39 protein-coding genes and 4 pseudogenes are annotated in these 46,486 nt (G+C 70.9%); 22 read left to right on the top strand and 21 right to left on the bottom strand.

Annotated features, from left to right (window positions below; genetic code table 11):
- A partial coding sequence (locus tag KN815_RS13070) for a Tn3 family transposase (RefSeq protein ID WP_216341958.1) occupies positions 1-224 on the top strand: 224 nt, incomplete at its 5' end.
- Positions 225-348: 124 nt separating this feature from the next.
- Here the strand turns inward: KN815_RS13070 and KN815_RS13065 are convergent.
- Positions 349-693 (bottom strand): helix-turn-helix domain-containing protein, encoded by a 345-nt coding sequence (locus KN815_RS13065; RefSeq protein ID WP_216341956.1) that lies wholly within the window; start codon positions 691-693, stop codon positions 349-351.
- A gap of 698 nt (positions 694-1,391) precedes the next feature.
- Entirely contained in the window at positions 1,392-2,021 is a 630-nt protein-coding gene (locus KN815_RS13060) for a type III effector protein (RefSeq protein WP_216341954.1), read from the bottom strand.
- 127 nt (positions 2,022-2,148) lie between these two features.
- On the opposite strand from KN815_RS13060, the gene KN815_RS13055 reads away from it, so the two are divergent.
- The 7 genes from KN815_RS13055 to KN815_RS13025 all read left to right on the top strand — a co-directional run bounded on the left by KN815_RS13055 (position 2,149) and on the right by KN815_RS13025 (position 8,194).
- On the top strand, positions 2,149-2,580 hold the full coding sequence (locus KN815_RS13055; protein ID WP_216341952.1) for an Hsp20/alpha crystallin family protein: 432 nt from the start codon (positions 2,149-2,151) through the stop codon (positions 2,578-2,580).
- A 103-nt stretch (positions 2,581-2,683) separates the two neighbouring features.
- A complete protein-coding gene (locus tag KN815_RS13050) occupies positions 2,684-3,079 on the top strand; it encodes a DUF2267 domain-containing protein (RefSeq protein WP_216341951.1) in 396 nt (131 codons plus the stop codon).
- Between the two features lie 60 nt (positions 3,080-3,139).
- Positions 3,140-3,583, top strand: coding sequence for a DUF2267 domain-containing protein (locus tag KN815_RS13045; protein ID WP_216341949.1), 444 nt, complete (start codon positions 3,140-3,142; stop codon positions 3,581-3,583).
- Between the two features lie 381 nt (positions 3,584-3,964).
- Positions 3,965-4,966, top strand: coding sequence for a recombinase family protein (locus KN815_RS13040; RefSeq protein ID WP_216341948.1), 1,002 nt, complete (start codon positions 3,965-3,967; stop codon positions 4,964-4,966).
- Between the two features lie 320 nt (positions 4,967-5,286).
- Positions 5,287-6,408 (top strand): tyrosine-type recombinase/integrase, encoded by a 1,122-nt coding sequence (locus KN815_RS13035; protein WP_253208940.1) that lies wholly within the window; start codon positions 5,287-5,289, stop codon positions 6,406-6,408.
- Positions 6,408-6,734 carry a helix-turn-helix domain-containing protein gene (locus tag KN815_RS13030; protein WP_216341946.1) on the top strand — a complete coding sequence of 109 codons (327 nt, stop codon included), beginning with the start codon at positions 6,408-6,410 and terminating at the stop codon, positions 6,732-6,734. The genes KN815_RS13035 and KN815_RS13030 overlap by 1 nt, the downstream gene beginning before the upstream one ends.
- 53 nt (positions 6,735-6,787) lie before the next feature.
- Positions 6,788-8,194, top strand: a complete 1,407-nt coding sequence (locus KN815_RS13025) for a site-specific integrase (protein ID WP_253208938.1) — start codon at positions 6,788-6,790, stop codon at positions 8,192-8,194.
- Positions 8,195-8,204: 10 nt separating this feature from the next.
- On the opposite strand, the gene KN815_RS13020 is transcribed toward KN815_RS13025, so the two are convergent.
- From KN815_RS13020 to KN815_RS13005, 5 genes and pseudogenes are all read right to left on the bottom strand, one after another.
- Positions 8,205-8,663 (bottom strand): hypothetical protein, encoded by a 459-nt coding sequence (locus KN815_RS13020; RefSeq protein WP_216341944.1) that lies wholly within the window; start codon positions 8,661-8,663, stop codon positions 8,205-8,207.
- Between the two features lie 153 nt (positions 8,664-8,816).
- On the bottom strand, positions 8,817-9,332 hold the full coding sequence (locus KN815_RS50235; RefSeq protein WP_372458335.1) for a TIGR03618 family F420-dependent PPOX class oxidoreductase: 516 nt from the start codon (positions 9,330-9,332) through the stop codon (positions 8,817-8,819).
- A 57-nt stretch (positions 9,333-9,389) separates the two neighbouring features.
- A pseudogene (locus KN815_RS13015) lies at positions 9,390-10,853 on the bottom strand (MFS transporter); the annotation flags it as partial.
- A gap of 109 nt (positions 10,854-10,962) precedes the next feature.
- Positions 10,963-11,451: a MarR family winged helix-turn-helix transcriptional regulator gene (locus KN815_RS13010; RefSeq protein ID WP_216341942.1), complete on the bottom strand. Its 489-nt coding sequence runs from the start codon at positions 11,449-11,451 to the stop codon at positions 10,963-10,965.
- Positions 11,452-11,514: 63 nt separating this feature from the next.
- A complete protein-coding gene (locus KN815_RS13005) occupies positions 11,515-12,369 on the bottom strand; it encodes a LysR family transcriptional regulator (RefSeq protein WP_216341941.1) in 855 nt (284 codons plus the stop codon).
- Positions 12,370-12,437: 68 nt separating this feature from the next.
- On the opposite strand from KN815_RS13005, the gene KN815_RS13000 reads away from it, so the two are divergent.
- The 4 genes from KN815_RS13000 to KN815_RS12985 all read left to right on the top strand — a co-directional run bounded on the left by KN815_RS13000 (position 12,438) and on the right by KN815_RS12985 (position 16,262).
- On the top strand, positions 12,438-13,439 hold the full coding sequence (locus KN815_RS13000) for an EamA family transporter (RefSeq protein WP_253208937.1): 1,002 nt from the start codon (positions 12,438-12,440) through the stop codon (positions 13,437-13,439).
- Between the two features lie 326 nt (positions 13,440-13,765).
- Positions 13,766-14,284: a hypothetical protein gene (locus tag KN815_RS12995; protein WP_216341940.1), complete on the top strand. Its 519-nt coding sequence runs from the start codon at positions 13,766-13,768 to the stop codon at positions 14,282-14,284.
- A 68-nt stretch (positions 14,285-14,352) separates the two neighbouring features.
- On the top strand, positions 14,353-15,630 hold the full coding sequence (locus KN815_RS12990) for a sensor histidine kinase (RefSeq protein WP_216341939.1): 1,278 nt from the start codon (positions 14,353-14,355) through the stop codon (positions 15,628-15,630).
- Positions 15,627-16,262: a response regulator gene (locus tag KN815_RS12985; protein WP_216341938.1), complete on the top strand. Its 636-nt coding sequence runs from the start codon at positions 15,627-15,629 to the stop codon at positions 16,260-16,262. Before KN815_RS12990 ends, KN815_RS12985 begins: the two co-directional genes overlap by 4 nt.
- 33 nt (positions 16,263-16,295) lie before the next feature.
- On the opposite strand, the gene KN815_RS12980 is transcribed toward KN815_RS12985, so the two are convergent.
- The 5 genes from KN815_RS12980 to KN815_RS12960 form a co-directional block, all read right to left on the bottom strand.
- Complete coding sequence (locus KN815_RS12980; RefSeq protein WP_216341966.1) at positions 16,296-17,054, bottom strand: nucleotidyltransferase domain-containing protein; 759 nt, start codon at positions 17,052-17,054, stop codon at positions 16,296-16,298.
- A gap of 228 nt (positions 17,055-17,282) precedes the next feature.
- Complete coding sequence (locus tag KN815_RS12975) at positions 17,283-18,362, bottom strand: SDR family oxidoreductase (RefSeq protein ID WP_253208935.1); 1,080 nt, start codon at positions 18,360-18,362, stop codon at positions 17,283-17,285.
- Between the two features lie 53 nt (positions 18,363-18,415).
- Positions 18,416-18,868: a MerR family transcriptional regulator gene (locus KN815_RS12970; protein ID WP_216341936.1), complete on the bottom strand. Its 453-nt coding sequence runs from the start codon at positions 18,866-18,868 to the stop codon at positions 18,416-18,418.
- Between the two features lie 77 nt (positions 18,869-18,945).
- Entirely contained in the window at positions 18,946-20,436 is a 1,491-nt protein-coding gene (locus KN815_RS12965; RefSeq protein ID WP_253208934.1) for an MFS transporter, read from the bottom strand.
- The gene (locus KN815_RS12960) at positions 20,433-21,065 is read right to left on the bottom strand and encodes a TetR/AcrR family transcriptional regulator (protein ID WP_253208933.1); all 633 of its coding nucleotides are present in this window, start codon (positions 21,063-21,065) and stop codon (positions 20,433-20,435) included. The genes KN815_RS12965 and KN815_RS12960 overlap by 4 nt, the downstream gene beginning before the upstream one ends.
- Positions 21,066-21,255: 190 nt before the next feature.
- Here KN815_RS12960 and KN815_RS12955 point away from each other — a divergent pair, with 190 nt between their 5' ends.
- On the top strand, positions 21,256-21,777 hold the full coding sequence (locus KN815_RS12955) for an aromatic-ring hydroxylase C-terminal domain-containing protein (protein WP_216341935.1): 522 nt from the start codon (positions 21,256-21,258) through the stop codon (positions 21,775-21,777).
- Positions 21,778-21,904: 127 nt separating this feature from the next.
- On the opposite strand, the gene KN815_RS12950 is transcribed toward KN815_RS12955, so the two are convergent.
- On the bottom strand, positions 21,905-24,304 hold the full coding sequence (locus KN815_RS12950; protein WP_216341934.1) for a beta-L-arabinofuranosidase domain-containing protein: 2,400 nt from the start codon (positions 24,302-24,304) through the stop codon (positions 21,905-21,907).
- Between the two features lie 167 nt (positions 24,305-24,471).
- On the opposite strand from KN815_RS12950, the gene KN815_RS12945 reads away from it, so the two are divergent.
- From KN815_RS12945 to KN815_RS12935, 3 genes and pseudogenes are all read left to right on the top strand, one after another.
- Positions 24,472-25,203, top strand: coding sequence for a class I SAM-dependent methyltransferase (locus KN815_RS12945; RefSeq protein ID WP_216341933.1), 732 nt, complete (start codon positions 24,472-24,474; stop codon positions 25,201-25,203).
- A 134-nt stretch (positions 25,204-25,337) separates the two neighbouring features.
- Positions 25,338-25,667, top strand: a complete 330-nt coding sequence (locus KN815_RS12940; protein ID WP_216341932.1) for a hypothetical protein — start codon at positions 25,338-25,340, stop codon at positions 25,665-25,667.
- A gap of 202 nt (positions 25,668-25,869) precedes the next feature.
- Positions 25,870-26,076, top strand: a pseudogene (locus KN815_RS12935) (pectate lyase family protein); the annotation flags it as partial.
- Positions 26,077-26,108: 32 nt separating this feature from the next.
- Here the strand turns inward: KN815_RS12935 and KN815_RS12930 are convergent.
- On the bottom strand, positions 26,109-26,279 hold the full coding sequence (locus KN815_RS12930) for a hypothetical protein (protein ID WP_216341931.1): 171 nt from the start codon (positions 26,277-26,279) through the stop codon (positions 26,109-26,111).
- A gap of 50 nt (positions 26,280-26,329) precedes the next feature.
- Here KN815_RS12930 and KN815_RS12925 point away from each other — a divergent pair, with 50 nt between their 5' ends.
- Positions 26,330-26,863 (top strand): MarR family winged helix-turn-helix transcriptional regulator, encoded by a 534-nt coding sequence (locus KN815_RS12925; RefSeq protein WP_253208932.1) that lies wholly within the window; start codon positions 26,330-26,332, stop codon positions 26,861-26,863.
- A gap of 74 nt (positions 26,864-26,937) precedes the next feature.
- Here KN815_RS12925 and KN815_RS12920 read toward each other — a convergent pair whose 3' ends face one another.
- The 5 genes from KN815_RS12920 to KN815_RS12900 form a co-directional block, all read right to left on the bottom strand.
- Complete coding sequence (locus KN815_RS12920) at positions 26,938-27,411, bottom strand: SRPBCC domain-containing protein (protein WP_216341930.1); 474 nt, start codon at positions 27,409-27,411, stop codon at positions 26,938-26,940.
- Positions 27,412-27,575: 164 nt separating this feature from the next.
- A complete protein-coding gene (locus KN815_RS12915; protein WP_059142553.1) occupies positions 27,576-28,322 on the bottom strand; it encodes a succinate dehydrogenase/fumarate reductase iron-sulfur subunit in 747 nt (248 codons plus the stop codon).
- Positions 28,319-30,277 carry a fumarate reductase/succinate dehydrogenase flavoprotein subunit gene (locus KN815_RS12910; RefSeq protein WP_216341929.1) on the bottom strand — a complete coding sequence of 653 codons (1,959 nt, stop codon included), beginning with the start codon at positions 30,275-30,277 and terminating at the stop codon, positions 28,319-28,321. Before KN815_RS12910 ends, KN815_RS12915 begins: the two co-directional genes overlap by 4 nt.
- Before the next feature lie 2 nt (positions 30,278-30,279).
- The gene (locus KN815_RS12905; protein ID WP_216341928.1) at positions 30,280-31,008 is read right to left on the bottom strand and encodes a succinate dehydrogenase; all 729 of its coding nucleotides are present in this window, start codon (positions 31,006-31,008) and stop codon (positions 30,280-30,282) included.
- Positions 31,009-31,164: 156 nt separating this feature from the next.
- Positions 31,165-31,746 carry a TetR/AcrR family transcriptional regulator gene (locus tag KN815_RS12900; RefSeq protein ID WP_216341927.1) on the bottom strand — a complete coding sequence of 194 codons (582 nt, stop codon included), beginning with the start codon at positions 31,744-31,746 and terminating at the stop codon, positions 31,165-31,167.
- A 160-nt stretch (positions 31,747-31,906) separates the two neighbouring features.
- Between KN815_RS12900 and KN815_RS12895 the strand changes: the two are divergent.
- Positions 31,907-33,434 (top strand): annotated as a pseudogene (locus tag KN815_RS12895) (flavin-containing monooxygenase).
- A gap of 49 nt (positions 33,435-33,483) precedes the next feature.
- Positions 33,484-35,157, top strand: a pseudogene (locus tag KN815_RS12890) (hypothetical protein).
- Positions 35,158-35,207: 50 nt separating this feature from the next.
- Here KN815_RS12890 and KN815_RS12885 read toward each other — a convergent pair.
- Positions 35,208-36,170 (bottom strand): zinc-dependent alcohol dehydrogenase, encoded by a 963-nt coding sequence (locus tag KN815_RS12885; protein WP_216341926.1) that lies wholly within the window; start codon positions 36,168-36,170, stop codon positions 35,208-35,210.
- Positions 36,171-36,362: 192 nt separating this feature from the next.
- On the opposite strand from KN815_RS12885, the gene KN815_RS12880 reads away from it, so the two are divergent.
- Complete coding sequence (locus KN815_RS12880) at positions 36,363-36,992, top strand: malonic semialdehyde reductase (protein ID WP_216341925.1); 630 nt, start codon at positions 36,363-36,365, stop codon at positions 36,990-36,992.
- 572 nt (positions 36,993-37,564) lie between these two features.
- A complete protein-coding gene (locus KN815_RS12875; protein WP_216341924.1) occupies positions 37,565-40,453 on the top strand; it encodes a helix-turn-helix transcriptional regulator in 2,889 nt (962 codons plus the stop codon).
- Positions 40,454-40,458: 5 nt separating this feature from the next.
- Here KN815_RS12875 and mhpA read toward each other — a convergent pair whose 3' ends face one another.
- Positions 40,459-42,111, bottom strand: coding sequence for a bifunctional 3-(3-hydroxy-phenyl)propionate/3-hydroxycinnamic acid hydroxylase MhpA (gene mhpA, locus KN815_RS12870; protein WP_216341923.1), 1,653 nt, complete (start codon positions 42,109-42,111; stop codon positions 40,459-40,461).
- A gap of 224 nt (positions 42,112-42,335) precedes the next feature.
- Between mhpA and KN815_RS12865 the strand changes: the two genes are divergently transcribed.
- A partial coding sequence (locus tag KN815_RS12865) for a beta-ketoacyl synthase N-terminal-like domain-containing protein (RefSeq protein ID WP_216341922.1) occupies positions 42,336-46,486 on the top strand: 4,151 nt, incomplete at its 3' end.

Genomic DNA, 46,486 nt, shown 5'->3' with positions numbered 1-46,486 from the left:
TCGCCGAGATCGTCCGCCATCTGCTGGAGGAGGGCTGGACGATCGAGCCGGAGGACCTGGCGCACATCTCGCCGTACCTGACCGAGCACATCAACCGGTTCGGCGAGTACAGCACGCACGAGCTCGGCATCCAGCCCGAGGCGTACGACCCGAAGCTGGACGTGGACTTCGCCCCGCTGCGCGAGGCGGACCCGGCCGAGGCCGGCTTCGGTCAGGCCGCCTGAAAGGCCGCGGCCGGGGCGGCATCATGAAGTCCATGGACGATTGATCGAGGCTGTTTACGGCGGCGCGGCCGGTGACGGCAGCATCGTCCGCTGGCCGGTGTTGCCCCAGGATCGGCGTGCTGATTCAGGCTGAGTTCTTCGACTGCGACTCGCGGCCTTGTGTGCGCAGGTGCTCGTTGATGCGCTGGGCTTCTTCGAGCTGGTCTTCGAGGATGACGATGCGGCAGGCGGCTTCGATGGGGGTGCCCTGGTCGACGAGTTCGCGGGCGCGGGCGGCGATGCGCAGCTGGTAGCGGGAGTAGCGGCGGTGGCCGCCTTCGGAGCGCAGCGGGGTGATCAGGAGGTGTTCGCCGAGGGCGCGGAGGAAGGCGGGGGTGGTGCCGAGCATCTCGGCGGCCCGGCCCATGGTGTAGGCGGGGTAGTCGTCATCGTCGAGATTGTCGACGGGACGGGAACTGGCAGGGGGCATAGACCTCTTCTTTCAGGGGACACGTCGGGGGGCCCGGGTGCCGTACGGCACCCGGGCCCCGAGCTTTCAACACCATCTACCGGCGAACTGCGCCGGCCTTCTTTGTCCGCAGGTTCCGCCTGGGAGGGCGGGGCTGCGGGGATCGCGGATGCGTGACCGGGGACCACCTTCCAATCCGGGGCCTGCGGTACCCGGGCGGACTTCTTCCTCGCCCGGGCGATCCTGATGGCGTCTGCTCCTTTACCTTCGGCTACACGGTCGTACTGCTGGATAACGCGGGTACTGCTCGCAGCCCCCGTGGGGCGTCCTGCTTGACCTGCATGCGCGGCAGTTCATCTCTGCCGCGCCCTTCTCGACTTCCTGGGTACACGGAAAAAATAACCCTGCGACGAGCTAATGTCTACTGTGACCGCGACAGATTTTCTTCAGGTTCGATGCGTGTAGTTCTGCCGCAAACACACCTGCATGAGTGATGCCCCGGCGCGAACCCACGAGGCGCGGACGAGGAAGCTGGCCATCCTCTACTAGCTGTGTGTGCTGGTCAGCCGGCGGGATGCGCTGCGTCGGCGGGAGATCTGGGTGCCGGGGGGCGAACCGGTGGCGTAACCCGGAGGATGATCTGCCGCCGGACTTCGAGGGCAATCGGGGGTCCGCCCGGGGCGGAGGCTGACTGGGCTGTTGCGGGGCACCGGGCGGGGTCAGGGGGGAGCGAGGGTGTCGAGCCGGGCGGCGAGGTCGGGGTGGGCGGCGGCCAGGTGGGGCCGGGCGGCGGTCAGGGGCGCGATGAGGTCGGCGGGGTCGTTGTGGGCGAGGGCCGCGTGGAGCTCATTGAGTGGGCGGCGGGCGGCGGGGGGAAGGTCGGTGAGGGCGGTGATCTGGCCGGCGAGGCGGCGCAGGTCGGCCGCATTGCGACGGGCCCAGGTGGCGGTGTTGCGGTCGGCGGCCCGAGCCTGGCGGGTGGCCGTTACGCGCTGTTCGCCGGTGGTCCCGGCCGGGCCGGGGCGGCCGCGCAGGTAGCGGCGCTCGGCGGCCTGGCGGCTGGCGACACCCAGGGGAGAGGCGAGGTCGGCCCAGCTGGCGCCCGCGTCCCGGGCCGTTTCGATCAGGCCGGTCTCCCATCCGGCGAGCCGCTCACGTACCTGCCGCAGCAGCATCAGCGAGGCCAGGGCCTGCTCCGGGCCCGGCCCGGCATCGGAAGCGTTCGGAGCCTCCTGTTGGGCTTCGCGCAAGGCGTCGTCTATGGCGTTGAGGGCCGCCGCGGCGGCGAGGAACGACGCCGGGCTGTGGGCGTCGGTGCCGGTCGTGGACGGCTGCTCGGCCGGGGTCACGGACACCTCCCTGGGGTTGTCATCGAGCTGACGACATCGTGTTTGTCATCCATTGGATGACATGTTACAACGGTGTCAGTGAGGCGCATTGGCAGTAACTGCCTGAACCTGCTGGAGGTGTTTCCCGATGTTGATGCGCACTGACCCCTTCCGTGAGCTGGACCGGCTGACGCAGCAGCTGCTGGGCCCGGGGACCTGGTCGAGGCCGTCGGCGATGCCGATGGACGCCTACCGCGAGGGTGACGAGTACGTGGTGGCCTTCGACCTTCCCGGCGTCAGCGCCGACGCGATCGACATCGACGTCGAACGGAACATGCTCACCGTCAAGGCCGAGCGCCGGCCAGTGGCGAAGGCCGACGACGTGCAGATGGAACTGTCCGAGCGGCCGCTGGGCGTCTTCTCCCGCCAGATCGTGCTCGCCGACACCCTCGACACCGAGCACATCAAGGCCGACTACGACGCGGGTGTGCTCACCCTGCGCATCCCGATCGCCGAGCGCGCCAAGCCCCGCAAGATCTCCATCGGCGTCGGGACCGGCCACAAGGAGATCTCCGGCTGACACCGGCCGGACAGGTACGGAGGACGGGCACCTGATCTCCCCCTCACCCCGTCCTCCGCACCCCTACGGGCATCCGAAGAACCAGAAGGGGGTGGCGGCCGAGATGACTCTGCGACGCGAAGCCTTCCTTGACCACGTCAAGGAACGCGGCGAGTACGGCACTGTAGAGGAGGCCGAGCGCGCGGCCCGCGTAGTGCTCGCCCTGCTCGGCGCGCACCTGGTCGGCAAGGTCCGCGCCCAGCTCGCGGCACGCCTGCCGGAGGAATTCGCTCTCATCCTGCTCAACCCGCTCCAGAGCGCCGAGCCGCTGCCGCCGGAGCGGTTCGTGCGGGCAACTGCGGCCTGGATCGAGGGCGCCACCGAGCAGACCGCGACCTGGGACGTCAGCGCCGTGCTGTCCACGGTCGCCGACACCGCGGGCGACGACCTGCTGGGGCAGATCCTGCTCCAGCTCCCGGTCGGCTACGACCTCCTCTTCGGCCGCCCCCAGCCCACCTGACCACCGGTGCCGTACACCGGCACCCACCCGACCCTGGCTTGACGAAAGGCATGCACCGCAGTGATCACCGACGTGCGCGTACCGCTTGAGCACCAGCAGCCGTACTCGACGGCGTATGAGCAGATGCTGGAGAAGGTCCGCTACGAAGGCGCCTACCCCACCCGCGAGCGAGCTGAGGAAGCCGTCCGCCTGGTCCTTTCGGGGCTGGGACGCCAGCTGACCGGCGACGAACGCGTCGACCTGGCCACCTGCCTGCCCCTGGAGGCCGCACGCGTCCTGACCGCACAGATTCCCGACACCCAGCCGCTGACCGGATGGGCCTTCGTCAAGGACCTCGCCGTCCGCTCCGGCGCCTCCCTGGCCACCACCCGCTGGGACACCGGCTCCGTCTTCGCCGCTGTCACCGCCCACGCCGGCCCCGACCTCATCACCCGCATCCTCCACCAGCTCCCCACCGGCTGGGCCCTGCTGTTCGGCCAAGCCGAACTCAACCCGGCCGCGTAGAAACAGGCACCCGGCACCCGGAGCCGCAACATGAGCCGCTCCGGGCCGGCGCTTGGTGAAGTCCCCCGATCCGCGCGATCGGGGGACTTCCGCCTTTGCTGGTCACCATCCCGGCCCGTCGGCCGCTCCGTCACCCCCGGACGAGCCGGGCGCACTGATGCGCGAGCCCAGGGAAGATCGCTCACTGCCGCCCAACCGACGTGTAACTGTGCGTGGCGACCGGCACGGACCGTGATTCTCATAAACGGTCCTTTGCCAGAGCAAGATCACTCGACGGCCGGGAAGACTCTCCGGGCCCCGGATCGGTTCGCAGAACTCGTTCTCACTCAATAGCGGGACGGACCCCCTTCTGAGACTTGCATTGTGCGAAAATCGCGGCTCATGACGGACCCTCAAACCGCCCCCGTGTCCGATGTGGACGACATCGAGCGCCACCCGTGTCCGCGCTGCGGCGCCGAGGCTGGATCGCCGTGCCGTTCGCGCGGCGGCGCGGTCGCCGGCGCCTACCACACGGGCCGCTTCACCAAGGTGCCCCGGCTGGCGAAGCTGCTGCGGGTGCCCACCCCGGCCGACCGGGGCCCCGGGCAGCCATGGCGGCCCGGCACCCCGCCCCCGGCGCCGATCGACCCCGACACCCCGACCGCCGACATCCGGATCGGCTACGCGCGCTGCTCGACCCTCGGCCAGGAACTCGACTCCCAACTCGACGCGCTCGCCGCCAAGAACATCCCCCGGGACAAGATCTTCGCCGAGAAGATCAGCACCCGGGTGCGGGTCCGCCCCGCATTCGAGGCCGCGCTGAGCGCCGCCCGGGAGATCAAGGCCCACGCCCCACACTGCCGGGTGATCCTCACGGTCTACGAGATGAAGCGGCTCGGCCGCGACGCCGCCGAACTCACCGCGCTCGCCGACCACCTGTCCGCCCACGGCCTCGTGCTGGAGATGCTCGCCGGACCGCTGGCGGGCATGTACGACCCCAGCGGGCACGGCAGGCTGCTGTTCGCGTTCTTCGCGGCGATGGCGGAGACCGAGCGGGAGAACATCCGGGAGTCAACCCTGGAAGGGCTCGACACTGCGGCCCGCAAGGGAAAGCACGGCGGCCGGCCGCCGGTCATCACCGAGGACATGCTGCACACCGTCCTGCGGCGCCGGGCACTCGGCGAGACGGTCGAGCAGATCCAGCCCGACCTGATCATTCCCACCGGCAAGCGCAAGGGACAGAACCCCTCCGTCGCCAGCATCTACCGGGTGCTCGCAGAGCACGCCAAACGCGAGGCATACCCCGTGGCCATCGAGCAGGCCCACGCCGACTTCGCCACCCTCCAAGCCGGCGGCGCGCTTCCCGAACCCCGCACCGGGGCCGGGGCGCAGACGGCAGGCTGACGACGACGGCCCCTGTCGCCGGGTTCACTCATCGAGCAAGATCATCCCATGGCCCCTTTTGGGCTCACCTCGGAACCAGCGCGTATCGCATCCGATGCGAACTGGCGTCATGCTGCGCTGTATTGGCCGAGCGGGGCTCAGGAAGCCGCTGATCAGCGGACACGCGGGTCGTCACACACCTGCGGGAACGGTAGCTGACGGGTCGGGCCCATGTCGTGCCGCTTCACTCGATCGCATGACTGACCTGCCGTTTCGCCTCGGGCTTCGCATTCGATGCGAGATTCTCGCGGCGAATGCGATCTACGGAGCGTGACGATTTGGTGGAAAAGAACGGGACGGCACCAGGGGCCGCGCGGCTGCACCTGGCCGACGGAGTGCCGCTGCTGCGGCCGGACGAGCAGGTCTTCGAGGCGATGCTGGACGGCTGGCGCAACCAGCAGCTGGCCCGGAACCTCGCGCTGTCGACCATCAACGGTCGCGAGCGGAAGGTGCGAGCCTTCGCCGCGCACGCGGACGCCTTCCCCTGGACCTGGTCCTCGCACCTGGCGGACGAGTGGTTCGGCGACCTGCGCGCGGTCCGCGGCTGCGTACGCTCGACGCTACGCGGCTACCAGGAGGCGGTACGGCTGTTCTGCGACTACGCCACCGACCCGGCCTACGGCTGGGCGACCGAGTGCGAGCGGCGGTTCGGCACCCATCCGGTGCAGGTCTGTCATCCGTGGAACACGGCCGTGCACATGCAGGAGTGCGAGGCCGAGTCTCCGAAACGGGCCTTCACCCGAGATGAGTTGCAGGCGTTCTTCGACCACGCCGACGACCAGGTCAGCCGCGTGCGTGGACGTGGCCGCAAGGGCTGGCTGCCCGCCTTCCGCGATGCGATGCTGTTCAAGACCTCGTACGCCTACGGACTGCGGCGCAACGAGACGAGGATGTTGGACACCGCCGACTTCGGTCGTAACCCCGAAGGCCCGGAGTTCGGTGAGTACGGCGTCTGCTACGTCCGCCACGGCAAGGCGAAGAAGGGGTCACCGCCCAAGCGCCGCAGCGTGCTGACCGTGTGGGAGTGGTCGGCCGAGATCCTCGACCAGTGGACGAGTGAAGTGCGGCCCGCCATGCGCCACGCGGACGGGTCCGCTCTGTGGCCGTCCGAGCGCGGACGGCGGGTCGGCCTGCAACGGCTGGACTCCCGCTTCGCCACCTACCGCGATGACCTCGGGCTGGATCCGGTCCTGGATTTCCACTCGCTGAGAAGGTCCTACGTCACCCACCTGATCGAAGACGGCTGGGACGCCCTATTTGTCCAGCAGCAAGCCGGCCACGACCATGCGAGCACGACCTCCATCTACACCTGCGTGTCCTCCGACTTCCGCACCCGCACCCTGCGGCGGGCCCTGGACGCCACCATCGAGGCCGCTCTCAAGCCCGCGAAGAAGGGAGCCTGATGAAACGCCAGGTCAGCTATCAGTGGCGGCTGCGCGAGCTGATGGCCTCCGCCGGAATGTTCACCACCAGCGAGCTCGCCCCGCCGCTGGCCGAGCGGGGCATCAGCCTGTCGCTCTCCCAGGTCCACCGGCTGGTCACCGGCACCCCCGAACGGCTCTCGCTGCCGGTGCTGGCCGCGCTCTGCGACATCTTCGAGTGCACCCCTGCCGACCTGATCGCCACCAAGGCCGAGAACGCTACGATCCGCAAGGTCGCCACCGGCGACGCTGTCGTCGATCTGTCAGCGGTCCGCCCCAAGCGCGCCCGCATCCGGCCCGAAGGATGAGCCGGAGCCGAGTGCCCGCGAGCGCGCGGTTCTGCACCCGCTGCAGCCGGGCAGTGCGGTCCGAGACGAACCACTGGCCCGAGGGCTACATCTGCCAGACCTGCATGACCAGGGCCCTGGAGACCTACGGAACGTGCGTCGGCTGCCGCGTCGAACGGCTCACCCCCGGCCTCGCGCCGGACGGCGGCAAGCTCTGCACCGACTGCGCCGGCGGACTCGGCGACTTCACCTGCGAACGCTGCGGCCAGGAAGCACGACGCTACCGGCGCGGCATCTGCGGCCGATGCGTTCTGACCGAACGCCTCCAGGAATTCCTCGACGACGGCACCGGCAGCGTCCGGGTCGAACTCCTCCCCCTGTTCGACGCGTTGCGGCAGATAAAACGCCCCTGGGGCGGGCTGACCTGGACCGGCCACCCCCACGTCCAGCGCAACCTGCGGGCCTTGGCCCGCAGCGAAGTCCCGCTCACCCACGACGGATTGAGCCAGCTCACCCCCTGGCGGTCGGTCGCCTACCTGCGCGATCTGCTCATGCAGACCGGCATCCTGCCTCCGGCCGACCGACAGCTACTGCTCTTCCAACGATGGCTCGCCGAGAAGCTCACCACCATCGGCGATACCGACCACCGGCGGCTGCTGGAACTCTTCGCCGCCTGGCACGTCCAGCGCCGCCTGAACACCCTGGCCGACCGCGGCCCGCTCACCAGCGACCAGATCCGACAAGCGCGCGACGAGATCCGCCTCGCGACCACCTTCCTCGCCCACCTCGCCCAGCGCGGACGCACCCTCGCCGACTGCACCCAGGCCGACGTCGACGCGTGGTACGCGGGCGGCTACACCGCCCGGCGCCTCACCCACGCCTTCCTGCGGTGGGCGATGCGCTCCAAACACACGCCCACCCTCACCGTCCCGCACCGCTCCACGAGCAACCCCGCCCCCATCGCCCAGCACCAGCGCCTCGCGCTGCTGCGGCAGGCCATGAACCGCGAGGACGTCCCGCGCCGGGACCGGGTCGCCGTCATCCTCGTTCTCCTCTACGCACAGCCACTCACCCGCGTCGTCCGGCTCTCCACCGACGACATCCTGCAGGAAGACGGCGAGGTCCTCGTCCGCCTCGGCGACCCACTGTCCCCCGTTCCCGAGCCCTTCGCCGGGCTCATGCTGACCTACCTCAACGAACGGCCGAACACCATGACCGCCACCAACCCCGAAGCCCGCTGGCTGTTCCCCGGCCGCCGGGCCGGGCAGCCCATGACTTCGGACACCCTCGAACTCCGGCTCCGCCGCCTGGGCTTCCCCACACAGCGCGGCCGCACAGCGGCAATCCGCCACCTGGTCCTCCAGGCCCCCGCACCCGTGATCGCCCGCATGCTCGGCTACCACGACGAGACCACCGCCCAGCTCGCCGCCGAAGCAGGAGGAACCTGGCGCCACTATGTCCCAGGCGACCACACACGGTGACCCCAGCGCCTCAATCACCAAGGAATAGGCGACAGTCGATTACGCGAGGTCGCCAGTTCGATACCCCTGCTGGAAACAGCACGAAACCTCCGGCCAGGGCGACCAGGCAGACGCCGATGATGACTCCCACGGCGGGCCACGGGGACCCGTCGTCCGAGGTCGCCGCCTTCGAGGACGACTCTCCGTCCGAGTCCGGCGCGTGGCTCTCCGGCCGCGGGGAGGCCGAGTGCGCGGCGGACGGGGCGGCGCCGACAGCCACGGGCTCGAACTTCACCAGCGGGGTGAGATTCTCCGGCTTCGACTCGAACGTCAGTGTCACGTTCTTCGCCAGGGTGTGCGAGTCGGAGGCGGACACCTCGGCGGGGGCCGGGGCGGGGGAGGCCATGGCGAGGACGAGCGCCGCCGCGGCGATGGCCGGCGCGCCGAACCGCCGCGTCCGCGGCCGGGACGGCAGATGATGTGCGTTCACGGTATCTCTCCTCGTCAGGGGGACACCCGAGCCCTCCGCACCCGAGACGGGGTGCGTTCATCGGATGCGCCACCCTCCCGATACGTACGGCCCGGACACGATGTTCACCGTGTCCGGGCAGGGAAACCAAAGCGTCCGCGTTCCAACGCGTGGTCAGGTGGTGGCCATGTCGAGGGCCGTTCCGTACAGCCGGGACACCCGGATCCTGATCACCACCCGCCGGTCCGCCACGAGCTGCTCCAGGAAGGCCACTTCGTCGCGTGGATCGGCGAAGCCGGGCGTCATGGACAGCAGTTCGCGCCCGACCGCGTCCCCGGGAACGGCCGTCACCTCCGATACCTCCGCCTCGCCTTCGGCGACGGCGAACGACCAGCCGTCCGGCGCGCCCACATGCACGGCGGCACGGGGGTCGCGCCGTAGCTGACGCACCTTGAGCCGGTCGTCGGTCGAGGAGATGCGCAGCACCCGCTCTTCGGGGCTCCAGTGGTGGATCACGGTGGACAGATGGGGATGGCCGCTGCGCTTGACCGTCGCGAGCACGCTGAACCGCTGGTCCCCCAGCATCAGCGACAGTTCGTCCTCGGTGAGCACCCGGGGCGCGGGTCCGGCCCCTGGTTTCGTCCCGGCCTCGTTCGTCGGGCTTGTGGTCTCGGTCCCGGTCGTCGCCATGAGGGCGCACCTTTCGCTCGGAAGGGAGGTGAGGGGGCAGACGGTGGTGATGGATGCGGCGGACGGGTTGGCCTTCCGCGGTGCGACGTGGCGCTTCGGCGTGGGGCCTCGCAGCACGGTGAACGCCACCGCGAAGGCCGTCACGATGAGTCCCGCTCCGACGGCGAAGGCCAGGTGGTAGCCGCCGGTCAGCGCCTCGGCCCGGCCCTTGCCCCGGGCGAGCAGCGCGTCCGTGCGGGAGGCCGCCAGGGTGGACAGCACCGCGACGCCCAGCGCCATGCCGATCTGCTGAGTGGTGTTGAACAGCCCGGAGACGAGCCCGGCCTCGTCCTCCTTCGCACCGGACATCCCGAGGCTGGTCAGCGCGGGGAGGGCCAGCCCGAAACCGGCGGCGAGCAGCATGACCGGGAGGAGGTCGGGGAGGTACCGGGCGTGCACGGGGACGCGGATGAGCAGTCCGAGGACCCCGGCCAGCAGCGCCAGTCCGGCCAGCAGCACCGCGCGGTCGCCGAAGCGGGCGCTGAGCCGCGCGGAGACGCCGAGTGACACCGCGCCGATGGCGAGGGCGGCCGGGAGCATGGCCAGACCGGTCCTGGTGGCGCCATATCCCAGGACGTTCCGCAGATAGAGGGCGACGAGGATCTGGAACGAGAAGAGCGCGGCCACCATCAGGACCTGGACGAGATTGGCCCCGGCGACACCGCGCGACCGCAGGATCCGCAGGGGCATCAGCGGGGTGCGGGCGGTGGCCTGCCGGACCAGGAACAGGGCGAGCAGGAGGAGCGAGAGGGCGCCGAGGCCGAGCGTATGCGCCGCCGTCCAGCCGTAGTCCGCCACCTTGACGACGGTGTAGATGCCCAGCATCAGCCCGGCCGTGACGAGCAGCGCGCCGAGGACATCGGCGCCGCCCGCGAGACCGGGCCCGCGGTCGGCGGGCAGGGCGGGTATGGCGACCGCGAGGGTCAGCAGTCCGATCGGCAGATTGATCAGGAAGATCCAGTGCCAACTGAGCGCGTCGGTGAGAAGGCCCCCGAGCACCTGGCCGATCGAGGCTCCGGCGGCGCCGGTGAAGCTGAACACGGCGATGGCCTTCGCGCGTTCGGCGGATTCGGTGAAGAGCGTGACGAGAATGCCCAGGCTGACCGCTGACGCCAGCGCGCTGCCGACCCCCTGTAGAAACCGGGCGGCGATCAGCGCCGTGGGGGAGGTGGCCACGGCCGCCAGGAGCGAGGCCGCGGTGAACACCGTGGTGCCGGCCAGGAACATGCGCTTGCGGCCGATGAGATCGCCGATGCGGCCCGCGAGCAGCAGCAGACCGCCGAACGCGATCAGATAGGCGTTGACGACCCAGCTCAGCCCGGCGGAGGAGAACCGCAGATCGCTCTGGATGGCGGGCATGGCCACGGTCACGATGCTGCCGTCGAGGATGACCATCAGCATCCCGGTGGCGATGACCCCGAGGGCCAGTTGGCGGGATGGGGGGACGTGGGAAGCGGGCGGGCCGGACGCGGTGGCGGACATGCGGTCACTCCTGTCGGTAGACGCGACAGGAGTGACCGTAGCAGATGGTTTTGTTGCAGACTATTTGTTTGGGTCCTACCCCTCAGTGGCAGGTGAGTCTCTGGGGGCGCTACTTCTCGCTCTGGCGCGCCCGCCGGGCCGGGCGGGGGCTTTCGGCGGGTGCGGCCAGATGCCCCTCGGTCAGCCGGGTCAAGGCCCGTAGCAGGGCGGCGCGTTGGGTATCGGGGAGCGTCGCCAGCGCCTCCCGGTGAACGCGGTCCACGATGCCCTGGCTCTGCTCGGCGATCCGCGCGCCCTCCTCCGTCACCGCGATGATCCGGGCCCGGCGATCCCGGGCCGAGGCGCGCCGCTCCGCGAGGCCCGCCTTCTCCAGGGCGTCCACCGTCACCACCATCGTGGTCTTGTCCATGTCGCCGATCTCGGCGAGCTGTGCCTGGGTGCGCTCCTCCTCCAGGGCGTGGACCAGGACGCAGTGCATCCGTGCCGTCAGCCCGATCTCGGCGAGCGCGGCCGACATCTGGGTGCGCAGGACGTGGCTGGTGTGGTCGAGGAGGAAGGACAGATCCGGTTCGTTCTGGGCGGGCGCCATCGCGGTCATATGGCCCAGGGTAACAATTCGTTCCGTACTGGATTATCCGGAACAGTCCTTACCCGGGCGGGGTCAGCCGTTGCGGTAGAGGGTGGTGAGCAGCTCGATCGCGGTTTGGGTGGCGGGGTGCGGGTCGTCCCGCCACCAGGCGAGGCGTACCGCGATCGGCTCGGCGTCACGGACCGGCCGGTAGGCGATTCCGGGCCTCGGATACTGGTTGGCGGTGGACTCCGCCGTCATGCCGACGCAGCGGCCCGCGGAGATCACCGTGAGCCAGTCCTCCACGTCGTGGGTCTCCTCCGTGGCCGGACGGGAGTCGGGCGGCCACAGCTCCGCGGTGGTGGTGCCGGTCCGCCGGTCGACCAGCAGGGTGCGTCCGCTGAGGTCGGCCAGCCGGACCGAGCGGCGCCTGGCGAGGGGATCGTCGGCGGCCACGGCGCACAGCCGCCGCTCCAGCCCGACGATGGCGGAGTCGAAGCGGCGCTCGTCGAGGGCTCTGCGCACGACGGCCAGGTCACAGACGCCCTCCGCCAGTCCGGCGGTGGCGGAATGCACACGGACGAGATGCAGATCCGTCTCCGGGTACGCCTGAGCCCAGCGGCGCTGGAAGGCGGGGGTGTGGCGGCCGAGCGCGGACCAGGCGTAACCGATTCGCAGATGGGCGTGGCCCGATATGGCCTCCCGGATCAGGCCGTCCACCTCGGCCAGCACCCGCCGGGCGTGTGCCACCACGCGCAGCCCGGTGCCCGTCGGGGTCACCTCGCGGGAGGTGCGCCGCAACAGCCTTGTCCCCAGGGTGCGTTCGAGCGAGGCCAGGGTCCGGGACACGGCCGCCTGGGAGACGCCGAGCGCGATGGCGGCGTCGGTGAAGGTGCCCTCGTCGACGATCGCCACGAGGCAGCGCAGTTGCCGCAGCTCCACATCCATACGTCCAGCGTATAGATAAGGCGCAGAACGCATTATGTGCATGGGTGGGCCCGGCGCACGATCGACGCATGCGACCAGCTCCCGCGTCACGTATCGCCGCCGCACGATCGACGGGAACCGCACACCGGATCCCATCGCCCCTCGCCGACCCCGACCCGGGCTCCGGCCTGGATCCGGTTCCCGGCCTGGATCCGGGCCCGGGACCGAGCCAGGACCCGGATCCGGATCACCAGCCGACCGCGCGTCGGTTCGCCGGTGTGGCCACGATGATCGGCAGTGGTCTGTCCAACCAGACCGGCGCCGCGATCGGATCCCACGCCTTCCCCGTCCTCGGCCCGATCGGGGTCGTCGCCGTCCGCCAGTACGTGGCCGCGATCGTCCTGCTGGCCGTCGGCAGGCCCCGGCCGCGGAGCTTCACCTGGTGGCAGTGGCGGCCGGTAGTGGCTCTTGCCGTGGTGTTCGGCACCATGAATCTCTCCCTGTACACCGCCATCGACCGCATCGGCCTCGGGCTGGCGGTGACCCTGGAGTTCCTCGGCCCGCTGTGCATCGCGCTGGCCGCCTCACGGCGCCGGGCGGACGCGTGCTGTGCGCTGGTCGCGGCCGCCGCCGTGGTGACGCTGATGCGCCCGCGGCCCTCGGCCGACTACCTGGGCATGGGGCTGGGGCTGCTGGCCGCCGTGTGCTGGGCGTCGTACATCCTGCTCAACCGCACCGTCGGCCGACGGGTCCCCGGCGCCCAGGGGTCGGCGGCGGCCGCGGGGCTCTCCGCTCTGATGTTCCTGCCGGTCGGGATCGCCGTCGCGGTCCATCAGCCGCCGACCGCGAGCGCCGTGGCGTACGCCGTCACCGCGGGCGTCCTCTCCTCGGCCGTGCCGTACCTCGCGGACCTGTTCACCCTGCGCCGTGTGCCCGCCCAGGCGTTCGGGCTCTTCATGAGCGTCAACCCCGTCCTCGCCGCCCTGGTCGGCTGGGTCGGGCTGGGGCAGAACCTGGGCTGGACGGAGTGGATGAGCATAGGCGCCATCGTCGCGGCCAACACACTGAGCATCCTCACCCGGCGCGGCTGAAGGAACCGCGTTTACCGCCGCGTACCGCCGCGTACCGCCGCGTACCGCCGCGTACCGCCGCGTACCGCCGCGTACCGCCGCGTACCGCCGCGTACCGCCGCGTACCGCCGCGTACCGCCGCGTACCGCCGCGTACCGCCGCGTACCGCCGCGTACCGCCGCGTACCGCCGCGGACGGCCGGTGTGCGACACCGCTGCCGGTCGCCCCGGCGGACCCGGCGCCACCGCTCACAGCACCGTGTTCGGGTGTGGGTGGAGGCTCAGGTCCACCCGGGGTGGACCTGTGGGTTGACGTGTGCGGCGGTGGCTCCGGCCGAGCATGGCGGCATGGATATCAAGGACTGGCTGATCGATATCGCCCTCGTGGGCATGGTGCTGCTGCAACTGCGTGGCCGACGGTTGACGGCGAAGACGCTGCTGCTCCCGGTGGGGATCGTCGGATGGGCGGCGACGAACTACCTGCATGAGATCCCGACGTCGGGCAACGATCTCCTGCTGATCGCGGCCACGACGCTGATCGGGCTCGCTCTGGGCGCGGGGGCCGGGGCGCTGACCCGCGTGTACCACAACGACGCCGGTGAGGTCATCGCGCGCGCCACGGCCACGGCGGCCGTGCTGTGGGTGGTGGGCTGCGGCTTCCGTATGGCCTTCCAGCTCTTCGCCACGCAGGGCGGCGACGAAGCGATCGGCCGCTTCTCGAGCGACTACCACCTTGATCCGACGGCCTGGGCCCCGGCGATTCTCCTGATGGCGCTCGCCGAGGTGCTGTCGCGTACCGCCATCGTGGCCTGGCGTGGACGGGAGGCGCTCCTCGGATCGGGCCGAGGCCGACTGGGCGTCCGGTGAGCGACGGGCCGTGGTGTGAGCGGTGGCCCCCGGGGCCGGGCAGGACATGGGCACGGCATGCTGGACTGATGAGTACTGGTGATCCCCGGCCGGGCCCCGGCGCAGCGTCCGGCCGGTTGGACGGCAACGAGCCGACCGCGGAATGGGTCGTCGGCCTGCTCGCCCTGGGCGGCTTGATCTACGGGGCGGTGCGGGCGACACATCCCGGCCTCGACGCCCGCGGCCTGGTCGCGCTGGTGGTCACCGTGGGCCTGGGCCTGGGCTGGATCGGCTGGCTGGTGGGCATGCGCAGAGGCCGGCCGACGGTCGGTGTGTGCGCGGTGGCACTGGTGGCGGTCTGTGGCGGGGTGGCGGGGGCGTGGGCCCCGTTCGGTGCGGTGGTCGTGGGGGTGGCCGCGATGTGCGCCGTCATGCCGGCGGGGCTGCTCCCCGCCACGGCCCTGGCCGGCCTCGGTATCGCTGCCGCCGCCGTCACCCTCGCCGTCGACGGACAGGACGTCGCGAAGCTCGCCGCCGTGGGGGTGGCCGCGCTGCTCGGCCTGCTGCTGGGCGTCGGACGCCGCCAGCGCCGGGAACGGCTGCGATCCGAGACCGAGCTGGCGGTGGCGCGGGAACGCGGCGCCGTCGAGCACGAGCGCGCCGAGCTGTTCGCCGAGCGCAACCGGATCGCCCGGGAGGTGCACGACGTGCTGGCCCATACGCTGTCGGCGCTGTCGGTGCAGATCACCGCTCTTGAGTCCATCGTCGAGGACGGCGCCGGCACCGACGAGGTGCGGGCCGCGATCGGCCGGTCCCGCCGCCTGGTCGTCGAGGGCCTGGACGAGACCCGCCGCGCGGTGCGGGCGCTGCGTGAGGAGCCGGTCGCCCTCGATGAACAGCTCACCGCTCTCGCCACGGGCGAAGGCGCCGACTTCCGGATCACCGGCGCCGTACGGCCGCTGCCACCGGCGGCCGGAATAGCCCTGCTGCGGGTCGCCCAGGAAGCACTCACCAACACGCGCAAGCACGCACCGGGTGCCGCCGTCACCGTCAGCCTCGCCTTCGGCGAATCGTCCACCCGGCTGACGGTCACCAATGCGGCGCCGGTACGACCTGGCGTCGATCCGGCCGGGGAGCTTGCCGAGACCGGCGGTGGCTTCGGCCTCACCGGCATGCGCGAGCGCGTGGAACTGCTCGGCGGCACACTCGACGCAGGTCCCGAAGAGGTGGGTCCCGAGGACGCGGGCCTCAAGGACGCGGGCCCCAAGGACGCGGGTCTCAAGGACGCGGGCCTCAAGGACGCGGGCCTCAAGGACGCTGGTCCCAGAGCCGGTGGCTGGAGGGTGGAAGCGGAGGTCCCGGCGTGAAGGTGATCATCGTGGACGACCAGACCATCGTCCGCGACGGACTGGTCACCATCTGCGAGCGGCTGCCCGACGTCGAGGTGGTCGCCGCCGTCGGGGACGGTCGGCAGGCCCTGGCGGCGGTCGCCGAGCATTCCCCGGACGTGGTGCTGATGGACCTGCGCATGCCGCACATGGATGGCATCGAAGCCACGCGGCACATCACCATGGACCATCCCGGGACACATGTCGTCGTGCTGACCACCTTCATCGACGACGAATCGATCAACGCGGCGCTCACCGCCGGGGCCCTGGGCTACCTCACCAAGGAAGCCGGGCGCGAGGACGTCGATCGGGCACTGCGGGCGGCCGCCCGTGGGCAGGCCCTTCTGGACCCCGTCGTACACGCCCGCCTCGTCGCACTCGCCCGGCAGCAGCCCGCCGCCGGGTCGGGGGAGCTGCCCGCCGGGCTGACCGCACGCGAGGCCGAAGTGCTCATCTGCATGGCCAAGGGCCTGTCCAACCGCGAGATCGCCCGATCGCTGTTCGTCAGCGAAGCCACCGTCAAAACCCACGTCAACCGCGTCTTCGCCAAAACCGGCAGCCGTGACCGCGGCCAGGCCATCGCCTACGCGCACCGGCATGGACTCGGCTGAGCCCAGGCCCTGCCGGTGCGCCCAGGACACCGCTCAGTCCGCGGCTGCGAACAACGCCTCCGCGTCGGCGATCACCTCGGCCAGGGCGGCGGGCTCCGGCCGCAGCCCTGCCACGATCGTGTCGATGCCGCGCAGGCCCGCCCGCTGGAGGAGGCGTTTCTCGTTGGTGGCCCACTCACCGCGCGCCGCCAGCACCGCGTGCGCCGTCTCCAGAGCGGCGGTCGCCACCGCCCCCGCCACCTCGGTGGCCTGGCCACGTCCGACGTACGCGGCCGAGGCGTACCGCAGTGTCAGACCCGCGCGCCCGCGCCACACCGGGGGCGCCGCCTCGCGCAGCGCCTCCGGGTACTCGGGGCGGGGCAGGGCGCCCCGCAGCACCTGGTTGACGGCGAGTTCGGCCACCACCAGATAGCTGGGGATGCCCGCGAGGTGGAACATCAGCGGCTCCCAGCGGAAGCGGCCTTGCCGCGACTCGGCGAGTTCGTGTTCCACCACCTCGAGGTCGCGGTAGTGGACGTCCACGCGCCGTCCGTCGATCGTCAGCCAGGCGCCCCCGTTGAAGACACCACCGCCCCACTCGCCGATCTCGGAGACCTCGCCCTGCCAGCCGACGGCCCGCAGATCGGCCGGGTCGAAGTCGCCCCGGTAGTACACGGCCAGGTCCCAGTCGCTCTCCGGGGTGTGGGTGCCCTGCGCACGCGAGCCCCCGAGGGTGACGGCCCGTACGGCGGGCAGGGCGGCGAGACGCTCGGCGACCTCGTCCAGAAACACGTCATCGGCCAGGTCGGTCATTTCATGCATGTCGGTCATACGGTTCCGATCGTGTGAAGTGGATGACGGGTGCCGCGGGCACACCGACCGGACGCCGGAGCACAGGCTCGGACGGCGTTCACGCGGATCGCGATCGGTGTGCCAGGTCATCACTCCATGACGTCGACCTTACCGCCCCCGCCGGGACCCGAGCCCGGCGCGCCGGAACACCGACGGATGGCGGGGCGGGCGGCCCGGGCCAGGGGCGCTTCAGCCCTTCACCAGGCCCAGGCGGAACAGGCTCTCCGCGGTGTCGAGGATGGTCGTCACCGGGTCGCGCGGGGTCCAGTCCAAGACGGTACGCGCCCTCTCGGTGCGCAGGACCGGTACCCTCTCCGCCTGCCCGGCCGCTTCCCGCAGCGCCGGATCGGAGCGGGCGGCCTCCCGCAGCTCTTCGCCGCTCACCTCATGCGTGGGTACCCGGGCGGCGCGCTCCGCGAGGTGCTCGGCCAGTACCCGGGCGATCCACAGAAAGCTGACGGCCCGTTCGCCGCTGGCGAGGAAGCGCTGCCCGGCCGCTGCGGGATGGGTCATGGCCCGCAGATGGAGGTCGGCGACATCGCGTACGTCCACCATGCCGAAGTGCATACGAGGGGTTGCCTCCATCGCCCCCTCCAGCATCGCCTTCACGAACTCCGTCGAGGCGGACAGCCGGGGGCCGAGCGTCGGACCGAAGATGCCGCTCGGATTGATCACCGTCAGTTCCAGGCCGTCTCCCTCCTTCGCCACGAAGTCCCAGGCGGCCAGCTCCGCGATGGTCTTCGACCGGATGTAGGACGGGTTGTCGTCCGCGGGGTCGGTCCAGTCGCTCTCGTCGTATGTGTCACCGTCCTTGGGGCTGTATCCCACGGCGGCGAACGAGGACGTCATCACGACCCTGCGCACACCGTGGTCCCGTGCGGCCCGCAGCACACGCAGGGTGCCGTCCCGTGCGGGGACGATCAGCTCGTCCTCGTTCTCCGGCTGGACGGAGGGGAACGGCGACGCGACATGCAGGACGTGGGTGCACCCCGCCACCGCGTCGTCCCAGCCGTCGTCCGCGGTCAGGTCGGCGCCGACGATGTCGAGCCGCCCGTCCGGATCGACGCCGGAGGCCGCGATGGCCGACCGGACGCTCGCGGCGGCGCTCGCCGCCCGGCCATGCGAACGGACCGTGGTGCGCACCCGATGGCCGCTTCGCAGCAGGCCGCTGATCACATGGGTGCCGACGTAGCCATTGCCGCCTGTCACCAGGACGAGTGCGCCACCACCGGCGTCGGTCTGGGTCTCGGTGTCGGTGTCAGCGGACACGGGGACAGTCTTGCCTTCCATGAATTCCTTGCATCCTTTCCCAGACGCATTTCTCACAGCGCGTCGATGACGCCCGTGATCTCGTCGGTCGCCCGGCGCTCCGCATCGGCGTCGGCGCGCTCCCGCGCGTCCCACATCTCCGCCTTGAGTCGCAGATAGCGCAGCCGGACCTCCATGAGCGCCATCTCCCGCTCCACGCGCTCCGCGTTGCGCCGGAAGAGGTCGCGCAGCGGAGCGGCGCCCTGCGTGCCCTCGTCGAGGTGGCGGAGGTAGGCACGCATGTCCTGCACGCTCATGCCGGTTGATCTCAGACATCCCAGCGCCTTGATCGTCTCCACCACGGTGGGGTGATAGCGCCGGTGGCCACTGTCCCGGTCGCGGTCCACCACGGGGATCAGGCCGATCTTCTCGTAGTAGCGCAGCGTCGGCTCCGTGAGGCCGCTCAGTCCCGACACCTGCTGGATGGTCATCGGGGAGCCCCGGACCTCTGTCCCTGTCGTTGTCATATGTCGAGCATCCGACACTTGAAGCGCTTGAGGTCAAGTGCGATCGACAGGCCGTACCGGAAGCGCCAGGCCGGTGGCTACCGGGACGTCCCGGGCGTGGCGACGGCGGACGGGGCAGTGGGCGCGCCGGGGCGCCGTCCGGGCGTGGAGATGGGGATGTCGCGCATGAGGAGCAGCGCCCCGAGGGCGAGGAGCCCGGCGGCACCGCCGCTCCAGGCGATGGTGGAGCCGATGGCCGTCGCGGTGGGCGAGGCCGTACCCGAGTGGCCGATCAGGGATTGGGCGCAGGCCAGGCCGACCGCGCCACCGAGCTGCTTGGTGAGGGCGGAGCCCGCGGTGGCGGTGCCCATATCGGCGCGCGGGACGGCGTTCTGGGTGGCGATGGTGAGCCCGCCCATGGCCGGTCCGGTGCCGAGCCCGACGAGCAGCAGCAGAACGGACGTCAGCGCGAGCGGTGTGGTGGCCCGCAGGGCGATGAAGGCGGCGGTGCCGGCGGTGAGCAGCCCCGCTCCGGTCAGCAGGACCGGTTTGACGTGCCCGCTGCGCAGCACGGTGGCGGCGGTGAGGCGGTTGCCCAGGGTCATGCCGATGAGCAGGGGGAGCAGCAGCAGACCGGAGGCGGTGGCCGAGTGGCCGCGGATGTGCTGGAAGTACAGCGGCAGGAAGATCCCCACCGGCAGGGCGGCGACCTGGAAGAAGAAACCGGCGGTCAGCAGGGCCGTGTAGGTGCGGTGCCGGAACAGCCGCAGGGGCAGGACGGGGACGGCGGCCCGCCGCTCGACCGGTACGAGCGAGGCGAGCAGCGCCAGACCGCCGAGCAGACAGCCCATGACGGCCGGGTCCGTCCAGGAGGGGGCGTGCCCGGCGGTCGCGTTGGCTTTGAGGCTGAGGCCGGTCAGCGCGAGGGAGAGCCCGGCGGCCAGGAGGAGGATCCCCGCCGCGTCGAGCCGTCCGGACGGCGGGGTGGCGGGACGGCGGTCGGGCAGGGCCAGGGCGATGATGGCGATGGCGGCCAGCCCGAGGGGGAGGTTGAGCCAGAACGCCCAGCGCCAGCCGACCTGATCGGCGAGCAGCCCGCCGAGGAGCGGGCCACCGACCATGCCCATGATCATCATGGTGGCCATCGCCGTCTGCATCCGGATCAGGCCCTGGGGGCGGGACGGTGGGTGGAGATCGCGGACCAGCGCCATGCCGAGGGTCAGCAGGGCTCCGGCGCCCAGGCCCTGGAGCGCGCGGGAGAGGATCAGGGCCGGCATGGAGGCGGACAGACCGCAGGCGATGGAGCCGATCAGAAAGACGGTGAGCCCGCCGATCAGCAGCCGGCGGCGGCCGTAGAGGTCGGAGAAGCGGCCGTAGACCGGCACGCTGACGGATGAGGTCAGCAGATAGGCGGTGACCAGCCAGACGTACCAGGCGTCCCCTCCGCCGATCTGCTCGACGATGCGGGGCAGCGCGGTGCCGACCACGGTGCCGTCCAGCATGGCCAGGAAGGCGCAGCCCAGCAGGGCGAGGGTGACCAGGGTCCGGCGCCGGGGCGGGAGTTCCTCGTACACGTCGGATCCGGTCACCTGGCCTCCCCGGACGCCGCGAGCGCGCCGTGCAGGAAGAGGTCCACGACTTCCTCGGTGGTCAACGGGTCGGGGGCGCCGAGCCGTCCGGCCGACATCAGCGTCAACTGGAAGGCGTCCGCGAGCCGTTCCGGGGCGAGCCGCAGGCGGTCGCGGTCGGGCTCGAACAGCGCGGCCAGCGCGGCGCGCGGCCGGGCCAGGCTCGCCTCACGGTCCGGGAGGCGCCCGTCCTTACCGGGCTTGGGGGCGACGCGCTCCAGTCGCCCGGCAGCCGCGAGCGCTCCGGCGACCGCGCCGATGCGCGCCATGTGCCCGCGCACCACATCGGCCGCCTCGGCGAGCCGGTCCGCCAGCGGCTGGTCCAGGGCGATCGACTCCAGATGGGCCACGGTGTCATCGGGCCGTACGGCCTCGGCCATACAGGCCGCGAGCAGGGCGTCCTTGTCCTCGAAGACGCGGAAGATCGTGCCTTCCCCGATGCCCGCGGCCCGGGCGATCTTCGCCGTCGTCACGGAGGCGCCGTATTCGACGACGAGGGGGAGCGCGGCGGCGACGATCATCGCGCGGCGCTGGTCGGGATCCATCGCCGGTGCACGGCGCCGGGGCGGGGTGGAGGAGTTCTCTGCCATGCCGGTACCGTACGGAGTGAGTACTCACTCCGTCAATGCGGCGAGTCACGAGAAGGGAAGTGCCTGCGGGCGGTGGGATTCCGGATACCGGCGGACGACGCCGTCGTCAGCGCGCGGCGAGCAGAGTGCGGCGCAGGGCGCGGCCCGCCTCGGACGGGGGATGGTTGCGTGAGGCGGCGAGGCCGAGGCCGTGCAGTGGCGGTGGGTCGGCGAGATCTACCACCGGGAGCGCCACCCCATCGGCCGCCGGGTCCTGCGCCAGAGCGGTGCCATGGTGCGCGCCGTCACCCTCGGGCCGCGCCCGGCGCGGTGGCTGCGCGACCACCTGGCCCCGGCCGTACTGAGGGTCGGCCGGGCGCGCGACACGATCGCCGGAGGCTTCTCCGGCGTCACCCTGCGCTGCCCGGGCAACCGGCGCGGGCACGCGCTGGTGGGGACCCGGGCCACCGAAGTCCCCCTCACCGAGGGCCCGTTGAGCGAACTCCAGCGGGCCGGTGGCTTTCTGCTGATCCGCGAAACGGGCGCGCCGCGCATCGACACCGCTATGGCCCAGGCCCAGCGCACCGACCCCGGTCCCGCCCTGCTCGTCCGCCCCGACGGCTATATCGCCTGGGCGGGACCCGACGTCCGTACGAACGGTCCTGACGGCTGGCACACCGCGTGGCGGGCCTGGACCGGCCCGTCGGCCGAAGCGGTGCACGCCCGGCGCTGAGCGGGGCGGCCGAGATGCCATCGGCGCCGGGCGGACGGCCCGGCGCCGATGGCCTCATCCGTTGATGTGCCGCCGACACCTTCCCGTGGAGTGTCGACGCTGCCGCGGCATCACCTTCCGGGCCCGATCACACGAGCCGCCACAGATGGTCATCGGTTCCGTTGTCGTCGTACTGCACCACCTGCGCGCTGTTGGCGGTGGACATGCCGTCGACCCCCAGCACCTTCTGGCTGTTCTTGTTGAGGACGCGGAACCAGCCGTCGCCGTTGTCCACCTTCCTCCAGAGGTGATCGGCCGTGCCGTTGTCCTCGTACTGGACGACGATGGCGCTGTTGGCGGTCGACATCCGGTCGACGCCCAGGACCTTGCCGCTGTGGCCGTTGCGGATCAGGAACCAGCCGTCGCCCCGGTCGATCCACTGCCAGGCGTGGTCTCCCGTCGGCGTGTTGTCGAACTGCACCACGCGGGCGCTGTTGGCCGTGGACATCTCGTCGACCGCCAGCACCTTGCCGCTGTGCTTGTTCCGCAGACGGCGGAAGGGCGGCTCCGGAGTCCATGCCCGGCCGTTCGGCGAGGCCGTGGGAAAGCAGGTGATGCGCAGCCGGGCGGCGCCCATGGGGATGAGGGTGACCGTCTCGGCCGGTGTGTCGGCCCGGGCCGGGCTCTGCTGGAGCGGGGTGACCACCTGCTCGTCGTCGGAGAGCCACTCGGGGATGCGGCGCGCCTGGGCGGTCATGCGGACCGGGGTGCCCTCGTGGGTGAAGGGATTGGCGGCGAGCGGACCGTCGTCGCGGGTGAGGACGGGCAGGGCTCCGGGGGTGAGGCCGTAGTTCCACGGCGTGGTGGCGTGTACTTCGTATTCCGGAAAGGCGTCGGTACCGGCGTAGCGCACGAAGTCCTCGCCGATGCGCAGGGAGTACGTCAGCGGGCCGTGGTCGACGCTGACCGCGTCGTGCTGCCCCGACCACGTCCGCAGGGTGGTGCGCTGCGGCAGGCGGATCGTCACCACATCGCCGTCCGTCCAGGTCCGGGCGACCTTGACGAACGCCGGGCCACCGCCCGCGGCCACCGCCCGGCCGTTGACCTCGATGCTCGGGTTCTCGCACCAGCCGGGGACGCGCAGATGGAGCGGGAAGGCCACCTTCTCGCGGGTGGACAGGGTGAGCCTGATGGTCTCGTCGAACGGGTAGTCGGTGTCCTCGGTGAAGGTGACCGTCGTACCGCCGGCCACCTTCGCGCTCACCTGGCACGCGGCGTAAAGGGAGGCGGCGAGCCCCTTGTCGGGAGTGGCCAGCCATAGCTCCTCGGCGAAGTATGGCCAGCCCATGCCGTAGTTGTGCGGACAGCACCGGTACTGGTCGACCCCCGGCTGGTACGACTGCATCGCGAAGCCGTTCTGGAACTGCCCCTGGGACTTGACCGTGTTGTTCAGATCGATGCCGTTCGCGCTGGTGATGTAGTGGGTGCCGGTGCCCTGGGGGTCGAGGGCGGCGGGCAGCATATTGAAGGCCAGGTCTTCGCAGCGGTCCGCCCAGACCGGGTCGCCGGTGATTCGGGTCAGCAGTTCATGGCTGGCCATGAACTCGACGATGCCGCAGGTCTCGAACCCCTGCCGGGGGTCCGTGAAACCCGGGCGGTAGTTCTCGTCACCGGCGATGCCACCGCCCGGGAACTGGCCGTATGCGCCGAGCACCGAAGCGTAGGTGCGGTAGGTCGCCTGTCTGAGCTCGGCGGAGCCGGTCACCTGCGCGTACTGGGCGGGCTCGCGGAAGCCCTGGGCGATATTGACGTTGTGCGGGCTCGGAACGTTGTCGACCCAATTGGCGCCGTACGTATGCATCTTGCGGACGAGGTCGAGGAGGAACGCCTCGCCGGTGCGGCGGTACAGCCACATCGCGGTGTCGATCCCGTCGCCCCAGCGGTAGGAGACCCAGCTCGAGTCGAAGGCGCCCGGTCCCTGGGCGTTCATGAAGCTCAGGAAGCGGGTCAGGAAGGGGACGACACGCTGGTCGCCGGTGAACTCCTCATGGGTGCGCAGGGCCATGAGGAGGGGGAGGAACGGCCAGAAGTCGGGGCCGCCGTTCAACTTTGTCCGCAGCGAGCGCGGCCCGAAGAAGCCGTCGCTCTGCTGGGTGGCGAGGATGGCGTCGATCCATTTACGGGAGTTCGTGAGCGCCGCCTGGTCACGGGTGGCCACGGCCAGCGGGACATAGCCACGCAGCCAGTAGGGCACCTCCTCCCAGCCGTCCCGGTCCGGATGGGTCCACCCGGTGGTGCTGACGTCGAGGAAGTGCGAGCGCTCCTCGTACCGGCCGCAGAGTCCATGGAGTTGGAGACGCAACTGCTCGGCCAGCCATCCGCGCGGGGTGATGCTCCCGGACGGGAGCCGGTCGAAGGCGTCGGCCAGCGGCGCCCTCGGCCGCCGGGCCGGGGAGGCCACGGCGGCCGGGGCCAGGTGGGCGGCGAGCGCGGGGGCACCGAGGGTGAGGGCGCTGGTGCGGAGGAAGCGACGTCGGTCGAGGGGCATCGTGCGGCTCCTGTCGGTGGGGTGCCGAGGAAGTGCCGAGGGGGGGCTGGGAAGACGTGCCTGACATCGTTGTCGCGCATCACAGCACGCCACTGGCGCCCTGTCCAGATGCACGACAGGCCAGGAGTACGACCGCCCTGCCCCGGTGGGGCTCTATGCTGAGCGTGATGTCCGCACCCCAGGGCCCCACCTTCCGTGAGCTCGTCGTCCAGGCGCTGTCCTCCGTCGAGCACGGCTACGACCTGCTGGCCCCGAAGTTCGACCACACCGGGTACCGGACCCCGGCGTCGGTGCTGGACTCGGCGATCGGCGCCCTGCGCGGGCTCGGGCCCTTCGACAGCGGCCTCGACGTGTGCTGCGGAACCGGCGCGGGCATGGGCGTGCTGCGGCAGGTATGCCGGGAGCGGATCACCGGCGTCGACTTCAGCGCGGGCATGCTGGCCGAGGGCCGGGCCCGTATGCCAGTGGCGCCGGACGCCCCGCGCACCGACTGGGTACGCGCCGATGTGCGCGCCCTTCCGTTCGGGCCGGTCTTCGACCTGGCCGTGAGCTTCGGGGCGTTCGGCCACTTCCTGCCGCACGAGCTGCCGGGGCTCTTCGCCCAGGTCCACTCCGTGCTCCGCCCGGGTGGCCGGTTCGCCTTCCCGATCGGGGCACCGGCCCGCCCGGGATCCCGGCAGTACTGGGAACTTCTGGCGTTCGACACCGTGATGCGGGTGCGCAACGCGGTATGGCGGCCACGCTTTGTGATGTACTACCGGACCTTCCGGCTCGCGGAGGTGCGGGAAGAGCTGCTCCGGACCGGGTTCGAGGTCGAGCTGCGGGCACTGGAGGAACTCGGCCGACGGGCGGACGGCAGCCCGCGCTGCCGACTGGTCGTGGCCACCCGGCCGGTCTGAGCGCCCCGTTGGCCACCGGCCGCCGTGAGCGTGACCCACGCGTACGCGGCGATCGCGGAGACATGGCGGCAACCCAAGCGGCGGTGGCGGCGACCTGAGGCTGACAACTTGTCAGCTACTCAAGGGAGTTCACAGTGCGCTCACTCCTTGCGCGCCTGGCCGCCGCCCTGGCCGCCCTGGTCGCGCTGGTCGCCGCGCCCGGTGTCACGACGGCCGCTCCGTCGCGGGTCGCCGACGACTGGAACCCGCCCGCCAACCTGGTGCAGCCGCTGGGCGAGGTGTGGAACCACGTCGAGTCGACCTATGTCGGCCACACCTTCGGCCTCGACGACTTCTACGACTGGACGCCGACCGGCCGGTGCTGCTTCCTGATGAAGGCGGGAGGCGCCACGCAGATCACGGAGTTCGACAAGTGGATGCTCCGTGACTTCTGGCGCCATCTGAAGAGCCGCTACGGCCTCTGAGCGAACGGTGTGCGCACCCGCTCACCCAGGACCCCTGGCATGACCCTGGCCTCGTCATCCGAGCCGTACCGGGCCTTCGGTGGCGTCCCCTGCCCGGCAGGGCAGGGCCCTGACACTGGCGGGCGCGGTCGCTCTGCCGGGGGAGGGGGCGTTCGACGAGGGCGCGACCGGAGCGGCCGCCGCGCACTGAAGCGCCGATGTCGCCGACGGGTTCGCATCCGTTAGCACGCTGGGGCAGAACGGTACATACGGGGGCCGGGGTGGCCGTACGGTCGCCGTGCGGACCCTCGCCGATCTCGAGAAGTACGCCACGGCGGCCGAGCCGTACGTCATCGTCGTGGCCGCGGCGATCACGATGGATCCCAAGGGCAAGGAGATCAAGGTCGCCTCCGACAAGACGATCGTGGGGCCGGTCGGCGCCGATACCGGCGTGACCTGCCCCTACGCGGCGTCGTAGCCGGGGAGGGCCAGTGCCGAGTGCGCGTGCCGGCCCGTGCTGTTGAGCACGGGGGACGGGCCGCGCAGCGCCTCGTTGCGCCGGGCCAGATCCTCGGGGGTGCGGGGGGACGCACTCGCGCTCCCTTCGGTGGCGAGTGCCTGGTTCATCTCCACGAACGACCGCACGGTGCGCTGAGGTCGCCCTGGTCGGCGACGCCGCCTACGTGAGCCCCTCGTGGGCGGGCATGACCGCCGAGGAAGCGGAGGCCGGGCAGGGCGGCGACGGTGAACACGACCTGCTGGCCATGCTGCCCCGTTTGACGCAGCTCAGCGATGCCGTGAACCGGGGCCGCCTGGCCGAGCGCGCCATGGAGGCCGCCGGGGTATCCGTGGACCGGCCCGCGATGTCGGTGCTGATCTCTCTGCACATGGCGGGCGGTCCACTGCGGGTGGGGGAGATCGCCGCACGGATGCAGGTCGTCGGGCCTCATGTCACCCGGCAGGTGAACGAGCTGGCGCGGCGCGGACTGGTTCACCGGGTCACCGATCCGGACGATCAGCGCGCTCGGCTCGTCGAGGCGACCGCCGAGGAAGCGGCGGCGACCGACCGCTATATACGGACCGTCCTCGGCTGGTTCGGCGACGCCCTCGCGGGCTGGAGCCCGCACGACCGCGAGGTCTTCGGCCGGCTTCTGGGACGCTTCGTCGACGACCTCACCGCCCATTTGGACTCCCTCGACGACAATCGGCCCGCCTGAGCGACGACTATCGGCCCGCATACGCGGACGACGATCGGCCCGCATCAGCGGACGTGCGCCCGGTCGGGGGCCGTCTACGCGGGCGCCCGGCCCGTCTCGACGAGCTCGGCCAGCTTGTCCAGGCTCATGCGGGTGCCCAGCTCGTTGTCGGCGGCCGGTACGGCGTCGGGGAGCCCCTCGTGCAGGATCTGGACGTCCGTGCCGCCGCCCTCGGCGTCGGTGAGCGTGGTCGTGATCGTCATCGTGGTGCGCAGAGCGGGATCCGTGGCCTCGAACTCGGACACCTCGACCACCTGCTCGTCCGGAACCAGCCGGGTGAAGTGGCCGTGGTAGGTGTCCGTATGGCCGCCCGACTTGCCGGTGCTCGCCGGGTCGTCGTAGCTGAGCGAGATGCGGAAGGCCCCGCCTTCGCGGGGGTCGAACTCATGCACCCGGCAGGTCATGCCGTCGGGCACCCGCCAGGCCGCGACGGCGCTCGCGTCGAGCAGCGCCCGGTAGACGGCCGGGCGCGGAGCGTTGATACGTCGGGAGACTCGCGTGGCATACATGCGCCCAACCTAGCGGCCGGGCGGCGGGCACATAAGCCGATGGTCCGGCGCCCGGCCGCTGGGCCGGGCGGCGGCGGAGGTCTAGCGTCCGGAAAGACCTCCGCCGCCGGGACACCCCATCCACGGAGCGTTGTCGAGGGGTGCCGTTTTCGGGGGAGTGCGGGTCAGCGCTTGACCTTGCGGGTCGCCCGCAGCCACTCCTTGTTCATCGCGGTGATGGAGAACAGGGGGATGCCCTTGGGGCAGGCCGTGGCGCACTCACCGGTGAGAGTGCAGCCGCCGAAGCCCTCGGCGTCCATCTGGGACACCATGTCCAGCACCCTGGTCTCCCGCTCGGGAGAGCCCTGGGGCAGCACATTGAGGTGGTTGACCTTGGCCGAGGTGAACAGCATCGCCGCACCGTTGGGACAGGCCGCCACGCAGGCGCCGCAGCCGATGCACTCGGCGTGCTCGAACGCGAAGTCCGCGTCCGCCTTGGGCACCGGAGTGGCGTGTGCCTCCGGTGCGGCCCCGGTCGGGGCGGTGATGAAGCCACCGGCCTGGATCACCCGGTCGAAGGCGGAGCGGTCCACCACCAGGTCCTTGATGACCGGGAAGGCGGAGGCACGCCACGGCTCGATGTCGATGGTGTCGCCGTCCTGGAAGGACCGCATATGGAGTTGGCAGGTGGTGGTGCGCTCCGGACCGTGGGCGTCACCGTTGATCACCAGGCTGCACGCACCGCAGATGCCCTCACGGCAGTCGTGGTCGAAGGCCACCGGCTCCTCACCCTTGACGATGAGTTCCTCGTTGAGGATGTCGAGCATCTCCAGGAAGGACATGTCCTGGGAGACGCCGTCGAGCTGGTAAGTGGCCATGGCACCGGGGGTGTCGGCGTTCTTCTGGCGCCAGACGCGCAGGGTGAGCTTCATGCGTAGCTCCGCTGAGTGGGGTGGACGTACTCGAAGGTGAGCTGCTCCTTGTGGAGCACGGGGGCGGCACCGGTGTCGGTGAATTCCCAGGCAGCGGCGTAGGTGAACTCCTCGTCCTTGCGGGCGGCCTCACCGTCGGGGGTCTGGGACTCCTCGCGGAAGTGGCCACCGCAGGACTCGGCCCGGTGCAGGGCGTCCAGGCACATCAGCTCGGCCAGCTCCAGATAGTCCACGACCCGGTTGGCCTTCTCCAGCGACTGGTTGAACTCCTCGCCGGTGCCCGGCACCTTGATCCGCCGCCAGAACTCCTCGCGGATCTGCGGGATGCGGTCCAGCGCCTTGCGCAGCCCCTCTTCGGTGCGGGCCATGCCGCAGAACTCCCACACCAGCTCGCCGATCTCCCGGTGGAACGAGTCGGGGGTGCGGTCGCCGTCGACGGCCAGCAGCCTGGCCAGCCGGTCCTCGGTCTCCCGCACCGCCTCCACGGCCGCGGGGTGCCCGGCGTCGACCTCTTCCTTGTGCGGGTGGCGGGCCAGATAGTCGTTGATCGTCGACGGCAGGACGAAGTAGCCGTCGGCCAGGCCCTGCATCAGCGCGGAGGCACCGAGCCGGTTGGCACCGTGGTCGGAGAAGTTGGCCTCGCCGATCGCGAACAGCCCCGGCACGGTGGTCTGGAGGTCGTAGTCGACCCACAGCCCGCCCATCGTGTAGTGGATCGCGGGGTAGATGCGCATCGGGACCTCGTACGGGTTCTCCGCCGTGATCCGCTCGTACATGTCGAAGAGGTTGCCGTACTTCTCCTCGACCGCCTTGCGGCCCATCCGGGCGATGGCGTCGGCGAAGTCCAGATAGACGCCCTGGCCGCCGGGTCCGACGCCACGGCCCTCGTCACAGACGTTCTTCGCGGCGCGGGAGGCGATGTCGCGCGGCACCAGATTGCCGAACGACGGATAGATCCGCTCCAGGTAGTAGTCGCGCTCGTCCTCGGGGATCTCGGCCGCCGGACGGGTGTCGCCCTTCGCCTTGGGCACCCAGATCCGGCCGTCGTTGCGCAGCGACTCGCTCATCAGGGTCAGCTTGGACTGGTGGTCCCCGGAGCGCGGAATGCAGGTCGGGTGGATCTGGGTGAAGCAGGGGTTGGCGAAGTACGCGCCGCGCCGGTGCGCCCGCCAGATGGCGGTCGCGTTGGAGTTCATGGCGTTCGTCGACAGATAGAAGACATTGCCGTAGCCGCCGCTCGCCAGCACCACCGCGTCGGCGAAGTGTGTGGAGATCTTGCCGGTCACCAGATCGCGGGCGACGATGCCACGCGCCCGGCCGTCGACCGCGATCAGGTCCAGCATCTCGGTGCGGGCGTGCATTTCCACATTGCCCGCCGCGATCTGGCGGGACAGCGCCTGGTAGGCGCCGAGCAGCAACTGCTGGCCCGTCTGGCCGCGGGCGTAGAAGGTGCGGGAGACCTGCACACCGCCGAACGAGCGGGTGTCCAGCAGACCGCCGTACTCCCGGGCGAACGGCACGCCCTGGGCCACGCACTGGTCGATGATCTCCACCGAGATCTGCGCCAGGCGGTGGACATTGGACTCGCGGGCGCGGAAGTCGCCGCCCTTGACGGTGTCGTAGAACAGCCGGTGGATCGAGTCGCCGTCGTTGCGGTAGTTCTTCGCCGCGTTGATCCCGCCCTGCGCGGCGATGGAGTGGGCCCGGCGCGGCGAGTCCTGGTAGCAGAACTGCACCACGTGGTAGCCCTGCTCGGCCAGGGTGGCACCGGCGGCGCCACCGGCCAGGCCGGTGCCCACCACGATGATGGTGTGCTTGCGGCGGTTGGCGGGGTTGACCAGCTTGGCCTGGAAGCGGCGGGTGTCCCAGCGCTCGCTCACCGGCCCGGACGGGGCCAGCTCGTCCTCGATCGGCTCGCCGACGGTGTATTCGGTGTATTCGCTGTACGAGGTCATGGTCAGCTCACCACTCCGGTCATGACACCGACGGGTATCGAGATGAACCCGGCGGTGAGAAGAATCGCCAGCCCATTGGCAGTGGCCTTGAGGGCACGGTCACGAGAGCGGCTGCCCGCGCCGAGGGTCTGCGCGGCGCTCCAGAAGCCGTGCTGGACGTGCATGCCCATGGCCAGCATCGCCACGATGTAGATGACGTTCCCGTACCAGGTGGAGAAGGTGTCCACCACGTTCTGGTACGGATGGCCCTCCTGGAATCCGCCGCTGTGCGTGGTGCCGGTGGTGAGGTCCAGGATGTGCCACACGATGAACAGGGCCAGGATCACCCCGCCCCAGCGCATGGTCCGGGTGGCATAGCTCATCCGTGGCTTGGCGTGGACGTAGCCCTGCGGGCGGGCCTTGATGTCGCGCCTGCTGAGCTGGTAGGCGGACACTGCGTGCAGGACCACCGCGGCGACGAGGACGATACGGGCGATCCACAGGCCCCACTGATGGTGCAGGACGGGCGCCCCCATGACACGCAGCCAGTGTCCGTAGCCGTTGAACTCCCCGGGACCGAAGAAGATCTTCATGTTTCCGAGCAGGTGAGCACAGAGGTAACCGATCATGATCAGACCGGTCACGCCCATGACGATCTTCTTGCCGAGCGTCGATTGCCAGAATGTGAGCGCCATGGACGGCCGTCGCTCCGCCCGCGACGGACGCTGCTCCGGCCGCGTTGTCAATGCCATGGACACGACGGTAGAACCCGGCGAGTCGAAAGGGCCAAGATATGATTCTGATCATCTCGATAGTCAGTGCCTATCGAGAGCCGCTCAGATCCGGCCACGCTTGGCCCAGCCGTCCCGTGACCGTCTCCCCAGTTGTCTCCCCGGCCGGGAAAACGGTCAGCGGAAGCCCTCGTGGGTGATGCCGATGGCCTGCCGGAGCAGGTCCACGACATCGTGCTCACGGCGCTCGAGAGCCGTCTGCCCGACGACGCGGAAGGTGGCGAGCAGGGTCGCGGCGAGGACCTGGGCGCGCAGCGGGGTGTCCGGTCCGGCGGGAAGGCGCTCTTCGGCCGCCTCGGCGAGATCGCGCTCGGCGGCGGCATAGGTGGCGACCAGCTCCGGGAGCAGCGCCGGATGCAGCCGCAGGGTCCGGTAGTGCTCCTCCTGCGCCGGGTCGGCGGTGAACTCGGTGGAGTGCTGTTCGGCGGCCCGGATGACCGCCGCCATCAGGGATTCCTCCGCCGGGCGGGCGCGGATCAGCTCGACCAGCCGGACCGTACGCGCCCTGTCGTGGTGCAGCAGCGCCTGTTCCTTGCTGGCGAAGTAGTTGGAGAAGGTGCGCCGGGAGACGGTGGCGGCATCGGCGATGGCCTCCACCGTGAGGTGCTCGACGCCATGCTCGGCGGCGAGGCGCACGGCGGCATCGTGCAGCGACTGGCGGGTCGCCGCCTTCTTGCGCTCGCGCAGGCCGGTAGTCATCGCCGGTGAGCATACGCGAGAAGGCCGATTCTTGCCCACTGGGAAACCTTGCGCAGTGAGAACGTTTTCTGTGAGGCTGAGCCCGCGCCGCCGATCAACGGACTCCGGGCGGCGCCCGAGCCCCGCAGACCTTCCGACGCCAGAGGCGCGAGGACCCCCTATGTCCACCCCTCACCATCCGCCCACCGCCACCACGTCCATGGACGCCGAGGAGCTGGGATTCGATCCGGACGCCCTGCGGGCGAAGTACCGGGCCGAGCGTGACCGCCGGATTCGTCCCGACGGCAGAAAGCGGTACCGGCGCATCGCCGGCGACTTCGGCTCCTACGCCCAGGACCCTTACGTGGAACCGGAGTTCACCCGGGAGCCACTGTCCGACCGGGTCGAGGTGCTGATCATCGGGGGCGGATTCGGCGGTCTGCTCGCCGGCGCGCGGCTGCGCAGGCCGGTGTGCGGGAGATTCGCATGGTCGAACAGGGCGGGGACTTCGGCGGCACCTGGTACTGGAACCGCTATCCGGGTGTCCAGTGCGACATCGAGTCCTATGTCTATCTGCCCCTGCTCGAGGAGATCGGCTACGTACCGCGGTGGCGATACGCGCCGGGCGAGGAGATCAGACAGCACGCGCGGGCGATCGGGCGCCACTTCGACCTCTACCGCGATGTCTGCTTCCGCACCCAGGCGACCGAACTTTGCTGGCACGATGCGGAGTTGGAGTGGACCGTCCACACCGACCGGGACGACCGCATCCGGGCGCGCCATGTGGTGATCTCCAGCGGAACACTCAGCCGGGCGAAACTCCCCGGCATCCCCGGGATCGAGACCTTCAAGGGGCATACGTTCCACACCAGCCGCTGGGACTACGACTACACCGGCGGCGACGCGAGCGGCGGACTGCACGGACTCGCCGACAAGCGCGTGGCCCTCATCGGCACCGGCGCCACCGCCATCCAGGTCGTGCCCCATCTGGGACGGGACGCCGAGCATCTGTATGTGTTCCAGCGCACGCCGTCCTCGGTCGATGTGCGCGGCAACCGCCCCACCGATCCGGGGTGGGCCGCATCGCTGACGCCCGGCCGGCAGCGGCGCCGCAGGGACAACTTCCTCGCCGTACCACGGCCGACCACGGAGGTGTCGAGCGCATCACCGAGCACACCGTCGTGGCCGGCGGGGTCGAGTACGAGGTCGACTGCGTCATCTTCGCCACCGGCTTCGAGGTCGGCGTCTCCGGCGTCACCTCCGGACTCCTCCCGGTGCACGGCCGGGGCGGTGTCACCCTGACCGAAGCCTGGCGTGACGGCCCGAAGACGCTCCACGGCTTCTACAGCCACGGCTTCCCCAACCTCTTCCAGCTCGGCCCGCTACAGAACGCCAGCGCCGTCAACTATGTGCACATCCTCGATGAGCAGGCCATCCATGTCGCCGAGGTGCTCGCCGAGGCACGCAGGCGCCGGGCCCGGTATGTCGAGCCGACCGCCGAGGCCGAGGCGGCCTGGCGCGCCACGATCCGTGAGAAGGCGGCGGACCTGTACGCCTTCCAGGCCGAGTGCACCCCCGGCTACTACAACAACGAGGGCATGCCCAGGGAGCGCAGCGAGTCCTTCGGGGACGGGCCGATCGCCTTCCATGAACTGCTCAGGCGGCGCTGGCGCGCGGACGGCGGCATGAACGACGTGCTGGTCGTCTGACACCGATGGATATCACCTGATGGAGTTCACCCACTCCCAAGGAGCGACGATGCACCCCAGCCGGTTCGACGACACCGGCCGCGGCCGGGCCACGAGCGACCGCATGGAGGTGCGTCGACTGACCAGGGCGAACCGGCTGTGGGGTTCCAACGGCGTCACATTCGGCCCCGACGGGCGGCTGTACGTGGCGCAGTTCCTCGCCGGGCAGATCAGCGCCGTGGACCCGGCCTCGGGTGATGTCGAGGTGGTGGTGCCGCTCGACGGCCCGGTGGAAGCGCCGGACGACCTGGCCTTCGGGGCGGACGGCTCGATGTACATCGCCGATCTCACCCCGGCCGGGTGTGGCGGCGCGGCTCGGAGGGCGCGTACACCCTCGTCTCCGACCAGGTGTCGCTGCCCAACGGCATCACCTGCGTCGGCGACCGGCTCTTCGTCAACGAGATGAAGATGAACGGCCGGCTGATGGAGCTGTTCCCCGGCGGCGGCGACCCGGCGGTGCTGACCGACGGGCTGGCCCTGGGCAACGCGATGCAACTCGGCCCCGACGGCTGCCTGTACTACCCGCAGATGATGCGCAACCAGGTCTGGCGTATCCCGCCCGACGGAGGGGTGCCCGAGCTGGTCGCCGAGGAGGTGGACGACCCGGTCGCGGTGCGGTTCGACCGGGGCGGCGTGCTCGTCGTCCTGTCCCGTGGCATGGCCGGTCTGGTGACCCGTATCGATCTGAAGACCGGGGCCCGGACGGTCGTGGCGAGCGGCATCGTCGGGCTGGACAACGCCGCGTTCGACCATGAGAACCGGATGTTCGTCTCCAGCTTCGCCAGTGGCGGGATCGCGGAGATGCACACGGACGGCAGGACCCGGGTGGTGGTCCCGCAGGGGTTCGACGGGCCGTTCGGCATCACGGTCGACCTCGGCGGCACGGTGTACGCGGCCGACCACTTCCGCCTGGCGAGCCCGGATGTCTCCGGTCCCGGGTCCGGTCCCGGGTCTGGTCCCGGGTCCGGTCCCGGCTCCGGTTCCGGTTCCGGCTCAGGTGAGGACGGCGAGGAGCCCGGTGTCGTCACCCACGAGCTGATCTACGCCGTGCACAACGTCACCGCCGACGACGGCCTGCTCCACCTCACCTCACAACTCGGCGATGTGCGCACCCACGACCCCGTCGACAAGACCACGCGAGTGCGGGCCACCGGGCTGGACCAGCCCACCGGAAATCGCCGTCGCACCGGACGGCTCCCTCGTGGTCGCCGAGACCGGTACGGGCCGCATCCTGCGCATCGACGACACCGACACGGTGAGCGTGCTCGCCGAGGGACTCGACCACCCTCTGGACGTCGCCTTCGACGGCGAGGGGCGCTGCTACGTCAGCGACGACCGGCGCGGCGCGGTGCTCCGGCTGGAGGACGGCGCGGCGGTGGTCGTCGCGGACGGGCTCGGGGCACCGCAGGGCCTGGCCGTGCGCGGTGACGAGCTGTTCACGGTGGAGGTCGCGCACCGGCGGCTGCGGGCGATCTCGCCGGCCACGGGAGAGTGCAGGATCGACGCCGAGAACTTGGCGGTCGGCCTGCCGCCCGGGATCACGCGCACCGAGCCCGAGCCGATCCCCGGAGTCCCCGGCCGCCCGCGCCAGTTCGCCGGGCTCGCCGTCGCCCCGGACGGGGCCCTCCTCGTATCGGCCAATGGGGAGGGGAGTGTGCTGCGTCTGACCGGGCCCGCCGAATGAGGTCCGCCGCCGGGGCGACCTCTCCTGAGCGGCCGCCCCGGCGCAGCCGCTCAGCAAAGGTCGACCCACACCTTTCCCGCCGCGGTGTACGCCGCGGTGAACGCCTCCTGGACGTCCTCCAGGGCATAGCCGTCGCTGACCACCGCCCCGAGCCGGGGCGGTGTCCGCGACTCCAGGGCGCTGACGGTCTGTGCGAAGTCCACCGGATGGTCGTAGATCATGCTGCCGATGAGGGTGATCTGTCCCGCCACCAGATCGCGGGGCGAGACTCCGAGCGGGGAGGTGTTCATCCCGATCAGAACGGCGGTGCCGGGTTTGGCGAGCCGTCGCAGCCCCTGCTCGATGACTCCGGGGGCGCCGGAGGTCTCGAAGAGACAGGGGAGCCCGTCCATGTCCGGTGGCAGGGGTGCCGCGCCCAGGGAACACGCGCGGTCGAGCCGGGCCTCGTTGGGCTCCTGGACGAACACCGTCACACCGTGGTCGATCAGCGCCTGGCACAGCAGCAGGCCCTGGGAACCGGCCCCGATCACCAGGCAGCTCTGCCCCGGCGCGATGCCCGAGCGCCGCATCGCCGCCCGCGCCACGGTCGCCGGTTCCACACAGACCAGGTCCTCGAGCGGCAGCCGCGGGGCGACCGGCCAGACGAACGCGGCCGGTGCCACGACGTAGTCACTCAGCAGACCGGGAACGGTCAGTCCCACAGCGGCCCGGCCGGCGCAGGCCGACGTCCGCCCGGCCCGGCAGGGGGCGCACGTCAGACAGCAGTAGTCCGGTTCGATGACCACGTCCTGGCCGGTGCGCAGACCGCTGACCGCGCTGCCCAGCTCGACGATCCGCCCCGTCCCCTCGTGGCCCAGGATCCAGGGCAGACTCGGTGGCCGCCGGTGTCCCGCGTGCACCGCGAGATCGGAGCCGCACAGCCCCGTGCCCCGCATCCGGATCAGCACCTCCCCGGGGCCGCAGGACGGCTCCGGCACGGACACCACGGACAGCGCACCGGGCTCCGTCAGCACGGCGGCCCTCAAGGGAACGCCTGCTTTCCGGAAAGACGTGCCGCCAGCATCATGGCAAGAGCGTGCCACACATGATCGGCGCGGCGATAGACCACATCATCACCGCACCTGACCAAGTCTCAGCCGCGGCACATCACCTACGCGTACGCTGTGGACGCGATTGCCATACCGTGAGCAAGGAGTGGAACGGCCATGTCGGACAGCACCCTGGCCCCCGATATCGATCAGGCCCTGTACGCACTTTCCCCCGAGGGGCGGAAACTTCTCTTCACCGAGGCCAAGACGGCCTATGACTTCAGCGACAAGCCGGTGGGCGACGACCGTCTGGAGGCCATCTATGAACTGTTCAAATGGGCCCCGACCTCGGCGAATATCAATCCGCTGCGCATTTTGTACGTGCGCACCGAGGAAGGAAAGCAGCGGCTGCTGACCGGAGTGGCGCAGCCCAACCAGGAGCAGACCGCCTCGGCCCCGGTCACCGCGGTGCTGGCCGCGGACACCCGGTACCCGGAGTATGTGCCGTTCCTCGCCCCGTCCAACCCGCAGTTGCAGCAGATGCTGGAGGCCAACCAGGAACTGCGCGAGTCCCAGGGGGACTTCAACGCGGTACTCCAGGCGGGCTACTTCGTGCTGGCCGTCCGCGCGGCGGGGCTCGCCGCCGGGCCGATGAAGGGCTTCAACGCCGCGGCGGTGGACAAGGAGTTCTTCCCCGATGGCCGGTGGCGGTCGATCCTGCTGGTCAACATCGGTTACCCGAGCGCCGAAGCCTACCGGGACCGGCTGCCGCGCCCCTCGTACGAGCAGGCGGTACGGCTGGTCTGACAGCAGTGAGGTGATGTAAGGCGCACATACTCATGGGATCAGGCCACTTCATACGCGGTGACCTGATCCCTCGTGGCGTCGGGCGGCGCTCCCCTCGCCGGGCCGGCCTCGTTCGGCGGCGGTACGCCGAGCCACGTACGCGGGACCCCTCGAGAACCGTCGACTTTCGGCCCAATCACCGGCCCCCACCACGCGTCCACACCGCCCGTACGGTGCCCTCCCGCAGGGACGAGGGCCACGCCGAGGCGGCCGAAAAACGCGGCGTGATCGTTTCGTGATGTACGACTCACTCGCTTGACAGCGCGGCGCGCCGGGACCTACGCATAGGACCCGAGAGTGCCCCTATCCGGTGCATGTCGCAGCCACACGCTGTTTACATGCTGTTGAAACAGAAGACTCCGGCCCGGCTCGTGTATTTCCCTCACTCATTCTCTCTCCCGGCGGGACGCCGTGGGCATCGAGGGTGGGCAACGCGCTTGTGCCGCCGAGGAGTTCTGCCTGCTCGTCATGCGCTTTCGCGCGGACATGCCCTATGAGCGGCCGCGCGGATTGAGGAATTTCAGAAAGCTGGGGTGCCTGTGAGCTTGATGGAATGCCACGATTCCACGGCCGACGCCGGTCGGCCGGCGGTCGGTTTCCGGAGGGACCAGGAGGGCCAGGGAAACGAGGGGGATCGCGCGCCCGGCGACGGCCCTCCCGACCTGGTCGAGCGCGACGGCATCCTGGCCGGCCTGGGCGGGCTGCTCGCCGATGCCTCCAGGGGCAAGGGGCAACTGGCCGTCGTGGACGGGCCGCTGGGCAGTGGCAAGAGCCGGCTGGTGCACGAGTTCCTCGAAACCCTGGAACCGGGCGGCGCCTTGGTCCTGAGGGCCACCGCCTCGCTCCGGGAACACCTTCTGCCGTTCGGCGTGGTGACCCAGCTCTTCCACGGCATGACGATCCCGCCGCCCAGCCGGGACCGGGTGCGCGCCCTGCTCACCTCGGCGGTCGAACACACCGTCACCGGCGGTGAGTTAGCCGGGGGCGGCTCGGAAGTCCAGGTCGTCGACGTCTTCCAGAAGCTCACCATGGAGCTGGCCCAACTGGCCGAGACCACCCCCATGGTGATCTGGGTCGACAACGCCCACTACCTGGACCCGCCCTCGCTGCACTTCCTCGCCGGCATCGTCCCGTGGCTGCATTCCGCCCGTATCCTCGTGCTGCTCACCGATGACCACACGCTGCGGTGGCCGCGCTCGCCCCTGCTGGCCGGACTGGTCTCGCAGAGCCCCAACGCACACCGGATCCCCCTGAGCCCCCTGAGCCGCGGCGCGGTCGACGCCCTGGCCGTCCGGCTCCTCGGACCGCACACCGCCTCCCCCCGGCTGACCGCGGAACTGCACCGCATCAGCGGCGGCAACCCCCTGGCCGTCCAGGCCCTGCTCATCGATCAGCAGGCCGGCGGCGCATGCTATCCGGAGGGCTACGGACGGGCACTGCTCGACCTCGTGACGCACTCCCGCCCGTCGATGCTGTCCGTGGTGCGCGCCCTCGCCGTGCTCGGCGGTACGGCGTCGGTGGCGGACGTGGCACGGCTGGCCGGGGTGGACGCCACGGTGACAAGCTGGGCCCTGCACGCCCTGGTCAGCGCCGGACTGCTCACCGAGGGCCAGGCGTTCCGCCATCCGGTGGCCGCCACCGCCGTGCTGGACGACATGCCCGCCGACAGCCGGGCCGCCCTGCACCGCGCGGCCGCCGAGCTGCTGCACGAGGCCGGCGCACCCGCGCTGACGGTGGCCGGGCAGTTGATGAGCGCCGGGGACACCCGTGCCGACTGTGACACCGAAGTGCTGGTCACGGCCTCCGACGAGGCGCTGGCGGCCGGCGATGTGGGCACCGCGCTCGGCTGCCTGGACCTCGCGCAGCGCACCCGGACCGACGCCCCCACCGCGGCGCGCATCCGCGCCCGGCTCAGCCGCCTGGAGTGGCAGCTCAAACCGCAGGTCGCAGTCCGCCATCTCCGTCCCCAATTGCGCGACTTCACCGCGGGCCATCTGGACCGCCGGGAGGTTTCCGAACTGGTGCTCGGCCTCGCCAACGCCGGTGCGCTGGGCGAGCTGACCGCCCTGCTGGACGCCCTGCGCACCCGCGCCCACCAGGGCGCCGGCTCCGGGACCGAGGACCTCCGCCCGCTGACGAACTGGGCGGCGATGGCGTACCCCCTCCACACCGGGCTGCGCAAACTGGCCCAGTCGGTCGCCGCGGCCACCCCCGAGGCCGTCCCCTGCCACGACCCCTGGCTGCCCTCGGCGGTCACCCTGGCCGACGATCTGATCCGCGGACGCAACGACCACCTGGTGCACCGCGCCGAACTGCTGCTGCGCACCTTCCACCTCGACCACGGTTCCCTGTGGAACGCCGAGGCCGGAGCGCTCGCCCTGCGCGCGCTGCTCTACGCGGGTCGCCTGGACGAGGTCGTGGCCTGGTGCGAAAAGCTCGAGGCCGAGGCCGCCGCCCACCATGCCGTCGCCTGGCAGGGGAAGTTCCTCGCCATCCGGGCCGAGGCCCACCTGCGCCAGGGCGACCTGATCCGCGCCCACGACCTGGCGGCCCGCGCCATGGCCCTGGCAGCGCCCCAGGGCTGGGGGATCGGCCTGGCCGGGGTGCTGGGCTGCGCCATCCTGGCCGCCACCCGGTCCGGCCGGCTGGAGCAGGCCGAGAAGTACGTGGCACAGCCGATACCCGAACCCATCCTGCACAGCCGCCACGGCGCACACTATCTGCACGCCCGGGGCCACTACCGGCTGGCCACCCACCACCCGCAGGCCGCGCTCGCGGACTTCCTCGCCTGCGGCAGATTCGCCGAGACCTGGAACGCGCCCGGCGCCGACGCCGTCTCATGGCGGACCAGCGCGGCCGAGGCATGGCTGGCACAGGACGACCAGGACCAGGCCAAACGTCTGGTACGGGAACAGATAGCCCGGCTGTTCCCGGGCCCCTCCCGGGCCCGAGGGCTGTGCCTGCGCACCCTGGCGGCGGTCAGCCGGGTCACCCGCCGCCCGCAACTGCTCACCGAGGCCGTCGACATGCTCAAGGACAGCGGCGACGACTACGAACTGGCCCGTGCGCTGATCGACCTCAGCATCGCCTTCAAGGACACCGGGGATCAGCGCAACGCCCGCCGGGTGGCCCACCGCGCCTGGCATCTCGCGAAGCAGACCGGGGCCGAGCACCTGTGCCGGGAGGCCGCCCTCGACCCCATCGGCCCCGAGGCCGAACTGGCCGCGAAACAGCGCCAGGACGGGCTGTCCGCGCTCACCACGCAGGAGCGCAGAATCGCGTTACTGGCGGCCAAGGGGTACACCAACCGCGAGATCGCCGCCAAGCTCTACATCACCGCGAGCACGGTCGAGCAGCACCTCACCCGCGTGTTCCGTAAAGTCAACGTCAAGCGGCGCCAGGATCTGCCGCATTTCCTCTAACCTTGTCATTCCAGCAGCCCGGACCTGAACTGGCCGACCAGCGAGGTGAGTTCGCGGGAGGTGCGGGCCGCGCCATAGATGTGGTGGTCCGGGCGTACCAGCAGGAAGCGCGCCCGCGCCGCTTTCAGCAGCGCCAGATACACCTCGTCGACGTCGACGACGGCTGCCGGTGCCGCCTCGGCGTCCCCCGCCACCATATGCACCAGATGTGTGCCGAGCCCGGTGAGGAAGGTGAGCTGAGACTCCTCCAGCGCGGCGGCCGGATCCGCCGACCCCAGCAGCACCGGACCGGTGCCCACCACCTCGTCGAACAGCCCGGTCACGCCCTCGTGGCGGACCCGGCCCTGCGGCATCACCTCCCCGGCCGGCGGCACCGGCGCCGTGCCGATCCCGGTGTACAGCAGACCGGTCCGCAGCGGCGGACCCGCGCCGTGCTGCCTGCCCCGGCCGGTGTCCGGGCCCGCCCCCGCGCCCGCGAGCAGCGAGGCATCCCGGCTCGCGGCGGTGGCGGCGTCGGTCACGCACAGCACCCTGCCCAGCCGTACCGAGGTGTCGATGGCCTCCCGCACATGGTCGATGCGCTCACGCGGATAGGTGTCCAGCAGCCGCTCACCGGCGGCGCCCCGCAGCACCAGGTCCAGCTTCCAGGACAGATTGAGCACATCCCGGATGCCCGCGCACATGCCCTGACCGGTGAACGGCGGCATCAGATGGGCGGCGTCCCCGGCCAGCAGCACCCGCCCCCGCCGCCACTCGTCGGCCCAGGCGGCCTGGAAGCTGTAGACGGTGTGCCGCCGCAGGGTGGCGTTCTCCGGGGTGACATCGAAGCGTTCCAGCAGGCGCCAGGCCGTCTCCTCCCGGTTCAGCTCGGCCACGCTCTCCCCGGGCAGCCGCATGAACTCCCAGCGCCGGCGCCCCGGCCCGCTGCCCACCGCCGTCGTCGGCCGGTCCGGATCGCAGTGCTGCACATTGAGCGGGGAGAACACCCGCGGTTCAGTGAGCACCACATCGCACAGCAGCCAGTCGAAGGAGAAGCCGAGGTCCGTGGTGCGCAGCCCGATGTGGTCGCGGACGAAGCTGTTCGCCCCATCGCAACCGACCACCCAGGAGGCGGCACACCGCAGCCGCCCACCCGCCGCGTCCGTCGCCGTCAGCTCGACCCCGGTGCCGTGGTCCACCAGGTCCGTCGCGGCGTAACCGCGAAACACCCGCAGATGGGGCAGCCGCTCGGCGCGGGCGCAGAGCACCTCCTCCAGCGCCGGCTGGTGCATCGTGGTCGTCTCCGGCCAGCCGTGCACACCCCGCTCGGCCAGCTCGACCCGTAGCAGAGACCTGCCCTCGGCGTTGCGCCAGTCGTAGGCGTCGGCCGGCAGCCCGATCTCCGGATACGAACCGGCCACCCCCAGCGACGCCAGGGTCCGGGCCGTCTCACCGTCGAAGCTGGTCGCCCGGGGCAGTGTGTAGGGGGTCTCCCATCGCTCCACGACCAGCACGCGCCAGCCTCGGGCGGCCAGCAGGATGGACAGCACCTGTCCGATGGGTCCGTAGCCGACGATGAGCACGTCTGCTTCGGGCGCCTCTGCTTGTGGCGCGTCCGCTTGTGGTGTGCCCGCTTTCGCGGCGTCCGCTTGTGGTGTGTCCGGGTCCGCAGGGCGCATCCGCTCCTCCCTCCTCCGGTGCGGTGAAACCTACCAGCGGGTGCCGAGCGGACTGCGGAGAGCGGTCGAACGGACCACGGATCAAGGGGGCTTGGCGATCACCAAATAAGGGGGGATGAGGGGGGTGAATCAGGGGATTCTTCTAGTTTTCCGGTGTGAAGCTGGAGTCGGTGAAGCCGCTGACGCATCACCGGGAACCCTGACCGCAGGGAGGGGAGAGGTGCATGCTGCGCACCGAACTGATCCGCCCCATCCAGGACCTCCTCACCGAGCAGAGCCGCCGCTTCGGCGACAAAACCGCCTACATCGACGCCCGTCGCGCCATCAGTTACGCCGAACTGGAGGTGCGCACCCGTCGGCTCGCCGGCCATCTGGCCGGACTGAGTCTGCTGCCGGGTGACCGCGTGGCCATGTACCTCGGCAATCGCGTCGAGATGGTGGAGAGCTACTTCGCCGTCGTCCGCGCCGGTGGCATCGGCGTCCCGGTCAATCCGCATGTCTCCCAGGCCGAACTGGAACACCTGCTCACCGTCAGTGGCAGTCGGGTCGTCATCACCGACACCGCCCACCTGCCCCTGCTGCGCGGGGTGTCACCCGGGGCGAGTTCGCCGACCGTGCTGGTCGTGGGGGAGGAGCCGGTCCCCCCGGGCTGTCTGTCCTACGAGCGGTTCGCCGGCACCGAGCCGGACACACCGGCCCGCGACGACCACGGGCTGGACGACATCGCCTGGATGCTCTTCACCTCCGGCACCACCAGCAAGCCCAAGGGCGTGCTCGCCACCCAGCGCAACTGCCTCTGGTCGGTGGCCGCGTCGTACGTACCCGCGCTCGGCCTCACCGCCGAGGACCGGGTGCTCTGGCCGCTGCCCCTGTTCCACAGCCTCTCCCACATCGTGTGCGTACTGGCCGTGACGGCTGTCGGAGCGACCGCCCGGATCACCGACGGACACTCCGCCGAGGATGTGCTGGAGCAGTGGGGCCAGGAGCGCTCCACGGTCATCGCCGGTGTCCCCACGCTGTACCACTTCCTCGTCCGCGCCGCCAAGGCGCCCGGGTTCACCGCCCCGGAGCTGCGGGTGGGCCTGGTCGGCGGGGCCGTGACCACCGCGGCGTTGCGACGCTCGGTCGAGGACGCCTTCGGAGCCCCGCTCATCGACGCGTACGGCAGCACCGAGACCTCGGGTTCGATCGCCATCAACTGGCCGACCGGGGCCCGGGTCGAGGGCTCCTGCGGACTGCCCGTCCCCGGCCTCGCCCTACGGGTGGTCGACCACCGCACCGGCCTCGACGTCCCCGACGGCACCGAGGGCGAGGTGTGGGTCCGCGGCCCGAACATCATGGCGGGCTACCACGACCAGCCCGAAGCCACCGCCGAGGCGCTGCGGGACGGCTGGTTCCACACCGGCGACCTCGCCCGCCGCGACCGGGACGGCTATCTGACGGTCACCGGGCGGCTCAAGGAACTCATCATCCGCGCCGGGGAGAACATCCACCCCGTCGAGGTGGAGGACGTCCTGCGGATGGCGCCCGGCGTGGCCGACGCCGCCGTGGTCGGCAAACCGCACGAGGTGTTCGGCGAAGTCCCCGTGGCCTTCATCGTCCCGGCGCCTGGTGGCTTCGACCCGGCCCAGGCGCTCGCCCTGTGCCGGGAGAGGCTGTCGTACTTCAAGGTCCCCGAGGAGCTGTACGAGATCGCGCGGATCCCGCGCACCGCGACCGGCAAGGTCACCCGGCACCGGCTGCTGGACGGCCCGGCACGGCTGCGCGCGGTCGGCAATACGTACCATGACGCGCTCTTCCGTACGAACTGGATCCCCCAGCCGTCCGCACCCCAGCCCCGGCCCGCCCGTTGGGCGCTGCTCGGACCGCAGGCTCCCGGGCTCGTCGGCCTGTTGCGGGCCACCGGCACCGAGCCGGCCGAATACGTCGACGCGGATGGGCTGAGAGCGGCGGTGGCCGCCGGAAGCACACCTCTGCCCGCCGTAGCCCTGCTATCGGCGCCCGTGGATACCGGGGCCACCGAGGTGGTTCTGAGGGAAGTCGAGGCGTGGCTCACCTTCGCCGAATTGTCCGATGCGGTGCTGGTGGTGCTCACGCACAGCGCCGTGGCCACCGCCACGGGCGAGGACGTAAGGAATCCGGAACAGGCCGCGCTGTGGGGGCTGGTGCGGTCCGTGCAGGCCGCTCATCCCGGCCGTATCGCCATCGTCGACCTCGACGATGGGGATGACGAGGCGTCTGTCACCGCCCTGGTGGCGACGGTGGCCACGGGCGAGCCACAGAGCGCGGTGCGCTCGGGCATCGTGCTGCTTCCACGGCTCGAACGCGTGGCACTGGATGTGGTCCTGGGCATGGGCGTGGGGCCGGATGCGGGCCTGAGCGCGGGCGTGGGTATGGACGCCGAGCGGGACAACTCCGTGTCCTTCGACCCCCACGGCACCGCGGTCGTCACCGGAGTGGACACCCGGCGCGGCGCCGCCATCGCCCGGCACCTGGTGGCCGGTTACGGCGTCCGCCGACTGCTGCTGATCGCCCCGCCGGGGCAGGGCGGCCGGGCCGCCGAGCTGTGCACCCAGCTCACCGACGCCGGGGCCGATGTGCGGCTCGCCGAATGCGACCTGGACAACCGCACGAAACTGAGGCGCGCGCTGGCCAAGGCGGGCAGCCCACTGAGTGTGGTCGTACACGCCTGGGAGGCCGTGGACGAGCCGTCCGACGCGCGAGTGGCCGCCGAGGCCAGAACACTGCACGAGCTCACCCGGAACGCCGACCTCACCGCGTTTGTGCTCTCCTCCTCGACCAAGGGACTGCTCGGCGCGGCAGGGGAGACCACCGAAGCGGCCTCCGCCGCCTTCCTCGACGCCTACGCCCAGCATCTGCGCATGCGGGGGGTACCGGCCCGGTCCATCGCCTGGGGGCCGTGGGAGGGGGAGACCGACGAGACGACCGGTGCCCTGACCCCGCAGCAGGCACTCGCGGCACTGGATGCCGCCCTGGCCGTGGACCAGGCCCAACTCGTGGCGATGAAACTCGACGTGGCGGACGTGCCCACCGGGACGTCCTCCCCGCTGCTCCAGGACCTGATCGACGTCCCGTCCCGTACCGCCACCGTGGACGAGGCCGTCGCGGTCGCCCTGCGGGAGCGGCTGATGGGCGCGCACGAGGCCGACCGGGACCGGCTGCTCACCGATCTCGTCCGCGCACACCTCGCCGAGCTGCTCGGCCTCGCCGACAAGCAGGCCATCGAGCCCGAGCGGGCCTTCACCGACCTGGGCCTGACCTCGATCACCGTGGTGGAGCTGCGCAACCGGCTGAGCGAGGCCACCGGGCTCCGCCTGCCCGCCACCTCCGCCTTCGACCACCCCACACCGCTGGCGTTCGGAAGCATGCTGCGGCGCGAGCTGCTCGGCGGTGGTACGGCAGTGGCATCGGGGTCGCCGACTGCTGCGCTTCCGGCTCCTGTTCCGGCCGTGGTAGCGGGCGCGGGCGCGGGTGCAGTCGATGAGCCGATCGCGATCGTGGGGATGGCGTGCCGGTTGCCGGGTGGGGTCGGCTCGCCGGAGGAGTTGTGGGAGCTGGTTCTGGCAGGGCGTGAGGGTATCGGGGATTTCCCGGCGGATCGGGGGTGGGATCTGGAGAACCTGTTCGATTCGGATCCGGATCACGCGGGGACGAGCTATGCGCGTCAGGGCGGTTTTCTCTATGACGCGGGGGAGTTCGACGCGGATTTCTTCGGGATCTCGCCGCGTGAGGCGCTGGCGATGGATCCGCAGCAGCGGTTGCTGCTGGAGACGTCGTGGGAGGCGTTGGAACGGTCCGGAATCGATCCGGGCTCGCTACGAGGCCAGAACGTGGGCGTCTTCGCCGGGATGATGCATCAGAACTACGGAGTCGGCGCCACCGAAGGAGCGGACACACCGGCCGGTCTGGAAGGCCACCTGATGACCGGCACCTCGGCGAGCGTGGTGTCGGGTCGGGTGTCGTATGTGCTGGGGTTCGAGGGTCCTGCGGTGACGGTGGATACGGCGTGTTCGTCGTCGTTGGTGGCGTTGCATCTGGCGGCGCAGGCGTTGCGGTCGGGGGAGTGCTCGATGGCGCTGGCCGGTGGGGTCACGGTGATGGCCGGGCCGGACGCCTTTGTGGAGTTCTCCCGTCAGCGTGGGCTTGCTGTCGATGGGCGGTGCAAGTCGTTCGCGGCTTCGGCGGATGGTACGGGGTGGGCCGAGGGTGTGGGGGTGCTGGTGCTGGAGCGGTTGTCGGATGCTGAGCGCAATGGGCATCGGGTGTTGGCTGTGGTGCGGGGTTCTGCGGTGAATCAGGATGGTGCGTCGAATGGGTTGACGGCGCCGAATGGTCCGTCGCAGCAGCGGGTGAT

It is taken from the genome of Streptomyces niphimycinicus (assembly GCF_018883605.1).
GTDB lineage: Bacteria > Actinomycetota > Actinomycetes > Streptomycetales > Streptomycetaceae > Streptomyces > Streptomyces niphimycinicus.
Note: the sequence above shows the minus strand (reverse complement) of the source record. Positions and strands in the feature narration are given on the sequence as shown.

Bases quoted from the DNA above. Each gene is read 5' to 3' on its own strand.
- KN815_RS12920 (WP_216341930.1), bottom strand. From the start codon at position 27,411: ATGTATGCCACGCGAGTCTCCCGACGTATCAACGCTCCGCGCCCGGCC.
- KN815_RS12910 (WP_216341929.1), bottom strand. From the start codon at position 30,277: ATGACCTCGTACAGCGAATACACCGAATACACCGTCGGCGAGCCGATC.
- KN815_RS12960 (WP_253208933.1), bottom strand. From the start codon at position 21,065: ATGGCAGAGAACTCCTCCACCCCGCCCCGGCGCCGTGCACCGGCGATG.
- KN815_RS13005 (WP_216341941.1), bottom strand. From the start codon at position 12,369: ATGGATGTGGAGCTGCGGCAACTGCGCTGCCTCGTGGCGATCGTCGAC.
- KN815_RS12950 (WP_216341934.1), bottom strand. From the start codon at position 24,304: ATGCCCCTCGACCGACGTCGCTTCCTCCGCACCAGCGCCCTCACCCTC.
- KN815_RS12905 (WP_216341928.1), bottom strand. From the start codon at position 31,008: ATGGCATTGACAACGCGGCCGGAGCAGCGTCCGTCGCGGGCGGAGCGA.
- KN815_RS12980 (WP_216341966.1), bottom strand. From the start codon at position 17,054: ATGACCGACCTGGCCGATGACGTGTTTCTGGACGAGGTCGCCGAGCGT.
- KN815_RS13055 (WP_216341952.1), top strand. From the start codon at position 2,149: ATGTTGATGCGCACTGACCCCTTCCGTGAGCTGGACCGGCTGACGCAG.
- KN815_RS12995 (WP_216341940.1), top strand. From the start codon at position 13,766: ATGGATATCAAGGACTGGCTGATCGATATCGCCCTCGTGGGCATGGTG.
- KN815_RS13065 (WP_216341956.1), bottom strand. From the start codon at position 693: ATGCCCCCTGCCAGTTCCCGTCCCGTCGACAATCTCGACGATGACGAC.
- KN815_RS12990 (WP_216341939.1), top strand. From the start codon at position 14,353: ATGAGTACTGGTGATCCCCGGCCGGGCCCCGGCGCAGCGTCCGGCCGG.
- KN815_RS12945 (WP_216341933.1), top strand. From the start codon at position 24,472: ATGTCCGCACCCCAGGGCCCCACCTTCCGTGAGCTCGTCGTCCAGGCG.
- KN815_RS12900 (WP_216341927.1), bottom strand. From the start codon at position 31,746: ATGACTACCGGCCTGCGCGAGCGCAAGAAGGCGGCGACCCGCCAGTCG.
- KN815_RS12915 (WP_059142553.1), bottom strand. From the start codon at position 28,322: ATGAAGCTCACCCTGCGCGTCTGGCGCCAGAAGAACGCCGACACCCCC.
- KN815_RS50235 (WP_372458335.1), bottom strand. From the start codon at position 9,332: ATGGCGACGACCGGGACCGAGACCACAAGCCCGACGAACGAGGCCGGG.
- KN815_RS12970 (WP_216341936.1), bottom strand. From the start codon at position 18,868: ATGACAACGACAGGGACAGAGGTCCGGGGCTCCCCGATGACCATCCAG.
- KN815_RS12880 (WP_216341925.1), top strand. From the start codon at position 36,363: ATGTCGGACAGCACCCTGGCCCCCGATATCGATCAGGCCCTGTACGCA.
- mhpA (WP_216341923.1), bottom strand. From the start codon at position 42,111: ATGCGCCCTGCGGACCCGGACACACCACAAGCGGACGCCGCGAAAGCG.
- KN815_RS13050 (WP_216341951.1), top strand. From the start codon at position 2,684: ATGACTCTGCGACGCGAAGCCTTCCTTGACCACGTCAAGGAACGCGGC.
- KN815_RS13000 (WP_253208937.1), top strand. From the start codon at position 12,438: ATGCGACCAGCTCCCGCGTCACGTATCGCCGCCGCACGATCGACGGGA.
- KN815_RS13040 (WP_216341948.1), top strand. From the start codon at position 3,965: ATGACGGACCCTCAAACCGCCCCCGTGTCCGATGTGGACGACATCGAG.
- KN815_RS13010 (WP_216341942.1), bottom strand. From the start codon at position 11,451: ATGACCGCGATGGCGCCCGCCCAGAACGAACCGGATCTGTCCTTCCTC.
- KN815_RS13030 (WP_216341946.1), top strand. From the start codon at position 6,408: ATGAAACGCCAGGTCAGCTATCAGTGGCGGCTGCGCGAGCTGATGGCC.